Source organism: Tessaracoccus flavescens (assembly GCF_001998865.1).
GTDB lineage: Bacteria > Actinomycetota > Actinomycetes > Propionibacteriales > Propionibacteriaceae > Arachnia > Arachnia flavescens.
Map to the genome: position 1 here is coordinate 624,693 of NZ_CP019607.1, position 57,671 is coordinate 682,363.

At 67.1% G+C, this 57,671-nt stretch carries 51 protein-coding genes and 5 pseudogenes (2 of these 56 cut by a window edge); 21 read left to right on the plus strand and 35 right to left on the minus strand.

Annotation, left to right across the window (positions count from 1 at the left end; all coding sequences use genetic code 11):
- The 4 genes and pseudogenes from pflB to BW733_RS19990 all read right to left on the minus strand — a co-directional run.
- Window positions 1–1,164: the 5' portion of a formate C-acetyltransferase gene (pflB, locus tag BW733_RS03055; RefSeq protein ID WP_077347797.1), read on the minus strand. The gene continues 1,107 nt to the left of window position 1, outside the view; only the first 1,164 of its 2,271 coding nucleotides appear in the window; it begins with the start codon at window positions 1,162–1,164; the stop codon falls past the left edge of the window.
- Window positions 1,165–1,395: 231 nt separating this feature from the next.
- Complete coding sequence (locus tag BW733_RS19980) at window positions 1,396–1,767, minus strand: beta-galactosidase small subunit-related protein (protein WP_418361341.1); 372 nt, start codon at window positions 1,765–1,767, stop codon at window positions 1,396–1,398.
- Window positions 1,748–1,867: pseudogene (locus BW733_RS19985) on the minus strand (beta-galactosidase small subunit-related protein); the annotation flags it as partial. The pseudogene BW733_RS19985 and the gene BW733_RS19980, both read right to left, overlap by 20 nt.
- A gap of 70 nt (window positions 1,868–1,937) precedes the next feature.
- Window positions 1,938–3,395 (minus strand): annotated as a pseudogene (locus BW733_RS19990) (glycoside hydrolase family 2 TIM barrel-domain containing protein); the annotation flags it as partial.
- A gap of 31 nt (window positions 3,396–3,426) precedes the next feature.
- On the opposite strand from BW733_RS19990, the gene BW733_RS03065 reads away from it, so the two are divergent.
- Both BW733_RS03065 and BW733_RS03070 read left to right on the plus strand, forming a co-directional pair.
- On the plus strand, window positions 3,427–5,196 hold the full coding sequence (locus tag BW733_RS03065; RefSeq protein WP_161490115.1) for an RHS repeat-associated core domain-containing protein: 1,770 nt from the start codon (window positions 3,427–3,429) through the stop codon (window positions 5,194–5,196).
- 15 nt (window positions 5,197–5,211) lie between these two features.
- Window positions 5,212–5,727 carry an Imm26 family immunity protein gene (locus BW733_RS03070; protein ID WP_077347803.1) on the plus strand — a complete coding sequence of 172 codons (516 nt, stop codon included), beginning with the start codon at window positions 5,212–5,214 and terminating at the stop codon, window positions 5,725–5,727.
- Window positions 5,728–5,803: 76 nt separating this feature from the next.
- Here the strand turns inward: BW733_RS03070 and BW733_RS03075 are convergent, their stop codons facing one another.
- Window positions 5,804–6,199 carry a transposase gene (locus BW733_RS03075; RefSeq protein ID WP_077347806.1) on the minus strand — a complete coding sequence of 132 codons (396 nt, stop codon included), beginning with the start codon at window positions 6,197–6,199 and terminating at the stop codon, window positions 5,804–5,806.
- Window positions 6,196–7,446, minus strand: a complete 1,251-nt coding sequence (locus BW733_RS03080; protein ID WP_202970268.1) for an ISL3 family transposase — start codon at window positions 7,444–7,446, stop codon at window positions 6,196–6,198. Before BW733_RS03080 ends, BW733_RS03075 begins: the two co-directional genes overlap by 4 nt.
- 237 nt (window positions 7,447–7,683) lie before the next feature.
- Between BW733_RS03080 and BW733_RS18460 the strand changes: the two genes are divergently transcribed.
- Window positions 7,684–8,433, plus strand: coding sequence for a TRAP transporter substrate-binding protein (locus BW733_RS18460; RefSeq protein ID WP_237268365.1), 750 nt, complete (start codon window positions 7,684–7,686; stop codon window positions 8,431–8,433).
- On the opposite strand, the gene BW733_RS18465 is transcribed toward BW733_RS18460, so the two are convergent.
- Together BW733_RS18465 and BW733_RS03095 are read right to left on the minus strand one after the other, a co-directional pair.
- Window positions 8,333–8,902, minus strand: coding sequence for a sugar-binding domain-containing protein (locus BW733_RS18465; RefSeq protein ID WP_169836068.1), 570 nt, complete (start codon window positions 8,900–8,902; stop codon window positions 8,333–8,335). The genes BW733_RS18460 and BW733_RS18465 overlap by 101 nt on opposite strands.
- 67 nt (window positions 8,903–8,969) lie before the next feature.
- Entirely contained in the window at window positions 8,970–9,497 is a 528-nt protein-coding gene (locus BW733_RS03095) for an NUDIX hydrolase (RefSeq protein WP_077347812.1), read from the minus strand.
- A gap of 327 nt (window positions 9,498–9,824) precedes the next feature.
- On the opposite strand from BW733_RS03095, the gene BW733_RS03100 reads away from it, so the two are divergent.
- From BW733_RS03100 to BW733_RS03110, 3 genes are read left to right on the plus strand one after another with little or no spacing between them, the layout of a single operon-like run.
- Window positions 9,825–11,576, plus strand: a complete 1,752-nt coding sequence (locus tag BW733_RS03100) for a DEAD/DEAH box helicase (RefSeq protein ID WP_077347814.1) — start codon at window positions 9,825–9,827, stop codon at window positions 11,574–11,576.
- Between the two features lie 10 nt (window positions 11,577–11,586).
- Window positions 11,587–12,588, plus strand: a complete 1,002-nt coding sequence (locus tag BW733_RS03105; protein WP_077347816.1) for a hypothetical protein — start codon at window positions 11,587–11,589, stop codon at window positions 12,586–12,588.
- Entirely contained in the window at window positions 12,585–13,436 is an 852-nt protein-coding gene (locus tag BW733_RS03110) for a hypothetical protein (RefSeq protein WP_077347818.1), read from the plus strand. The genes BW733_RS03105 and BW733_RS03110 overlap by 4 nt, the downstream gene beginning before the upstream one ends.
- A 2-nt stretch (window positions 13,437–13,438) precedes the next feature.
- On the opposite strand, the gene BW733_RS18805 is transcribed toward BW733_RS03110, so the two are convergent.
- The 4 genes and pseudogenes from BW733_RS18805 to BW733_RS18815 form a co-directional block, all read right to left on the minus strand.
- Window positions 13,439–13,840, minus strand: a complete 402-nt coding sequence (locus tag BW733_RS18805; RefSeq protein ID WP_237268278.1) for a P-loop NTPase family protein — start codon at window positions 13,838–13,840, stop codon at window positions 13,439–13,441.
- Between the two features lie 33 nt (window positions 13,841–13,873).
- Window positions 13,874–13,966 (minus strand): annotated as a pseudogene (locus tag BW733_RS19205) (hypothetical protein); the annotation flags it as partial.
- A gap of 192 nt (window positions 13,967–14,158) precedes the next feature.
- Window positions 14,159–15,184, minus strand: a complete 1,026-nt coding sequence (locus BW733_RS18810; RefSeq protein ID WP_202970269.1) for an ABC transporter ATP-binding protein — start codon at window positions 15,182–15,184, stop codon at window positions 14,159–14,161.
- A complete protein-coding gene (locus tag BW733_RS18815) occupies window positions 15,151–15,438 on the minus strand; it encodes a hypothetical protein (protein ID WP_202970270.1) in 288 nt (95 codons plus the stop codon). Before BW733_RS18815 ends, BW733_RS18810 begins: the two co-directional genes overlap by 34 nt.
- 292 nt (window positions 15,439–15,730) lie before the next feature.
- Here BW733_RS18815 and BW733_RS03120 point away from each other — a divergent pair, with 292 nt between their 5' ends.
- Window positions 15,731–16,687 (plus strand): glutathione S-transferase family protein, encoded by a 957-nt coding sequence (locus BW733_RS03120; RefSeq protein ID WP_077347820.1) that lies wholly within the window; start codon window positions 15,731–15,733, stop codon window positions 16,685–16,687.
- 922 nt (window positions 16,688–17,609) lie between these two features.
- Entirely contained in the window at window positions 17,610–18,794 is a 1,185-nt protein-coding gene (locus BW733_RS03125; RefSeq protein WP_152024535.1) for a hypothetical protein, read from the plus strand.
- Here BW733_RS03125 and BW733_RS03130 read toward each other — a convergent pair.
- Both BW733_RS03130 and BW733_RS03135 read right to left on the minus strand, forming a co-directional pair.
- Entirely contained in the window at window positions 18,761–19,555 is a 795-nt protein-coding gene (locus BW733_RS03130; RefSeq protein ID WP_077347824.1) for a family 1 encapsulin nanocompartment shell protein, read from the minus strand. The two genes, BW733_RS03125 and BW733_RS03130, sit on opposite strands and share 34 nt — an antisense overlap.
- Window positions 19,555–20,583: a Dyp-type peroxidase gene (locus tag BW733_RS03135; protein ID WP_237268279.1), complete on the minus strand. Its 1,029-nt coding sequence runs from the start codon at window positions 20,581–20,583 to the stop codon at window positions 19,555–19,557. The genes BW733_RS03130 and BW733_RS03135 overlap by 1 nt, the downstream gene beginning before the upstream one ends.
- A gap of 106 nt (window positions 20,584–20,689) precedes the next feature.
- Here BW733_RS03135 and BW733_RS03140 point away from each other — a divergent pair, with 106 nt between their 5' ends.
- Window positions 20,690–22,408 (plus strand): NAD-dependent malic enzyme, encoded by a 1,719-nt coding sequence (locus BW733_RS03140; protein ID WP_077347826.1) that lies wholly within the window; start codon window positions 20,690–20,692, stop codon window positions 22,406–22,408.
- Here the strand turns inward: BW733_RS03140 and BW733_RS03145 are convergent.
- Window positions 22,395–22,802 carry a hypothetical protein gene (locus BW733_RS03145; RefSeq protein WP_152024536.1) on the minus strand — a complete coding sequence of 136 codons (408 nt, stop codon included), beginning with the start codon at window positions 22,800–22,802 and terminating at the stop codon, window positions 22,395–22,397. The genes BW733_RS03140 and BW733_RS03145 overlap by 14 nt on opposite strands.
- Window positions 22,803–22,819: 17 nt before the next feature.
- Window positions 22,820–24,208, minus strand: a complete 1,389-nt coding sequence (gene gltX, locus BW733_RS03150; protein WP_237268366.1) for a glutamate--tRNA ligase — start codon at window positions 24,206–24,208, stop codon at window positions 22,820–22,822.
- Window positions 24,209–24,409: 201 nt separating this feature from the next.
- On the opposite strand from gltX, the gene BW733_RS03155 reads away from it, so the two are divergent.
- The 4 genes from BW733_RS03155 (at window position 24,410) to BW733_RS03175 (ending at window position 28,500) form a co-directional block, all read left to right on the plus strand.
- Window positions 24,410–24,985 carry a DUF4112 domain-containing protein gene (locus BW733_RS03155; protein ID WP_077347832.1) on the plus strand — a complete coding sequence of 192 codons (576 nt, stop codon included), beginning with the start codon at window positions 24,410–24,412 and terminating at the stop codon, window positions 24,983–24,985.
- A 30-nt stretch (window positions 24,986–25,015) separates the two neighbouring features.
- Entirely contained in the window at window positions 25,016–26,695 is a 1,680-nt protein-coding gene (locus tag BW733_RS03160; protein ID WP_077347834.1) for a glutamine--tRNA ligase/YqeY domain fusion protein, read from the plus strand.
- Between the two features lie 535 nt (window positions 26,696–27,230).
- Window positions 27,231–27,971 carry an AAA family ATPase gene (locus tag BW733_RS03170; protein ID WP_077347838.1) on the plus strand — a complete coding sequence of 247 codons (741 nt, stop codon included), beginning with the start codon at window positions 27,231–27,233 and terminating at the stop codon, window positions 27,969–27,971.
- The gene (locus tag BW733_RS03175; RefSeq protein ID WP_152024538.1) at window positions 27,961–28,500 is read left to right on the plus strand and encodes a hypothetical protein; all 540 of its coding nucleotides are present in this window, start codon (window positions 27,961–27,963) and stop codon (window positions 28,498–28,500) included. Before BW733_RS03170 ends, BW733_RS03175 begins: the two co-directional genes overlap by 11 nt.
- Here BW733_RS03175 and BW733_RS03180 read toward each other — a convergent pair.
- The 5 genes from BW733_RS03180 to BW733_RS03200 all read right to left on the minus strand — a co-directional run bounded on the left by BW733_RS03180 (window position 28,418) and on the right by BW733_RS03200 (window position 32,893).
- On the minus strand, window positions 28,418–28,987 hold the full coding sequence (locus tag BW733_RS03180) for a recombinase family protein (protein ID WP_237268280.1): 570 nt from the start codon (window positions 28,985–28,987) through the stop codon (window positions 28,418–28,420). The two genes, BW733_RS03175 and BW733_RS03180, sit on opposite strands and share 83 nt — an antisense overlap.
- A gap of 181 nt (window positions 28,988–29,168) precedes the next feature.
- Window positions 29,169–29,627 (minus strand): substrate-binding domain-containing protein, encoded by a 459-nt coding sequence (locus BW733_RS03185; RefSeq protein WP_077347844.1) that lies wholly within the window; start codon window positions 29,625–29,627, stop codon window positions 29,169–29,171.
- A gap of 106 nt (window positions 29,628–29,733) precedes the next feature.
- On the minus strand, window positions 29,734–30,648 hold the full coding sequence (locus tag BW733_RS03190) for a carbohydrate ABC transporter permease (protein WP_077347846.1): 915 nt from the start codon (window positions 30,646–30,648) through the stop codon (window positions 29,734–29,736).
- Complete coding sequence (locus tag BW733_RS03195; RefSeq protein WP_077347848.1) at window positions 30,645–31,595, minus strand: carbohydrate ABC transporter permease; 951 nt, start codon at window positions 31,593–31,595, stop codon at window positions 30,645–30,647. Before BW733_RS03195 ends, BW733_RS03190 begins: the two co-directional genes overlap by 4 nt.
- Window positions 31,595–32,893, minus strand: a complete 1,299-nt coding sequence (locus BW733_RS03200; RefSeq protein ID WP_202970271.1) for an ABC transporter substrate-binding protein — start codon at window positions 32,891–32,893, stop codon at window positions 31,595–31,597. Before BW733_RS03200 ends, BW733_RS03195 begins: the two co-directional genes overlap by 1 nt.
- A gap of 165 nt (window positions 32,894–33,058) precedes the next feature.
- On the opposite strand from BW733_RS03200, the gene BW733_RS03205 reads away from it, so the two are divergent.
- Window positions 33,059–33,685 carry a TetR/AcrR family transcriptional regulator gene (locus tag BW733_RS03205; RefSeq protein WP_077347852.1) on the plus strand — a complete coding sequence of 209 codons (627 nt, stop codon included), beginning with the start codon at window positions 33,059–33,061 and terminating at the stop codon, window positions 33,683–33,685.
- A 307-nt stretch (window positions 33,686–33,992) separates the two neighbouring features.
- Here BW733_RS03205 and BW733_RS18165 read toward each other — a convergent pair whose 3' ends face one another.
- The gene (locus BW733_RS18165) at window positions 33,993–34,139 is read right to left on the minus strand and encodes a hypothetical protein (protein WP_161490116.1); all 147 of its coding nucleotides are present in this window, start codon (window positions 34,137–34,139) and stop codon (window positions 33,993–33,995) included.
- A gap of 221 nt (window positions 34,140–34,360) precedes the next feature.
- On the opposite strand from BW733_RS18165, the gene BW733_RS03210 reads away from it, so the two are divergent.
- Window positions 34,361–34,933: a recombinase family protein gene (locus BW733_RS03210; protein WP_015011457.1), complete on the plus strand. Its 573-nt coding sequence runs from the start codon at window positions 34,361–34,363 to the stop codon at window positions 34,931–34,933.
- Here the strand turns inward: BW733_RS03210 and BW733_RS03215 are convergent.
- From BW733_RS03215 to rpsL, 7 genes are all read right to left on the minus strand, one after another.
- Window positions 34,875–35,597, minus strand: a complete 723-nt coding sequence (locus BW733_RS03215; protein ID WP_077347854.1) for a hypothetical protein — start codon at window positions 35,595–35,597, stop codon at window positions 34,875–34,877. The two genes, BW733_RS03210 and BW733_RS03215, sit on opposite strands and share 59 nt — an antisense overlap.
- On the minus strand, window positions 35,582–35,746 hold the full coding sequence (locus BW733_RS18170; protein ID WP_161490117.1) for a hypothetical protein: 165 nt from the start codon (window positions 35,744–35,746) through the stop codon (window positions 35,582–35,584). Before BW733_RS18170 ends, BW733_RS03215 begins: the two co-directional genes overlap by 16 nt.
- The gene (locus tag BW733_RS03220; protein ID WP_152024539.1) at window positions 35,743–36,198 is read right to left on the minus strand and encodes a hypothetical protein; all 456 of its coding nucleotides are present in this window, start codon (window positions 36,196–36,198) and stop codon (window positions 35,743–35,745) included. Before BW733_RS03220 ends, BW733_RS18170 begins: the two co-directional genes overlap by 4 nt.
- A gap of 189 nt (window positions 36,199–36,387) precedes the next feature.
- Entirely contained in the window at window positions 36,388–37,587 is a 1,200-nt protein-coding gene (tuf, locus tag BW733_RS03225; protein ID WP_077347858.1) for an elongation factor Tu, read from the minus strand.
- A 255-nt stretch (window positions 37,588–37,842) separates the two neighbouring features.
- The gene (gene fusA, locus BW733_RS03230; RefSeq protein WP_077352668.1) at window positions 37,843–39,888 is read right to left on the minus strand and encodes an elongation factor G; all 2,046 of its coding nucleotides are present in this window, start codon (window positions 39,886–39,888) and stop codon (window positions 37,843–37,845) included.
- Window positions 39,889–39,996: 108 nt separating this feature from the next.
- Complete coding sequence (rpsG, locus tag BW733_RS03235) at window positions 39,997–40,467, minus strand: 30S ribosomal protein S7 (protein ID WP_077347860.1); 471 nt, start codon at window positions 40,465–40,467, stop codon at window positions 39,997–39,999.
- On the minus strand, window positions 40,467–40,838 hold the full coding sequence (gene rpsL, locus BW733_RS03240; protein ID WP_014847273.1) for a 30S ribosomal protein S12: 372 nt from the start codon (window positions 40,836–40,838) through the stop codon (window positions 40,467–40,469). Before rpsL ends, rpsG begins: the two co-directional genes overlap by 1 nt.
- A gap of 358 nt (window positions 40,839–41,196) precedes the next feature.
- Here rpsL and BW733_RS03250 point away from each other — a divergent pair, with 358 nt between their 5' ends.
- The gene (locus BW733_RS03250; protein ID WP_152024495.1) at window positions 41,197–42,453 is read left to right on the plus strand and encodes an integrase catalytic domain-containing protein; all 1,257 of its coding nucleotides are present in this window, start codon (window positions 41,197–41,199) and stop codon (window positions 42,451–42,453) included.
- Between the two features lie 160 nt (window positions 42,454–42,613).
- Here BW733_RS03250 and BW733_RS03255 read toward each other — a convergent pair whose 3' ends face one another.
- A complete protein-coding gene (locus tag BW733_RS03255; RefSeq protein ID WP_077347862.1) occupies window positions 42,614–43,081 on the minus strand; it encodes a hypothetical protein in 468 nt (155 codons plus the stop codon).
- 135 nt (window positions 43,082–43,216) lie between these two features.
- Between BW733_RS03255 and BW733_RS03260 the strand changes: the two are divergent.
- The 5 genes and pseudogenes from BW733_RS03260 to BW733_RS03275 form a co-directional block, all read left to right on the plus strand.
- Window positions 43,217–44,175: pseudogene (locus tag BW733_RS03260) on the plus strand (IS3 family transposase); the annotation flags it as partial.
- Between the two features lie 102 nt (window positions 44,176–44,277).
- Window positions 44,278–45,369 carry a tyrosine-type recombinase/integrase gene (locus BW733_RS03265; RefSeq protein ID WP_077347864.1) on the plus strand — a complete coding sequence of 364 codons (1,092 nt, stop codon included), beginning with the start codon at window positions 44,278–44,280 and terminating at the stop codon, window positions 45,367–45,369.
- Window positions 45,370–46,653: 1,284 nt separating this feature from the next.
- Window positions 46,654–46,983 (plus strand): tyrosine-type recombinase/integrase, encoded by a 330-nt coding sequence (locus BW733_RS20230; RefSeq protein WP_202970272.1) that lies wholly within the window; start codon window positions 46,654–46,656, stop codon window positions 46,981–46,983.
- Window positions 46,980–47,261 carry a hypothetical protein gene (locus tag BW733_RS18825; protein ID WP_202970273.1) on the plus strand — a complete coding sequence of 94 codons (282 nt, stop codon included), beginning with the start codon at window positions 46,980–46,982 and terminating at the stop codon, window positions 47,259–47,261. Before BW733_RS20230 ends, BW733_RS18825 begins: the two co-directional genes overlap by 4 nt.
- Window positions 47,262–47,309: 48 nt before the next feature.
- Window positions 47,310–47,525: pseudogene (locus BW733_RS03275) on the plus strand (IS3 family transposase); the annotation flags it as partial.
- Here BW733_RS03275 and BW733_RS03280 read toward each other — a convergent pair.
- The 5 genes from BW733_RS03280 to rplJ form a co-directional block, all read right to left on the minus strand.
- Window positions 47,450–48,997, minus strand: coding sequence for a lamin tail domain-containing protein (locus tag BW733_RS03280; protein ID WP_077347869.1), 1,548 nt, complete (start codon window positions 48,995–48,997; stop codon window positions 47,450–47,452). The pseudogene BW733_RS03275 and the gene BW733_RS03280 sit on opposite strands and share 76 nt — an antisense overlap.
- Before the next feature lie 177 nt (window positions 48,998–49,174).
- Window positions 49,175–53,113 carry a DNA-directed RNA polymerase subunit beta' gene (locus BW733_RS03285; RefSeq protein WP_077347871.1) on the minus strand — a complete coding sequence of 1,313 codons (3,939 nt, stop codon included), beginning with the start codon at window positions 53,111–53,113 and terminating at the stop codon, window positions 49,175–49,177.
- Between the two features lie 83 nt (window positions 53,114–53,196).
- The gene (gene rpoB / locus BW733_RS03290) at window positions 53,197–56,670 is read right to left on the minus strand and encodes a DNA-directed RNA polymerase subunit beta (RefSeq protein WP_077347873.1); all 3,474 of its coding nucleotides are present in this window, start codon (window positions 56,668–56,670) and stop codon (window positions 53,197–53,199) included.
- 393 nt (window positions 56,671–57,063) lie between these two features.
- Window positions 57,064–57,462, minus strand: a complete 399-nt coding sequence (rplL, locus tag BW733_RS03295) for a 50S ribosomal protein L7/L12 (RefSeq protein WP_077347875.1) — start codon at window positions 57,460–57,462, stop codon at window positions 57,064–57,066.
- Window positions 57,463–57,516: 54 nt separating this feature from the next.
- On the minus strand, window positions 57,517–57,671 hold the 3' portion of the coding sequence (rplJ, locus tag BW733_RS03300) for a 50S ribosomal protein L10 (protein WP_077347877.1). 463 nt of this gene lie beyond the right edge of the window; only the last 155 of its 618 coding nucleotides appear in the window; the start codon falls outside the window, past its right edge — the gene reads right to left on this strand; its stop codon occupies window positions 57,517–57,519.

The window sequence follows — 57,671 nt, forward strand, 5'->3', positions numbered from 1 at the left end:
GAACTCCTTGTACCCGGCAGGCAGCGCGGGGTCCCAGTAGATGGTGATGTTCGGCTCGGGCGCCGGGCCGAGGTTGCGCAGGGTCTGCAGCAGGCGGAACGACGTCTTGGTGACGAGGGTGCGCCCGTCGTTGGCGAACCCGCCGTCGGACCAGGTGGCCCAGTAGGGGTCGCCAGAGAAGATCTGGTCGTAGTCGATGGTGCGCAGGAAGCGCACGATACGCAGCTTCGTGACAAGCGCGTCGATGATCTCCTGGGCGCCGGACTCGGTGAGCGTCCCCGCGGCCAGGTCACGCTCGGCGTAGACGTCGAAGAAGCCGGAGAGGCGGCCGATGCTCATGGCTGCACCGTCCTGGCTCTTGACCGAGGCGAGGTAGGCGAGGTAGGTCCACTGGACCGCCTCGTGGAAGTCGGCAGCGGGGCGGCCGAGGTCGAAGCCGTAGCTCTCTCCGAGGTTCTTGAGCTTCTTCAGCGCCTTGATCTGCTCGGAATGTTCCTCGCGGTAGCGGGCCCAGTTCTCGCTGAACGGCTGGTCGGCGACGGAGTCCTTGTCCGCCTGCTTGGCTTCGATCAGCCGGTCGACGCCGTAGAGGGCGACGCGGCGGTAGTCGCCGATGATGCGCCCGCGACCGTAGGCGTCGGGCAGACCGGTGATCAGGTGGGAGCTGCGGGCGGCCCGGATGCGGGGAGTGTAGATGTCGAAGACGGCCTCGTTGTGGGTCTTGCGATAGCGGGTGAAGATCTCCTTGATCTGCGCATCGGGCTCGAGTCCCGCCTCGCGGGTGGCGGTCTCGACCATGCGCCAGCCGCCTGCAGGCATCATCGGACGCTTCAGCGGGGTGTCGGTCTGGAGGCCGACGATCACGTTGTCGTCCTCGCAGATGTAGCCGGCGGGGAAGGCGTCGACGTCGGCGGGGATCTTCGTCTCGACGTCGTAGACGCGCTTGGCGCGCTCGACGCTGAGGTAGTCGCGCTGCAGCGTGTCCCAGACGTTGAGGGTGCGTGCGGTCGGGCCGGCAAGGAAGGCGGCATCGCCTTCGTAGGGGGTGAAGTTGGTGAGGATGAAGTCACGCACGTCGATGGTCACGCGCCATGCGCCGGGGACGAAACCTCCCCACGGGTCTTCGGGCACGATGGATTCGCGGGTGGGGGCCGAGGCCGTCATATCGCTCCTGAGCAGAGGTGTCTGTATGAGGGCGTGCCGAACGACCGCCCGGATACCCACCTCCCGGAGGTGGCCGACCTGGCGTTACGGTACGTCGCTGTGGGCTTAATACTACCCCTTGTAGGAGGCAGGATTTACCACCGGGCCCGCCGTCAAGGTTGCGCTCAATGACGATGAGCGATCCGCGCCCGCGGCGCCGCCGTGACGCCCCTCACGACGGCTGACGCGGCGTCACCGCGCAGCGAAGGTGAGCGACCAGGCGGCCGCTCGGGGACGCCGCTGGTACTCGGGCCGCACGTCGGGCCCGCAGGAACGCGAGCCGAGTCCGTGCTGCTGAGCGTCCAGGTACAGGTGGGTGGCCGTCGAGCGGGGCAGCTCGTACGGGTGCGCCGCCGCCGTGACCTCGGCCACGTCGTGGGCCCGCAGCGCGAACCCCGGCAGCTTCCCCGCCCTCCTCGTCGCTGTGACCGCGAGGCCGGGGAGCAGCAGCTCCCCAAGCTCGGCCCGATGCCCGCTCTCCTGGGGGACTGGCGTAGTCGACGACCAGGTCGTCCACGTCGGACTCGAAGCGTCCGACCCGGGCCGCCGCGCGGGAGTCGGCATAGTTCTCCTCCGGCCCTGTGCCGAACCATTCGACCCGCCCGAGGTCTGCCGGGAGCTCGAAGTGGAGTCCGATCCGCGGCCATGTCCCCTTCCACCCCATGGGTCGGGTCGGCTGTCGCCTCGAGGTGGAGCGCAACTGCGCGGAGCGTCCAGGTCAGCTCGACAAGGACGGCCTCGCGGGAGGCGGCCGGGGCGTAGCGGTGTCGCACGACGAGCCGGCCCGGCTCCGCGTTGACGGCGAGCACTCGCCGATGCAGCCGGTCAAGCCCGTGTGCGCGCCACTGCTCGGCCGACGACGGCGCCGGGGCACCCCTTCCACGGGTCGCGTCCGGCTCGGCGTCGACATAGGCGGGGAACGACCCGAGCGAGTCGTTCTCGGTGGGAGCGCGCCACAGCTCGAGGCGCGGGCCGCTGACCTGACGCCCGTCGAGCTCGGTCAGGTCGCCGGTGCGGGCGTCGAAGCGGGCGGTGCCGAAGACGATCGTCGCCCCGTCGAGTGCCGGAGCCTCGTCCGCGGTCGCCACCGACGGGCAGGTCGCACCGTCGGCGAGGTGGACCTGCGTGCGGCTGACGACGTGGCCCTCTTCCGCCCAGGGGGTGGCGGCGACGGTGACGGCCTCGACGGTGCGCCACAGTTCGCCCTCGCGCGGCTCGAACCCGGGAAGCGAGACGGTGCAGCTCTCCCCTGGCTCCAGGTCGGGCACAGACAGGTCGCCGGTGCCGATCCGGCGGCCGTGGAGCTCGTCGTGCCAGGTGAAGCGCAGGTCGGAGGTGTCGCCGTCGTGCCGCCGGTTCTCGATCGTGACCTTCCCTGCGTCAGCGGTGAGCTTGATCGGGGTGGTGACGGCGGCGAACTCGGCGAGCATCGGCGTGGGGGTGCCGTCCGAGAGGACCATGCCGTCGCAGACGAAGGACCCGTCGTGGATCTCCTCGCCGAAGTCTCCACCGTAGGCGTAGAACTGCCTGCCGTCTTCGGTGGTCCTGCGCAGGCCGTGGTCGCGCCATTCCCACACGAAACCGCCGTGCCACTGGGGCAGGCTGTCGAAGCGGCGCTCGTAGTCGGCGAGCGTGCCCGCGCCGTTGCCCATCGCGTGCGCGTACTCACAGAGGATCATGGGGCGCTTCGCCAGCTCGGCGTTGCGGCCGGGCGAGGCCCACGTGTTGTCGCCGGTGCCCGCGGACATGTCCTCCATCTCCTCCACGGGCGCGTACATGCGCGAGACGATGTCGGTGTAGCGGCCCTCGAAGTCAGGCTCGAAGTGCACCGGTCGTTCGGGGTCGCGGCGGTGCACCCACGCGGCCATGGCGGCCGCGTTCTGGCCGGTCCAGGATTCGTTGCCGAGCGACCAGGCGATGATCGACGGGTGGTTCTTGTCGCGCTCGACCGTGCGCTCGATCCGATCGAGCAGCGCATCGCGCCAGCGCGGGTCGTCGGTGGGGTTCTCGACCCAGCCCGCGAACTCGAACCCATGGGTCTCCAGGTCGCACTCGTCGATCACCCAGAACCCGAGCTCGTCGGTCAGGTCGAAGAACAGCGGATGCGGTGGGTAGTGCGAGGTGCGGATGGCGTTGATGTTGTTGCGCTTCATCAGGTGCAGCTGCGCGCGCACCGACTCGACGTTGAACACGCGACCGTTGTCTGGGTCGTACTCGTGCCGGTTGACGCCGCGCAGCCGCAGCTTCCGCTATACCCATGATCCGGTCGGCCGGGTGCTGTCCGAACATCAGGACGGGGCCGAGCTGCTGCACAGCTATTCCGAACGCGGTATGCGGCTGACCAGCGTGCTGCCCGATGGCCGCTTCATCCGCTATGGCCATGACCGCAACAACGCGCTGGATGCCATTCATTACGGCGACCGGCAGATTCTGGACATCCGCCGCGACCGGCTTGGGCGCGAGCTGCACCGGCAGGCGGGCACCCTCGCGCGGCAGACCGATTATGACCCGCAAGGCCGGATCCGGCGTCAGGCGGCTTATCGCACCACCACGCGCGAGCAGGTCTTCGCGCGCGGCTACAACTATGACAGCGTGTCGAACATCACCTCGATCGAGGATGCCACCCGCGGCGAATTCGCCTTCCGCTATGACGAGCGTGACCGGCTGCGCAGCGCCGCCTCGGCCGATCACGAGGAGCGGTTCGCCTTCGATCCCGCCAGCACGGTGCTGGTCGGCGTGGACAATCCGCGCGATGCCTCGGTCGAACATGGCCTGCTGCGGATGCGCGGCGATTGCCATTACGACTACGACGATGCCGGCAACCGCATCGCCATGCGGCGCGGGCAGGGCGGGGCGCATCAGTTCCGCTATGTCTATAATGACGACAACCGCCTGATCGAGGTCCACGAGACCCGTGGCCGCACCCGCCGCCTGACCCGCTTCGCCTATGACGCGCTTGGCCGGCGCGTCAGCAAAGCCCACCGCGAGACGATCGAGGCCGCCAACACCCCGACCGCCCCCGGCATCGACAGCAGCGCCGAGCTGGTCCGTGATGACACCATCTGGTTCCTGTGGGATGGTCCCGTCCTGCTGGCCGAAGGGCGCGGCAATCATGACGGCGCCATCGACCCGCTGGCCATTGTCTATGTCCACGAGCCGGGCAGCTTCCGCCCCGCCGCCCAGATCCGCCGCCATTCGGCCGAGGAGGAGGCGCGGGTGCTGATCTATTGGCTGGATCATCTGGGCACCCCGCAGGAGCTGTCGAACGACAACGGAGAGCTGGTCTGGCAGGTTGCGCTGAAGGCCTGGGGTCGCGTCGACCGGATGCTGATCGGGCGGGTCGAGCAGAACCTGCGCTTCCAGGGCCAGTATCACGACGCCGAAACCGGCCTGCATTACAACCGCTTCCGCCATTACGACCCAGCGGCGGGGATCTATCTGAACCAGGACCCGCTGGGCCTTCTGGGCGGCACCAATATTTACGCCTACCCGACTGACCCGCTGTCGGGCATCGACCCGTTTGGGTTGGTTGAGTTGGATTACAAGGGCGCGGGAGGCAACGGTTACACCGTCTATGGTTTGGGTGAGTTCGACAAGAGCGGTAACCTGATCCGCACCGTCTATGTCGGACAGACCGAAACGGACCGCTATCATACCCGCATGCAAGAACATAAAGATTCCGGCAGATATTACCGTGGCCTGCGACATTACGAGATCACCCGCGTCGATACCTACGCCGAGGCGCGCGGTGCCGAGCAATATCACATTGAAAACGTCAATGATGGCAAGGGAAGTCTCGACACGTCGCAACGCGGCGGCTGGTACGATGAAGCCAATGGCAAACGCTATGGTCCCGGTCTTGAAGCCAACCGTGTCAACTCGTACAATCAGGACCGGGTTCTGTCTGGCGATGATAAGCGTGCCAAAGCGTTCAACAAGGCCTACATACAGGAACGCGACCGGATGGCCACGACCACCAGTACGTGTAAGTGATCGAGGGGTGATCCCATGCAAGACGGAAGACGAACCGCGCGCAATGGCTATGATTGGTTCGGACGCAAGTTCAAAGGAGTGGAGGCGGGTAGCGTCTTCGCTGTGCCGCTGCCGGATGGGACTTATGCCTTTGGGCGATTGATGAACGCCAAGGATGGTGCAACCATCGCCGAGTTTTTCCGCGCGCGTCGTAAGACGCCCGAGTTCGCACCAGAAATTCTGCAATCAGGGCGCTTGTTCGGGCCGGTCGGGGTTTTGATTGGCGAGATCGAAGGCCCTAACCGCAAACGGCCATGGAAGGTGATCCACAAGGATCCCGAATATTATCCGTCTGACCTTTATGATATTCCGTTCTTCCGCGGCACCGGGGCTGGGACTTGGCGGTATTTCACGCTCAACGATGATCGTGAGATCCTCGGACCGGTTGCCGACAAGGATGTCGGCAGTTGGAAAGTCGCATCGGTGCTGCCGCAATATGCGGACGAGATCACGGACATGATCGTCTGGAACATGGAGCAGCAAGGCCTCTAGCCTCACCGAAACACTGTTGGGGGGCAACTCCGATTGGCAGCACGGCATCTGCCTTCCGACCCCCTTTTGCGGCTCTTCACAGAAGTGAGTGGATGAGGGGTCTGAATCCGCCGGCGTCGAGTAGGCAGCGGGCGATGTAGTTGACGATGTTGCGGAACCCTCTTGCGGTGCCGCGGAGGTGTTCCAGGAGGCCGTTGATGGCCTCGGTGGGACCGTTCGAGGTGCCGGGGTGGTCGAAGAACGCGAGGATGTCATCTCGGCGTCGCTGGAGGGTCTGGCCCAGCGACCTGAGTTCGTCGAGGCCGACGGGGACACCGGTCTTGAGCTGGTCGATGACCCGGGTCATGATCGTCTTCCCCTCGGCCGGCTGGTCGGCTTGGTAGGCGTCGATCACTGTCTGGTAGACGATCCAGGTGATCTGAAACGCGACATGCCGATCATCGGTGAGAACTTTGGCTTGGCGGCTCTTCACACTTCCGGTGGGGGTGGCGGGGTGAGTCCGCCGCCGATGAGGAGCATGCGTAGCCGGTAGTTGTCTCGGTTGCGGAAGCCTCTGGCGATGCGTCGGTGGAGCTCGATGAGCCCGTTGATGCTCTCGGTGCCGCCATTGGATGCGCGGCCGGTGTCGAAGTAGGCCAGGAAGGCGTCTTTCCACTGTCTGAGGGTGCGGCCGAGTCGGGCGATCTCGGGGATCGGGCAGGAGGGGAACCCGTCGACGACTTGCTCGGCAATCTGGCGGCCCTTGGCTGGGTCGGGGTGGGCGTAGGCGGCTCGAACCTTCTGGGCGCACTGCCAGGCGACGTGGACGGCGTCGTGGCGCTCGTCGGCGGCGATCGCCGCGGCGAGGCGGGCGTGTTGCTTGTCTGTGAGCCGTTCGGCCGCGCAACGCAGGATGTTACGGATCCCGTAGAGCGGGTCGCCGGAACGACCCCGGTGGCCGTGGATCTCCTGCTGCACGCGGCGGCGGACCTCATCGACGGCCCGGCTGGCCAGAGCGACCACATGAAACGCATCAAGGACGGCGGTGGCGTCGGCGAGCTTGTCGTCGATGGCGTTCTTGTAGCCGCGGAACGGGTCCAGGGTGGCGACCTCGACCCCAGCCTTGAACGCCGTGCCGCGTTGGTCGAGCCATGTCTTGTACACGGTCCCGGAGCGGCCGGGTACGAGGTCGAGCAGCCGGGCTCGCACGCGTCCGTCCTTGTCACGGGTCAGGTCGACCATGCCGGTGAGTTCCTTCGGGCCGCGCTTGCGGGGACTCACGTGGTGCCACAGGTGTTCGTCCACCCCGAGGGTGGTCACGCCGGCGAACCGGGCCTCGTCGTCGGCCAGCGTCGCCAGGATGGGTTGGATCGAGCCCCATACCGTCTTCCACGCCACCCCCAGCTGCCGCGCGAGTCCGTGGATGGAGGCGTGCTCGCGGCGGACCTGCTCGATCACCCACCGGCACGCCCGGGTGGTCAACAGCCCGCGCGGGCGGGCTATCTGCTCGTCCTGCTCGGTGAACACCCTGGTCGGGCACGCCGGCTCCAGGCACCGCCACGTGCGTTTGCGCCACCGCAGCCGGGTCGGCCGGGCGAAACACGGGATGTCCACCAGCGTGGTCGTGCGTCGGCCGCGACTCTCAGCGACCACCCCACACGTCGGGCAGCCCATCACCGTCGGCGCGGACTCCATCGTGACCACGAGCACTCCATGGCCGGTCTTGTCGACGTCGACCACGTGCAAGCCGTCCAGGCCGACCAGCAGGTCGCAATGGTCACAGTACGAAGGGGTCGTGGAAGCGCAGCAGCACCCCGTAGGCTCGGACACGTCGAGGCCTTCCGGTCAGGTTGAAGAGACGCTTCCGATCCTGAAGGCCTCGACCCCCAACCACCCTCACCCCGTGCTCTGGCGTGTCGCGCTCACCCCCACCTCAAGGTTGAAGAGCCGGATTGCGCCATCTCGGGCACCGCCATTCTGGGGAATTTCGACGCAAGGCTGGGGGTGGTCGATCTGCCCTATCTGTGGGCCGATTACGACCATGTTCATCGCGTGCTGGACGGCGCGGTCGGCGATCAGCTGGCCGACGGCCTGCGCGAAGCCGGGTTCGAGGTGGTGGCCTGGCTGGACAGCTGGGGCTATCGCAACGTCGCCACCAAGGCCCCGGTCGCCAGCGCCGATGACTTGAAGGGCCTGAAGATCCGCACCATCCCGACCGACACCTATGTCCAGACCATCAACGCCATGGGCGCCAATGCCACGCCGATGGCCTTTGGCGAGATCTATACGGCGATGGAAACCGGCGTTCTGGACGGGCTGGAACACAGCGCAGCACTGGTTCAGGCCAACAAGTTCAACGAGGTCGCGGGCAATTACACCCTGACCCGGCACCTGTTCGGGCCGGTGGCCTTTGTCTGCTCGACCGCTTTCATGGGTCGGCTGGATGAGGATCAGAAGGCGCAGGTGCTGGCGGCGGCCGAGCTCCGGAACCCGGACGGTCACCGGATAGGCGAAGCGTCCGGCGCGGATCTCGGGCAGCAGCCACCCGGTCCCGGTTGCCGCGTCGTAGTCGGCGCGCAGCCAGATGTCATCGATGCCGTCGGCCGGCCGGGACACGACGGTGACCTCACGGAAAGATGCCGGGCAGCCACCACTGGTCCTGATCCTCCACGTAGGTGGCCGCGGACCACTGGTGCACCCGCACGTGCAGCACGTTGCGCCCCGTGACCGCCTCGTCGGTCACGTCGAGTTCCTGGGCGAGCCTGCTTCCCCGCACGATGCCGACCTGGACGCCGTTGAGGTGGACGATGGCCAGCGACTCGACACCATCGAAGCGCAGGAACACCCGCTCGCCGAAGTCGGAGGGCAGGTCGAAGTCGATCCGGTAGTCGCCGGTGGGATTGTCGTCGGGCACGAAAGGCGGCTCGACGGGGAACGGGTAGTTGATGTTGGTGTAGATCGGGGAGCCCCAGTCCTCGCGTCCCTGCAGCACCCAGTGGCTCGGCACCGTGATGGTGTCCCAGCCGGAGTCGTCGAAGCCGATCTGTTCGGCGCCCTGCGGCGCGAGCTCCGGTCGCGGTGAGAAGGCGAACCGCCAGGTCCCGCTCAGGTCGTATTCGACGGCGTCGGAGGCGAGCCGGGAGCGGGGCCTCACGCGGCGACCGGATCCGGGTGCGAACGAGGTGATCTCCGACACATTTCCTCCATCGGGCTGGGCGTCCGGCCATCCTAGCGACGGCCCCGGGAACCGGTCACAGGGCGGGTCAGGCGAGGATGTGGAGCTCACCGTCCCAGCCACGCAGCAGCCTTGTCGCGAGCTCGGGAAGCTCGGGCGGAAAGACCTCGACGTCGACGGCGGACAGTTCGTCGAGTCCCAACCAGCGCAGACCGTCCATGGAGGCCCGCTCGAGCTCGGTCCAGCGGGACCGGTCGAGCCGCACATAGCCTTCCAGGCGGGCGAAGTAGTACTCCTCCTCCTGGCGGACGGTTCCGGAGGCGAAGTCGAGCAGCGCGCTGCGGGTGGCCACCGGTCCGAGCAGCGCGTCCGGGTCCAGCTCGATTCCGGTCTCCTCCTCGACCTCCCGCACCGCAGCCGTGCGGGCGTCCTCGCCTGCCTCGATGCCGCCGCCGAGGGTGAACCACCACGACCTTGAGAGGTCGTGCAGGTCGTGCGAGGTGGCCAGCAGCAGCCTGCCGTCGGCACTGAAGAGGAGCACGCGGGCCGCGCGACGCCAGGGCACGCCGTCCTCGCCGACCTCCCAGTCGGCCCCGGGCAAGTCGAACGAGGTCACGAGTCGATGCTACCGACGCCGTCTATCCTGCAACCACCAGTCATGAGGGGGACCCGTGAAGCACCTCCTGTCCATTCTGCTCGCTGTCATCGCGGCGTCGATCGGCTACCTGATCGTCTGGTGGGTGGGCTGGAACTCGCTCGTGAGCCTGCAGCGGGCCTTCGCCGCCTCGTCGCTGTTCCAGACCCTCGGCCTCATCCTTCCGGGTGCCCTGCTGCTTGCTGTGGCAGCGGCCTGCGTCCGGCTGTCACCAGCGGGCCCGATCGTCGCCGGGTGGCGAATCACAGCCTTGGGATTTGGCCCCCGGCTGACTAGAGTGGCGCACCGATGTCTTCGTCCGCTCTGGAAAACCTCTCCCCGGCCTTCCCCCAACGCGCAGCGTGGGGGACGGCTTCCTCGCTGCGCGCATGGCAGCAGGAGGCGATCTCTCAGTACGAGCGTGACCAGCCGCGCGACTTCCTGTGCGTCGCGACGCCCGGGGCAGGCAAGACGACCTTCGCCCTGCGCGTCGCGCTGATGCTGCTGCAGAGGCGGGAGGTGCGCCGGATCGTCGTGGTCACCCCCACCGAGCATCTGAAGGTGCAGTGGGCAGATGCGGCCGCCCGCGTCGGGATCCAGCTCGACCCCGGGACAGGAGGCTCATCGAGGAAGGGCAGGTCGAAGGAGTACGACGGCTCGGCCATCACCTACGCGGGCGTCGCCGCCCGCTCCTACGTCTATGAGGCGCTGTGCGTCTCGAAGGACGTGCTCGTGATCTTCGACGAGATCCACCACGCAGGCGACTCGAAGAGCTGGGGCGAGGCGGTCCAGTACGCCTTCACCAACGCCAAGCGTCGGCTCTCCCTGACCGGAACCCCGTTCCGCTCCGACGACAACCCGATCCCCTTCGTCGCCTACGACGAGCTGGCACCCGGGGTGAAGCAGTCGCGCGCCGACTACACCTACGGCTACTCCGAGGCGCTGGCCGACCACGTGGTGCGTCCTGTGCTGTTCATGAACTACGGCGGCCCGATGCGCTGGCGCACGAAGTCGGGCGACGAGTTGGCCGCCGACCTTGGCGTTCCGATGACGAAGGACCTCACCTCCGCCGCCTGGCGCACCGCGCTGGCCCCGCAGGGCGAATGGGTCGGCGCCGTGCTGCGGGCCGCAGACCGCCGACTGACCGAGGTGCGCCGCCACATCCCCGATGCGGGAGGGCTGGTCATCGCGACCAACCAGACCACCGCCCGCGCCTATGCGAGGCTGCTGACCGAACTCACCGGGACGAAGCCGTGCGTCGTGCTCTCCGACGACTCGAAGGCCAGCGGCAGGATCGACGAATTCTCCGCGTCTGAGGACCGGTGGATGGTGGCCGTGCGCATGGTCTCCGAGGGCGTCGACGTCCCCCGGCTGGCGGTGGGCGTCTATGCGACGGCGACGTCGACCCCGCTGTTCTTCGCCCAGGCCGTCGGGCGGTTCGTGCGGAGCCGCCGCAAGGGCGAGGTGGCAACGGTCTTCCTGCCGACGGTGCCGGTGCTGCTCGCCCACGCCGCCACGATCGAGCGCCAGCGCGACCACGTGCTCGGTCGCCCGAAGAGCGACGAGACGGACATCTGGGCCGAGACCGAGGCGCTGATGGAGCAGGCGAACCGCTCGGAGTCCGCCTCCGACGATCTGCTCGGCGAGTTCGAGGCCCTCGAGTCGCAGGCCACCTTCGACCACGTGCTGTTCGATTCGCAGCAGTTCGGCATGCACGCCGAGCCGACCTCACAGGACGAGGCCGACTACCTGGGCCTGCCAGGCCTGCTCGAACCGGCCCAGGTCAGCGCCCTGCTCGCCGACCGTCAGCGCCGTCAACTGAAGCGGCGCGAGCGCCAGGACCGCAAAGCGGAGCCGGAGGTGGCGCTGCACCGCGCGCTCGCCTCGAAGCGCAAGGAACTCAACTCACTCGTCGCCCAGTACGCGCGGCTGAAGGGGATTCCCCATTCGCACGTGCACGCCGACCTGCGCCGCGAGTGCGGCGGCCCCAAGCTCGCCCAGGCGAGCCAGAAGGAGGTCGACGAGCGCGTCCAGACCATGCGCGGCTGGCTGCGCAGCTAGCATCGGCGCCATGACCTGGCCGCCCGTCCCGCTCAGCGCACGGCTGTCGGAACTGGTCGGGTGCCGGTTCGCCGTGACCGGCAGGGGCCCGGACGGCGCAGAGACCCTCGCCTACGTCCAGGTGAACCGCAGGCTCGCCTCCAAGCGACTCCTCGTGACGATCAGCGACACCGCCACCCGCACCCCTCTGCCGAGCATCGTCTCGGTGACGGTCCCGGCCGACCTGACGCTCGCGGAGGTGCTGCTCTCCCACGCCGACATCTCCGCCGGCGTCGCCGCGCTGGTCCCCGGCCTGCGCTGGCCGATGGGCGCAAACCCGGTGCTGCGGGACCTCTGGTGGATCGGCCTGGTCGTCCCGATGGCGTTGGCTGTCGCCGCGCAGTCACCGATTCCGCTGCTGCTCGTCTTCCTGACGGGGTTGGTCCCCTTGGCTCTCGGGGCCCGCAGGCGGGTGACCCGCAGCGGCGTGCAGATCCCTGCGACCGCCGTCGACGAGGCCGGGCGCGAACTTCTGCCGAGTCGGGTGCGCCCCCTGCTGCCCGACGCGGAGGCACTCGCGTCCGCCGGCCCCACCCCGTCGGACAGGGTGGGGCTCGTCCGGGACCGTCTCGCCGATCTGCGCGACGACATCGTCTACCAGATCGGCAACTCGGCTCTCTTCGATCCGGCTCACCCGGCGACGGAGCGGCTCGAGCTCGCCCTGCTCGCCTGGGCGCCGGGCTCGCCTGCGGCCGACGAGTTGGCCACGGAGGTGGAGGATGCCTTCGAGGCCGCGCGGAGAAGCGCCGAGGAGCTGGGCTTCGACCACCTTCCGCAGACGGCCCGGCCGACGGCGCGCAGAGCGCAGAGCGCGGCCCGCACCGCGCTGTCGGCGAGAACGCGGGAGGAGAGGACCGCCGCGGCAGCAAAGGCGGCCGAGTTGCTCTCCTCCCTTGCCCTGTACTACCTGCCAGGCATCGACGCCGACGCCCCTGGGTTGATCGCGCCGCGCCGGATGATCGAGCCGCGATGAGCGGGTCGGCGCCGTCTCCCCGGGACGATCGGCTTTCGCTCCAGGGACTGCGACCGCTCGGCCTGGATGCGCCAGTCAGCGACTACACCGGCGGCCTCGCCATCGGGATCGCCGGCGCCGACATCCTCGCCGCGACGACGCAGGTCGACGAGGTCAGCGTCTTCGGCCAGGTCCGCCGGGCGCGCTCCGTGATCACCTGGCGCAACTCCGGTCCGATCCCGCGTCGGCGGGTGCGCACCGTTGCCGACTTCTCCACCCTGGCGTCGCTGGCCCTCGAACGCGACCTCCGCCTGGAGCGCGCCTTCCTCGCGGCCGAGTGGCGCTGGGGCGTCACCGGCCCACGGATCCTGCTCGAGAGCGGGGAGCACCTCACCCCCGGCGAACTGGTCGCACGCCTCCCTTCCCCCGACGCGGCCCGTGATGCGGCGCTGGCCCGCGTGGCCGACGTCCGGGCGCTCTACGGCCGGATGCTGAGCGATGTCGCCTACCGGATCGAAAACTCAGCGCTCTTCGACTCGGCGGTCCCCCTCACGAGCCGGTTCGAGACCGCCCTCACACTGTTCTCCGACGCGACCGACCAGACCACCGATGCGGAGCTCACGCGCAGGGCGGGTCTTGTCCGGGTGACCTTCGACGCGGCAAGGGCCAACGCAGAGACCCTCGGGCTCGGGCACCTGCCGGTCACGGCCCGCGACGACGCCAGGCGTGCGGCGGGGGCCGCGCGGCTCGCCGCGGGCGCCGCCACGGAGGCGGAGCGCGCGGCGGCAAACGCCCAGGTGGTGCGGATCCTCGGATCGCTCGCGCTGTACTACCTGCCCGACGTCGGTCGTGGACAGCTGGAGCGCTGAGCTCAGCCGATCCAGGTCCCCTCTGCGGAGGCCATCAGCGAGGCGAAGGCGGCGGGACCCGCGACGGCTGGCGCGAGCGTGTCTGCGACCTCGGGGGTGGGCGCCTTGTCCGCGCGCCGCTCCGGGTAGGCCTGCGGCTCGACCCCCTCGATCTTCGCCGCCTCCATCTGCTGTGCCGCGAGGCTCGCGTACAGGCCGCCGAGGGCGAGCAGCTCGGCATGGGTGCCCGACTCCACGATGTGGCCGGCCTCGATGACGTGGATCACGTCGGCGTTGACGACGGTGGACAGGCGGTGCGCGATGCTGAGCGTGGTTCGGCCCTCGGCGACGTTGTCGAGCGCCTCCTGGACGACGCGCTCGGACACGGTGTCGAGGGCGCTGGTCGCCTCGTCGAGCAGCAGCACCGGCGGGTCTTTGAGGAGGACCCGGGCGATGGCGATGCGCTGCTTCTCTCCGCCGGAGAGGCGGTAGCCGCGCTCACCGACGACCGTGTCGTAGCCCTGCTCGAAGCTCGAGATGATGTGGTGGATGTTGGCGGCGGTGCACGCGCGGCCTCGATGTCCTCCTGGGTGGCGTCCGGCTTGGCGTAGAGCAGGTTCTCCCGGATCGTGGCGTGGAACAGGTACGTCTCCTGCGAGACGATGCCCACGTGGTCGATGATCGACTCCTGGGTGAGCCGCCGCACATCGGTGCCCGCGAACTCGACCACGCCGGCGGTTGCCTCAGAGCCGCGGTGCGAGGTAGAGCACCGTCGACTTGCCCGCCCCGGACGGGCCGACGAAGGCCACGTTCTGCCCCGGCTCGGCGACGAAGGTGAGCGTCGGCCTCGTGTCGGGAGCGGCGTCCGGGTACCGGCAACACACGTCGCGGAAAGCGATCCGTCCGGGCGGGCCGGGTCCCTGTTCGACGCTGATCGCATCCGGTGCGTCGGAGATCGCGGGGGTCATGTCCAGGTACTCGAAGATGCGGGCGAAGGTGGCGCCGGAGGTCTGCAGGTCGAGCGCGACCCGCATCAGGCCCATCAGCGGCTGCAGCAGCCGGGCCTGCACCGTGGTGAAGGCCACGATCGTGCCTGCCGTGATGGTGTCGGCTCCGCCGGTGACGAGGTAGCCGGCCACGAGATAGATCACCGCAGGAATGCTGGCCGTGATCACCTGCACGACGGCGAAGAACCCCTGGCCGCTCATCGCGCGTCGGACCTGGAGGGCGATCTGGTTGGAGTTCTCCTTCTGGTATCTGGCCGACTCGGTGCGCTGCCGGTTGAACGCCTTCGACAGCAGGATGCCGGAGACGCTCAGCGTCTCCTGCGTGATCGAGGTCAACTCGGAGAGCGACTCCTGGGTCTGTGTCGCGATCCGTGCGCGCACCTGCCCGACGCGGCGCTGGATGAACACCAGGATGGGCATCAGGACCAAGGCGATCGGCGTCAACCGCCAGTCGATCAGGATCATCGCGACGAGCGCGGAGATCACGGTCACGACGTTGCCGAGGATGCTGGTGACGGTGTTGGTTAGCACGCCAGAGACGGCCCCGACATCGTTGTGCAGTCGTGACTGGATCACGCCGGTCTTCGTCCTGGTGAAGAAGCCGAGTTCCATCGCCTGAAGATGCTCGAACAGCTTGACCCGCAGATCGCCTGTGACCCGGTTGCCGACAGTCGAGGTAAGCCACGTCTGCAGCACCCCGAGCGCCGAGGACAGGAGGTAGAGGGCGATCATGGCCACCACGAGGCGGACGAGCAGACCCATGTCGGGCCCGCCATCGACCGGGAACAGCGCGTCGTCGAAGCCCGCTGCACGATCAGTGGAGGCACGACGGCGATCGCCGCGCCGAGCACCACGATCAGGCCGGTGACCACGATCTTGCCGAGGTAGGGCCTGAACAGCGCCACGATGCGCTTGCCGAGATCCTTGATCTGCGGCGCCTCCGCGTTCAGCCTCCGCTGCGCCGCCTCGTCAACACCCCTGAAACCGCGGCCTCCGCCGCCTCCTCCAACAGACATGGGCTCAGGTTAGTGACCAGCCGCAGACCGCGGGGGCGGACCCACCCGGCGCAGCCCTTGGCCGATGAGCACTCCGGCCAGCCAGACATCGCGTGGAAGGCGGCCGAGACCGCCCTCGCGGCAGAGCATCCGGGAGAGCGGGAAGCGGCCGGCAGGTCGGCCGCGCAACTGCTGGCCTCGCTCGCCCTGAACTACCTCCCCGTCGTCGACCCGGCCGTCGCGTCGCTGATCGGTGCGCGCAGGGCCATCGACACGGGGCACGCCCGTCCCGGCGAGCGACTAGCGTTGGGGCATGAGCGAGAACGAAAAACACGGCAAGGGCGGCGTCTACTCCGTCAAGGGCGAGGAGTTCGACCGCGACTCCCGCTACATCCCCACCAGGATCGTCAAGGATCCCGCACCGGGCAGCGACGACTACCCCGTGGAACCGGGCAGGTACCGGCTGGTCGCCGCGTACGCCTGCCCCTGGGCCAACCGCGCGATCATCGACCGTGACCTGCTCGGCCTGCAGGACGTCATCTCGATGGGCAACCCAGGTCCCACCCACGACGCCGACTCGTGGACGTTCGACCTCGACCCCGGCGGCGTCGACCCCGTGCTCGGCATCCCGAAGCTGAAGGACGCCTACCTCAAGCGCTTCCCCGACTACTCCCGGGGCATCACGGTCCCGGCCCTCGTCGACGAGACCACCGGCGAGGTCGTCACCAACGACTTCCCACAGATCACCAAGGACCTCTTCTTCGAGTGGAAGGACTTCCACAAGGACGGCGCCCCCGACCTCTGGCCCGAGGACAGGCGCGAAGAGATGGAGGCCGTCATGGAGCGCATCTACACGGAGGTCAACAACGGCGTCTACCGGTGCGGCTTCGCGGGTTCCCAGGAGGCCTACGACGCCGCCTACGAGCGCCTCTTCACCGCACTCGACTGGCTCGAGGAGCGGCTCGCCGACAGCCGCTACCTGATGGGAGACAAGATCACCGAGGCGGACGTGCGGCTGTTCACCACCCTCGTGCGCTTCGATCCGGTCTACCACGGCCACTTCAAGTGCAACCGCAACAAGCTGACCGAGATGCCGAACCTGTGGGGATACGCCCGGGACCTGTTCCAGACGCCCGGCTTCGGCGACAATGTCGACTTCCAGCAGATCAAGGACCACTACTACAAGGTGCACACCGATCTGAACCCGCTCGGCATCGTCCCCCTCGGCCCCGACCTGAGCGGCTGGACCACACCCTCCGGCCGTGGCTGACCCCTCCATACCGGCCCGGACGCTCGTCTCGACCGAGGCACCGGTGCGGCTCTTTGAAGGAAAGGCATTCGTGGCTGGGATGCCTGGTGGGTCGCTCTGCTCGGCGCTCTTCGTGACCCGGTTTCGCGCACATAGGAAGGTCCACAGGCCCCCAACAGCGGTGCTGCACGAAAACCACCGGGGCTGGGCGGGCCCCGCTGAGCCCGTATTCTGGGCACGGTGGCATCGACTCCCCCACCCCTTGACCTCAGCCCCGTGCGCTTCGCGACCACGCTCGCTGAGCTGACCTCGCCGGTCGTGATCGAGTCGGAGGACGGCTCCATCACCGTCCTTGAGGTGCTCGGGGCAGGCAAGGTGCGGCTCAGCCGGGCGGACAAGGCCGATCCCGAGTACCTGAACGGGCGCCCGATGGCGACCGAGGTGGGCGATCTCGCCGTGCTCGAGTGCCCGTCCAGACCGGTCAGGGCCTTCGCGCTGCCTGCGGGAGCCATGCAGGTGCGCCACAGGCTCACGGTGATGCTGGCGACCTCGCTGTTCGCGCTCGCGATGCTCGCCGTGATCGCCCTTGTCCTGCTCAGCGGCCTGAGCGACGCCATGAAGGTGTTCTGCACCGTTGCCCTGATGACGATCGCGGCGGTCGCACCGCTGCTGCGCGCCCGGCTCCGCCCCTCTGCGAAGCACAGCTACCGCACGGCCGGCGGCGACTACCCCCTCGACCGGCTGCTCGACGCCCGACCGGCGGGTGGCCGCCGCGGCCGCACTCGTCGACTCGATCAAGGAGGAGTACGGGGCGCTGTTGTCAGACCTGTGCTACCGGATCGAGAACCCAGCGCTGTTCGACCCCGCAGACGATGCCGCCCGCCGGTTCACGACCGCCCTGATCCGCTGGGACAGCCGCGCCGCGGAACTCGAGGCTTCCGAGGTGTCGACGCTGGCCGCGGAGGTGCGGGTCGCCTTCGACGCGGCCAGGTCCCACGCCGAGACCCTCGGCATGGACCACCTCCCCGCCGCGTCACGACCCGAGGCGGAGCGGGCACTCGAGACCGCACGCCTCGCTGAGCGCGCAGCGACCCCCTCGGAACGCTCGGCTGCCCTGACGAGGGTCTCGGAGATCCTCGCCTCGCTCGCGCTGTACTACCTCCCGAGCCCAACCGAGGCCACACAGATGGTGGAGGGTCGACCCGTCCTCGCATTGCCGGAAGGATCCCGGCCGGTACGCTCCGTCAACGCCTCCGCCCTCGACTCCCCGCCCGTCCAACGCGACCTGTCCGGCGGGACCCTCGCCGACGTCGTCCGACTCGTCTCCCGGGGTACAGGCCACGAGGCCATCGCCCTTCCGCCCGTCGACTGGGCAGGCCGGGCCGAGGGGTTGCGGCTCCAGTGGCCCGGCACCATCCTCGTGGGCGTCATCGTGACGGTCCTCCTCATCCTGCCTGGTCTTCCCGTGTTGGCCGGGTCCGCGATCCCCATCGCGGCTGCGGCCGCCGCGATCACCTGGTCGCTGCTGCGTCGGCGCCGGCCAACCAGAATCCGCACCGCAGGCGATCTCCGGCTCGACTCGTCCAACCTCGTCGACTACGCCATCGCGCGGCGACTCGGCGAGCGGCCGGAGGCACTCACCGACGACCAGCGACGCGGACGCATCACCGCGAGGATGGACGCCGTCCGGGCCGAGTACGCACGGCTCTCCGCCGACATCGTCTACCGGATCGAGGCGTCGGCGCTGTTCGATCCGGCCTCGACCCCGACGAAGTCGTTCGAGGTCGCCCTCGTCCGTGCGGAAACCGAGGCAGGATCGCTCACCCTCGATGACCTGGACGAGATGGCCACCGAGCTCGAGATCGCATTCTCCGTGGCGCGCGACCACGCGGAGACCGTCGGCATCGGACATCTCCCCGCGACCGCACACGAGGACGCGCGCCGCGCCTCGAAGGCCGCCCGGCTGGCCTCGCGTGCAGCCACCGAGGGCGAGCGCGAGGCGGCGCTGGCCCGGGTGGTGCGGATCCTCGACGCGCTCGCGCTGCACTACCTGCCGGCTCCGGACACCGCCCGGCGCCAGCTGACGACGGGTGCTCAGTCGAGCGAGACGGCCGCCTCGGACGTGTAGTCGAGGAACGTGAACGTCTCCTGCAGGTAGAGCGTCACGCTTGCCAGGTCGTGGGTGAGGTAGCCGATCTCCACGTCGGAGCCCAACTGCAGGTCGAAGTCACCGCCGCGCGTGGTCAGCACGAAGGCGCCGTCGATCGCCGGGGCCCAGATGATCTTTCCGTCGACCAACCGCTGGATGTGCTCGAGGATCGGGTAACCGTGATCGGAGGTCTCCGCGACCGCGGTGTAGGCGTCGGCCGAGAGCAGCACGCTGTAGGGGCCCTGCACTCCGGCCAGCCGCAGCTCCGTGATCGCGCGCGCGATCACGTCAGGGATGTCGATGGCATCCGCCGGCAGCTTGAGGGGGGTGTTCGAGGCGGACTTCCTGATCCCCTCGATGCCTGCGGCCGCATAGCCCTCGAAGATGGCGCGGTCCTCGGCGAAGGCCAGCTTCTTCGCCGCCTCCTTCACCGGATCCCAGTCGGAGTCCTGGCCGCCACGCTCACAGTTGTCGATGTCCTCGCGGCCGACGGTGAACGGCACCCGCAGCCGGACCATGGGCTGGGTGACCCGCAGGTTCGCCTCGATCCCGTCGCCGGGCGGGTCCGCGGGCGCGAGGTGGCCGGTGTTGGTGGCGGCGGCCTCAGGGCCGTGCGGGCCGTTGACGTCGACGACGCGTCGCCCTGCGATGTGACGCTTGAAGGTGCGGGCGGCCTCCTCCTCGATCTGGGCCCAGGCCTCGGAGGTGACGGGCGCGAGGTCGCGGTACAGGTTGTTCATCAGTTCTGTCCTTTCAGGCTGCCGATCGAGAGGGAACCGCCCTGAGCGGGCGGCGCGGAATCAGTGGATGGCTCGGGTGCGGAGGCGACGCTGTCCGCACCCGCGAACGGGAGCGGATCGTCGAGGAACGCGTCGGTGGCGACGTAGAACATGCAGCCGGTGACGGCCGTCGAGAAGTCGAGGATGGCGTCGGTGTTGCCAGGAGGGTCGCCGATGAACATGTTGTCCAGCATGCGCTCGGTCACGTCGGGGTTGCGCGAGTAGCCGATGTAGAACGTGCCGAACTCGCCCTTGCCGACGTCCCCGAACGGCATGTTGAGCCGGACGATCTTGAGCTCGCGGCCCTGCTCGTCGTCGATGGTGTTGAGCACGATGTGCGCGTTGGGCTTCTTCTTGTCATCGGGGATCTCGATGTCGTCGAGCTTCTTGCGCCCGATCACGTTCTCCTGCTCCTCGACGGTGAGCGCCTTCCATGCCGTCATGTCGTGCAGGTACTTCTGGATGTGCACGTAGTGGCCGCCCGCGAACCGCGGGTCCTCCCCGCCGATCGTCGTCGACGACTCGGCGAGCTCGCCGGTGGGGTTCTCGGTTCCGTCGACGAATCCGAGCAGGTCGCGCTGGTCAAAGTAGCGGAAGCCGTGCACCTCGTCGACGACGGTGATCGCGCCGTCCATGGTGTCGGAGATGCGGGTGGCGAGTTCGAAACACATGTCCATCGTGTCTGCGCGGATGTGGAACAACAGGTCGCCTGGCGTGGACGGCGCGACGAAGCGGTCCCCCTTCACCTCCTTGAAGGGGTGCAGCTGCGAGGGTCGCGGGCCCGCGAACAGCCGGTCCCACGCATCGGAGCCGATGCCGACCAGCAGCGTCAGCTCCCGCTCCGGGTACCGGAATCCGACGCCGCGCGTCAGCCCGGAGAGATCCTCGAGCGCGTCATGGACGGTCGACTCGCCGCATTGGTTGATGGTGGCGACCAGGAACATGGCCGCGGGGGTGATCCGCCAGGTGTCAGAGTGAGAGGAAACCACGCTTCAACCTTAACGCCCGGAGTCGGAGGCTGTGTGGATACGCTCTACTCGACGCGAGCAGGCAGAACTTCAATCATCTGCCCGCGCGCGACACTAGGCTGACGCCATGCCCAGGCGACAGTATGAGGTCCTGCCCGGCGGGCACGGCTCCCGCGTCAAGATCAACGCTCGTGGACGCGCGATTCTGCGCAACCCCCGGATCAACCGTGGGACGGCCTTCACCCAGGAGGAGCGCAAGCAGCTTCAACTGGTCGGGCTCCTGCCGACCCATGTCACGCCGCTGGAGGCCCAGCTTCGCCGCGCCTACGAGCGTTTCCGCAAGGCGGAGACGGCACTGGAGCAGTTCGCCTACCTCCAGGCGCTCCGCGAACGCAACACGGTGCTCTTCTACCGTCTGCTCAGCGACCACCTCGCCGAGATGATGCCGATCGTCTACACCCCGACGATCGGCGAGGCGATCAAGGAGTTCAGCCTCTGGTACCAGGCAGTCAACGGGGTGTTCCTCTCCATCGACCAGCCCGACCTGCTGGAGCGGGCGCTCCGCTCCAACGTGCACGGACCCGACGACGTCGACCTGCTGATCGTGACCGACTCGGAAGGCATCCTCGGCATCGGCGACCAGGGCGTCGGCGGCATCCAGATCTGCATGGGAAAAAAGTCGATCTACACGGCGGCCGCAGGTCTCGACCCCGACCGGATCCTCGCCGTCGTGCTCGATGTCGGCACAGACAACCTCCGCCTGCTCAACGACGAGCTGTACTTGGGCGAGCGTCACGGCCGCGTCCGCGGGGCACGCTATGACGAGTTCATCGAGCAGTTCGTCGAGGCGGCCTCAAAGGTCTACCCGCACGCGATGCTGCACTGGGAGGACTTCGGAGCGGGCAACGCGCACCGCCTGCTCGAGACCTACCGCGACCGGGTGTGCACATTCAACGACGACATCCAGGGCACCGCGGCCGTCGTCGCGAGCGCCATCCTGGCAGGTGTCAAGGGCAACCGGGAGCGCCTGCGCGACCAGAAGTTCGTCATCCACGGCGGCGGCACCGCGGGGGTCGGTGTGGCCGGCCTGCTGGTCGACCTGCTGATCAAGGACGGCCTCACCGAGGACGAGGCGAGGTCCCGGTTCTGGATCACCAGCAGCCGCGGCCTCGTCACCGACGACGCGACGCAGAAGTTCCGCGACTTCCAACGTCCCTACGCGCGCGGCATCGGCGAACTCGAGGAGTGGGAACTCGACCAGCCCGGGCACTACATGCTCGCCGACATCGTGCGCAACGTGCATCCCACCGTGCTGATCGGCACGTCCGGGCAGCCAGGGTCGTTCACCGAGGACATCGTGCGCGACATGGCCGGCCACGTCGATCGCCCGCTGATCCTCCCGCTGTCCAACCCGACCGCGCTCGCCGAGGCCGTGCCGTCCGACCTGATCGAATGGACCGACGGGCGCGCCATGATCGCCACCGGCTCCCCCTTCGCCCCGGTCAGCTACCAGGGCGTCGCCTACACCATCGCCCAGGCGAACAACGCACTCATCTTCCCCGGGATCGGTCTTGGCGTCGCCGTCTGTCGGGCCAACCGGGTCACCGACGGCATGGTCGCGGCCTCCGCGGAGGCGGTGGCCTCGCTGTCGGTCGTGCAGATCCGCGGCGACTCGCTGCTTCCCAGCGTCAAGGACCTGCGCCGGGTCTCGGCGACGGTCGCGCTAGCCGTGGCGGCGGCCGCCGAGCAGGACGGCGTGGCCGAGCGTCCGCTGACCGATCCGGTCGAGCAGATCTACGACGCGATGTGGCAACCCGTGTACCCCGAATTGATCATCGAGAACTGAAGGTGCCTGGCACGGGACGGGGGCCGCGACGACCGCGTCCTGATCCGCCCTCACAAACCGTCGCCGCTTCACGAAAGACATAGGGACACCCCCCTCGGCCCCGCAGGGTACTCGCCGCCCGGCTGCGTGGCGGAACGGCGATCGTGCTCGCCTCGAGGCGTCTGGTCGCGGTCGATCGCGACCGGTGCTGCATGGCGAGCAGGTCCGCGCGGTTCTCCTCGACGGTGAGGTCGTCCGCCGGCCAGTCGGACTGGCTCCACAGGCGCAACTGCGTCCGCGCGTCCATCACCGCGGCGTGGTCGGCCTCCGCATCGTCGACGGTGACCGGGCGCAGCACGAACTCATCGATCACCAGCCGCTCGGGGAGGACGCGGTCGGGATCGGTCAGTCGCATGAGGCGCACCGCATGCCCTACAGCTGGGCCCGGAGCGAACGGAGACGGGTGAGCGACGAGTCACGGCCGAGGATCTCCATCGACTCGAACAGCGGCGGGGAGACCCGACGACCCGACACGGCGACGCGGATCGGGGCGAACGCGAACTTGGGCTTGATCCCCATCCCCTCCACGATCCGCTCGCGCAGACCCGCCTGGATCGACTCGGCGTCGAAGGCGACGTTCTCGGTGACGGCGATCGCCGCGTCAAGCACCTCGGCCGCGTTCTCGGGCAGAGCCGCGATGGCCTCCGGGTCGATGACGAGGTTCGCGTCGGACCCCAGCAGGTAGTCCAGCTGCGGCACGGCGTCCTTGAGCAGCACGAGACGCTCCTGGATGATCGGCACCGCCTGGCGCAGCACCGCGAGCTGCTCGTCGTTCGGATCGACCCACTGGCCCGTGTCGCTTGCGAAGGCCGCGATCCGGTCGGCCAGCTCGTCCGCGCTCAGGGAACGGATGTAGTGGCCGTTGAGCCAGTCCAGCTTCTTCAGGTCGAAGATCGGGCCGACGGTGTTGACCTTCGACCATGCGAAGTTCTCGACGAACTCCTCGAAGGTCGAGACCTCGCGTTCCTCGTCGCCCGCGTAGCCGAGCAACTGGAGGAAGTTGCGCACGGCCTCCGGCAGGTAGCCCTGCTCCTTGAACCACATGAGGCGCGCGGCGGGGTTCTTGCGCTTGGAGATCTTCGACTTGTCCGTGTTGCGCAGCAGCGGCATGTGCGCGAAGGCAGGAAGCTCCCAGCCGAGCCAGCGGTACAGCAGGATGTGCTTCGGCGTGGACGAGATCCACTCCTCCCCTCGGACCACCGTGTTGATGTCCATGAGGTGGTCGTCGACGACGACGGCGAGGTGGTAGGTCGGAAAGCCGTCCGCCTTCAGGATCACCTGATCGTCCGGGCGGGGAGCCTTTACCGTGCCGCGGATGATGTCGTCGAACTCCAGCGGCGCATCGTCGGGGATCAGCATCCGCACGACGGGCGTCTCGGTGAAGCCCGGCAGCTCGGCGCGCTCCTCGCGGGTCTTGCCGACGCACAGCCGGTCGTAGCCGGTCGTGGACAGCTTCTGACGGTTCTGCTCGTCGCGCAGCTCGGCGAGCCGCTCCTGCGAGCACCAGCAGTAGTAGGCGTGGCCCTGCTCGATCAGCTGCTCGACGAATGGGCGGTAGGTCTCGAGACGCTCCGACTGCTTGTACGGGGCGAACGGCCCGCCGACCGCTGGGCTCTCGTCCGGGGAGAGGCCCAGCCAGTCGAGCGACTCGTAGATCTGGGCCTCCGAGCCGGGAACAAGGCGGTTCTGGTCGGTGTCCTCGATCCGCAGCACGAACCGCCCACCCGTGCGCCTCGCCCATGCGAGGTCGAACAGCGCCATGAAGGCGGTGCCGACGTGGGGGTCCCCGGTCGGGGAGGGGGCGACGCGGGTGCGGGCAGGCTGCGGTGTTGTCATAGTGGTGCCCACTCTAGTGTCGAGCGGCTGATGATGTCCCTGCGACAGACCCTGCCCACCCGGCGCCGACGACCCCCAGGACGGCAGTTCCCGCCGTAGAGGCCGCCGACCCGGCAGAATTGGTCCATGGTCTCCGAGAAGAAGTCCGACGCCCTCGCCAGGCGCGACGAGTCAGCCACACCGGCGCCCGTCGAGAGCCCGACCGATCCCATCGCGGCAGCCCGCGAGGAGGCCGAGCGCGCCCTCGCCAGCGAGCGGCCCGCGAAGGCCACGCGGATGCTGACCTACGTGCTCGAGGATCTCGTGCCCATTCCGGGCACGAAGTACCGGGTCGGGATCGATCCGCTGCTCAGCCTCGTCCCTTGGGCGGGAACCGCGGCCGGTGCCGTCTTCGGAACCGTGCTCGTGTTCGACGCGATCCGGCTCAAGGCCCCGATTCCGGTGTTGGCGCGGATGCTCGGCAACTGGGTGATCGACTGGGCCGTCGGGCTCGTCCCGTGGGCAGGGGCGCTGCTCGATGCGGTGTGGCGGTCGAACAACAAGAACCTGAAGCTGCTCAACCGCACCATCGACAACCGCCAGCAGGTGCACCAGGCCTCGGTCAGCTACTGGATCGCCGTCGCGGCCATCTTGACCTGCATGGTCCTGCTGACCATCGCGGTCCCGGTCGCGCTGATCGTATGGCTCGTCTCCCGGGGCTGAGCACCACGCCCGAACCGGTAGCATGACGCCATGACTGATCCCGCCATGCCCAGCAACTTCATCTACGACGCCGTCGCCGACGACGTCGCACAGGGGAAGCGTGGCGGACGGGTCCAGACCAGGTTCCCACCGGAGCCCAACGGCTTCCTGCACATCGGCCATGCGAAGGCGATCGTGGTCGACTTCGGGGTCGCCGACGACTTCGGTGGCATCTGCGTGCTCCGCCTCGACGACACCAACCCCGAGACCGAGGACGTGTCCTTCGTCGAGTCGATCGCCGACGACATCCGCTGGCTCGGCTACGACCCGGCAGACGAGCGCTTCGCCTCCGACTACTTCGAGCAGCTCTACGCATGGGCGGAACAGCTGATCGAGGCAGGACTCGCCTACGTCGACGACCAGAACGGCGAGGAGATCTCCGCCAGCCGCGGCGGCTTCGGCAGGCCCGGAGTCAACTCCCCCTACCGCGACCGCACGGTCGAGGAGAACCTCGACCTTTTCCGCCGGATGCGCGCAGGCGAGTTCGGCGACGGCACCCACGTGCTGCGCGCCAAGATCGACATGGCACACGAGAACATGCAGATGCGTGATCCCGTGATGTACCGCATCCGCCGCGCCCACCACCACCGCACCGGCGACTCCTGGGCGATCTATCCGACCTATGACTGGGCGCACGGCCAGTCCGACGCCATCGAGGGCGTCACCCACTCGCTCTGCACCCTGGAGTTCGAGTCGCACCGCCCGCTCTACGACTGGTTCCTGGAGAAGCTGGGCATCCCTGACGCGCCGCGCCAGTACGAGTTCGCCCGGCTCGAGCTGACCCACACCGTCACCTCGAAGCGCCGACTCGCGAAGCTCGTCTTCGACGGGGTCGTCGACGGCTGGGACGATCCCCGGATGCCGACGCTGCGAGGCCTCCGCCGCCGGGGCTACCCCGCGAGCGCGATCCGGGCCTTCTGCCGCGAGGTCGGCACCACGCGGACCAACTCCCGGCAGTCCATCGAGTACCTCGAGAGCTACGTCCGCCGCGACCTCAACGCGACGGCCCAGCGCCGGATGGCGGTGCTGCGCCCGCTGAAGCTGCGGCTGACCAACTGGCCGACCGACGAGAACGGCGACCCGGTCGTCGAACACTTCGAGATCGCCAACAATCCCGAGCGGACCGAGGACGGGACCCGTAAGGTGGCCTTCACCGGCGAGTTGTGGATCGAGCAGGAGGACTTCCAGGAGGTGCCCCCTCCGAAGTACTTCCGTCTCTCCCCCGGCCGGGAGGTCCGGCTGCGGGGTGCGTATCTCGTCACCGCGACCGACGTGGTCAAGGACGACGAGGGCAACGTCGTCGAGGTGCACGCCACCTACGACCCGGAGACAAAGGGCGGCAACGCCCCCGACGGTCGACGGGTGAAGTCGACGATGCACTGGGTCTCGGCCCCACACGCCGAGGACGCGACGGTCGCCCTGTACGACCGACTCTTCACCGCGGAGGCTCCCGGCGAGCGCACGGGTGAGGCGCTGGACGACCTCAACCCCGAGTCGCGTGAGGTGCTCTCCGGTTGCAAGGTGGAGGCGGCACTCTCCGACACCGCACCCGGCGACGTGGTGCAGTTCGAGCGGCTCGGCTACTTCGCCGCCGACACCGAGCAGCCGATGCTCTTCCACCGCACGGTCGGCCTGCGCGACGAGTGGGCGGCGATCCAGAAGCGCGGCTGATCCATCCCTCCCGGCCGGTCCACGCCGACCACCATCGACGAAAGGGCCCCCGGTGCGAAGCCGTCGTGGTGCTTGAGGGTCAGGATGCCCATCTTGAAGCCCTGGTCGCGCAGGGTCTTCACCCAGGCGTCGACGTCGACCTCACCGGTCGGATCGAAGCGGTGAAGGCCCGCGTCTGGGCGCCCTGGTTGGCCTCGTTGCCGAAGGCCACCGAGCCGCGCGCGCCCTGGCGGCTGAGCAGGTTGCCGGTGACCTCCGCCTCCTTGTACCCGTCGAGCCACAGGGTGTGACTGGCAGCGATACATGGCGGGCTTCTGGTGACGCTGAGTGGCACCCAGCTCGGGGCCGGCATCGCTGGGGCTAGCGGACCTCTGCTCCTCAGAAGATCGATCTCGAGCTCCCTAGCCGTGGGGTACTCCTGCCGTCCGGCGCCTCGCAGTTACACGCGGTCTTCGAGGGAGGCCAAACGCCCAGCCTCAGGGGCGGAACTTCGCCCCCATGTCCCGCGGGCAAGAGCCCGACCCAGCGCAGACCGGTGAGCCGGCACTACCAGTCGCTTCATGATGCGGCGGTTCTCGCGACCGAGGATCTGCTCGATGTCCGCGACCTGATCGGCGAAATCTGCGGTGCGGTCGCGATGGGCGCCATCTATGGACCGTCGGGGACCGGCAAGTCGTTCGCCGTCGACGAGGCCGTCGCCGACCGCGCCGAACATGACCACGTGCGCACCGACTTCCGCGCCCGGCCGACGATGCGTTACGTCCGGCAGGAGCTGGGGCGGCTGCTCGGTGTGGCTGCGACGTCCAGCGCGTTCGATGCCGACTGGGCGTTGAAGCGGGCCCTGTCGGAACGATTCCGGTTGGTGATCATCGACGAGGCCCAATGGCTGAACCGGGAGTGTTTCGAGTATCTGCGGCACCTGCACGACGACCCCGACACCACCTTCGCCCTGCTGTTCGTCGGCGGCGACGGCTGCTACGAGGTGCTGCGCCGCGAGCCCATGCTGGACTCCCGCTTGTATGCCCATCACAGGTTCGCGCCGTTGACACCAGCCACGGTGGTGAAAGCGATCCCGACGTACCACCCGATCTACGCCGACGCCGACCCTGCCGTGCTGCGGTTGGTCGACGACACGTGCGGGCACGGCAACTTCCGCTCCTGGGCCAGGTTCACCTGCCACGCGACACGACTCTGCCAGCGGACCGGCCGGACCGTCTGCGACGAGGAGATCGCCCGCAACGCCTTCCGAACCCTCGGCGGCGGTCGTGGCCGCTAACCAGGCCACGCGGCTGGCCCCTCGGGTGACGGTGTGTGTCGATCTGGACGACGACGTCGCCGTCATCCGCGGCATCCACCGCGCCTGCGTTCTCGACCGCGGGCATCTCGTTCTCACCGCGGCCCCAGCCAGCAGCGCTGATGACCTGGTCCGCGCGATGCTCATCACCTTGAACGTGTTGTGGCGGCTGCCCGCCAGGCTGCGACCCGGCGGAGTCTCCCTCAACGATGTCGGCCGAGACATCGCCGAGTGGGAGATCTCTTGGGCGCTGAGCCGAGTCGGCATCACCAGCTTGTGGGTCATCGACGCCGACCGGGCGAAACTGTTCGCCTGGCTCTGGCTCCGCCACACCGCTGAGCGCGAAGACCTGCGCCTGGTCCTGCACACCACGACCGTCCCCGATCACTGGCAAGCCGCCGCGCTGACCGGATGCCGCGTGCGGACCATCAGCCCCGAGCAGCTGCTAAACCCGCGGAACCTGTCCCTGACTCGCCGGCACGCAGGTACTGATAGACGGTCTCGCGGCTGATCCCGAACTCACGCGCCAGCTCAGCTTTCGCCCGACCCGCGGCGGCACCGGACCGCAGCCGGTCGACCTGCTCGGGAGTCAAGGACCTGCGCCGCCCCCGGTAGGCGCCGCGCTTCTTCGCCAGGGCGATGCCTTCCCGCTGACGCTCACGAATCAAAGCCCGCTCGAACTCGGCGAACGCGCCCATCACCGACAACAACAAGGTGGCCATCGCGGTGTCCTCGCCGGTGAAGAGGAGCCGCTCCTTCACGAATTGCACCCGGACCCCGCGGGCGGTCAGTCCGCGGACGGTGCCGCGGAGGTCGTCGAGATTGCGCGCCAGCCGATCCATCGAATGCACCACGACGGTGTCGCCGTCACGGACGAACCGCAGCATGTCCTCGAACTCCGGCCGGTGCAGGTCCTTGCCCGAGACATGGTCGGCGAACACCCGGTCCACCTCGACACCGTCGAGCTGCCGGCTGGTGTTCTGCTCCAGCGTGCTCACCCGGGTGTAGCCGACCCGCTGACCCGTCACACGCCGCCTCGCTCTAACCAAAGTGTCAGGTTGAAATCTAAGACCAGCTGCGGCGAGTGTCAATCAAACACGCAAGAGACCCTAACCTGACGCTGGCCCGCCGAGTCGTCCTGACGTCAGCTTGGGGTGTACCTCAACCGGACATGGCGCCCTAATCAACCGATCCCGATGCTCTTCCGCTCGCGGCATCCAGTGAGACCGGAGACGTTCCTGCTGGAGCGTCTCGCAGGACCCGACGGCTCACGGGAGTTTGGAACGTTCGGACAGAGGGACGATCATGCAGACGCACGACAGCGACGTCGGCGGGGACGATCCGGCCGGCTGCGGCCAGGGTGGCGAGTGCCCCGAGTGCGATTCGATCCGAGCCGCACAGGATCGCCTCGATGTCGGGATGGCGCTCCAAGAGGTCACGGGTAGCCGCCGCGCCACTGACGGAATCCCAGCCTGAGAAGACGACCCGGCTGTCGGGGATTTGGGCACCAAGGATTTGACGGTAGCCGCGAAGTCGGTCGGTGGTGGCGGGGGTCGACTTAGCAGGTGAGCGAATCCGGTTGTTTGGTGATTGCAGGGGTCGCGCGTACGCGGCTGCCACTCTGCCCGTCCGAACCATGGCAGAGGTCTGTCCAGTGAGTTCGGACGTTGCGTGGTGGACCGCAAGGGTTTTGCGGGAGGCACCTTGGCCCGACGCGCTGGTCGGCAGCTACAGAACTGCTTGCCTATTTGACGGCGCCTTCGGTGAGTCCGCCTCGCCAGAACCGTTGCAGCACGATCATGGCGATCGCCAGCGGGATCACCGACAGCAGCACGCCGGCGATGGTCAGCTGGTAAAATTCGGGCAGGCGGTTGGTCTGGCTGAGCCAGTTGTTCAGGCCGAGGGTGATCGGGTACAGCTTCGTGTCCGAGAGCATCACCAGCGGCAGGAAGTAGTTGTTCCAGATGCCGACGAGCTGGAACAAGAAGACCGTGACCAGCGCGGGGGTGAGCACGCTGAGCCCGACCGAGTGGAAGATCCGCAACTCGCCCGCACCGTCGATCCGGGCCGCTTCGAGCAGGGCGTCGTCGACAGTCGCCTCCGCATAGATCCGGCACAAGAAGAGCCCGAACGGTGACACCAGCGAGGGCAGCAGGACAGACAGATAAGTGTTGGTGATGCCCAGTTGGCTGAACTGCAGGAACAGCGGCAGGGCGATCGCTGTGCCGGGCACGAGCACGCCGCCGAGGACGGCGCCGAAGACGGCCTCGCGACCCCGGAACTTGTACTTGGCGAGCGCGTACCCGCCGGCCGCGGCGAAGTAGGTGGCCAGGGCCGCCCCCACACCGGCGTAGAACACGGAGTTGAGGAACCACCGCACGTAGATGCCGCCGTCGTAGGTGAGCACCTGCTGGATGTTGCTGAACAGGGCGAAGTCGGAGGCGAACCAGAAGCCGTTCGTGGAGAACAGGTCCTGGGTCGTCTTGGTCGAGGCGACGATGACCCAGTACACCGGCATCAAGAAGTACACCGCGACGACGATCAAGATGCCGGTCACCAATATGGTGGACCCGCGGGTGGCGGTGGCCCCGTGGACCGTGCGGTGCGAGGGCCGCGTCTTGCCCGGGGCGGCGGTGGACGCCTTTGCGGTGGTGGTCACTTCGACCTCCTGTTGGTCAGGCGAAGGAAGGCGAACGAGAGGATGAATGCGACGAGCGCGATGAGCACCGCCTGGGCGGCGGCGACGTTGTAGTCGTTGTAGGCGAACGCGGTGGTGTAGGCGCTCAGGTTGGGCGTGTACTCGGAGTTGATCGCCGGCGAGACGCTCTGCAGCACCTGGGGCTCGGCGAACAGCTGCAGCGTCCCGATGATCGAGAACACGGTGGTCAGGATCACCGCCGGTCGGATCAGTGGCAGCTGGATGCTGCGCGCCACCCGCCAGGAGCTGGCGCCGTCGACCTTGGCCGCCTCGTAGACCTCGTTGGGGATCGTCTTCAGCTGGGCGACGATGATCAACATGTTGTAGCCGGTATAGCTCCAGGTCACGATGTTGGCGATCGACCAGAGCACGGTGTTCGGGCCCAGGAAGTCCAGCTCGATCCCGAACTGCGCGGCGATGTCGATCAACGGGCTCAGCCCCGGGACGTACAGGAACGACCACAGGATCGTGGCGATCACACCGGGAATCCCGTACGGCATGAAGTAGGACGCCCGGAAGAAGGCGGGCCAGCGGGCGGAAGCGCCTTCCAGCAGCAGGGCCAGGATGATGCAGAGCACCATCATGACCGGGACCTGGACGATACCGAAGAGCAGCATCCGGCCGATCGAGGCGATGAAGTTCTGATTGGACAGCGCCTGGGCGTAGTTGGCGAATCCGGCGAACTCGGTGGTCACGCCCTGCTCGCCGAACACGCCTTGGCGCGTTACCTTGGTGAAGCTCTGGGCGACGGCGGTCAGGATGGGGATCGCGAACGTCAGGATGAACAGCAGCAGGAACGGCGCCAGGAGCGCCCAGGGCGCCCAGGCCTTGCTGTTCCTGCGGTGTCGGCCCGGGCTCGGGACGAGGAGGGCGGCGGGCTTCTCGGCGCGCCGGGTCGTGGTGGTCACTAAGACGTCTCCTTCCGGATGGTCAGCCCCTTGTTGCGGAACGCGTCGATGATGTTGGCCTCGGACGCGCTGATGGCGTCGACGAGCGTGCCGCCCGACGCCTTCTTGCGGAACTGGTCCGCAATGATGTTGAACGACTGCTGGGTGATCGGCCACCACGTCCAGTCGGGGTTCTGCTCCTTGGTGGCGGGAAGGAAGATCTCCTCGTTGTAGCTCTGGCCGCCGAAGAACTCCGAGGGCTGCTGCCGCTGCGCCCCGATGTAGTCCGGCAGCGGCGACCAGCCGATGCCGCAGTACTTGATCAGGGCGTCGATGCCTTCCTTGCTGGTCTGCATCCAGATCGCGAAGTCGAGCGCCTCCTTCGGATGCTGGCTGTTGGCCAGGATGGCGGCGGTGGAACCACCGATGTAGCTGGAGCCGAAGCCGCTCGAACCCCACCGCGGCATGCTCGCGACCCGCCACTTGCCCTCGGCTCCGCTGACCCCCTCGAGCAGTGCGTCGCCCCAGCTTGCGCTGGTCAGCGAAGCGATCTGGTCGGCCGCCGCGGCCGCGAACCATGGCGTGGAGTACTGACCGAACGCCGTCGTCACCAGGTCGTCGTCGATGGCCTTGTCGAAGAAGCGGGCCGTTTTCATGGTGGCGTCGTCGGTCATGTTGATCACCCAGCCGTCGCCGTCCACCTTCAGCCAGCTCGCGCCGGCCTGGGTCGCGATCGCGGTGAACCAGGATGGGTCGGCGAGCGGGAAGCAGTCGATGTAGACCTGGTTCTTGCGCAGCTCGCCCGCGACGTCGGCCCACTCGTCCCAGGTCTTGGGCGCCTCGGCGCCGACCCGCTGCAGCAGGTCGGGCCGGAAGTAGGTGGCCATCGGGCCCGAGTCCTGCGGAATCCCGTACACGCCGTCGACGAAGCTGACCTGGCTCCACAACGTCTTGTCGAAGCGGTCCGCGTAGTCGTGGGCGCCGTAGCGGGCCAGGTCGACCAATCCGTTGACCAGGATGAACTCGGGGATGGTCCGGAACTCGATCTGTGCCAGGTCCGGTCCGGTGCCGGCCGCGAGCGCCGAGTACATCTTCGGATATCCGCCGCTGTTGCCGCTGGGGATCCAGATCGCCTCGACCTGGACCTGCGGGTTGTTGGCGTTCCAGATGTCACAGACCTTCTGCAGGTCCTTCAACCAGGCCCAGTAGGTGAGCTTCACAGGTCCGGTGGCCGGCGGGATGGCGGGTTCGGCGTTGACCGACGCGGTGCCCGGCGTGGAACATCCGGCCAGCAACGCAGCGCCCGCGGTCAATCCCAACCCGAGTAAACCTCGGCGCGACAAGGGAGACATAGCACCTCCAACGACGGTGTGGATGCGGCTGCGCCGACGCTCCCAACCGGGCGAAGTCGGCGATGGTGCGGTAACCTTAGCAGGAAACCAAGCAGGTGACCTAGTTTCATTTCGGACGAGTTTGGAGGATCGATGGCGAAGGCGTATTCGCGACGTCGAGGGCCCTGCGCCAAAACGGCCGAGCGGCGCCAACGGATCCTCGACGCCGCTCTCCAGGTCTTCGCGGCCCACGGCTACCGCGCCGGGTCGATGCGTGAGGTGGCCCGAGTCGCCGACATGAGCCTGTCCAACCTGATGCACCACTTCAAGACCAAGGACGACCTGCTGCTGGCTCTCCTCGAACGGCGTGACGCTGACAGTCCCGGGCAGCGGACCGGCACCAACGACCTCGTCGCCGACATACTGGCCCAAGCACGCTGGAACCAGACCATGCCCGAGCTGATCGCCCTGTACTCGGTGCTGTCAGCGGAGTCCCTGACCGACGGCCATCCCGGACGCGATTACTTCATCGAACGGTTCACCACCGTCCGGCGCGGCTTCGAAGAAGAGTTCGCAAAGCTACACGACGCCGGACGGCTGCGACCCGGAGTGGACCCGCACATGGTCGCCGGTTCCATCACCGCATTGTGGGACGGGATCCAGTTGCAGTGGCTACTGCAGCCCGACCAGATCGACGTCGTCGCATACCTGCAGGCCTTCCTTGACCTCGTTACCCAGCCCGCCGACTCCGCTCTCGTTCGGGTCATCCCAGAGAACTAACGGCCTGAACCGATGGTCGATCGCATGGTCGCCGCTGTCGAGCTCGACAAAGAAGCCATGGTCGACGGCGCGGCCATCCCTCGGGTGGTGGGACGGGCGTCTGAAGGTGCCGATGCCGTCCTGTGGGCTGTGCAGCATCAGCTCCTCCTACGTCACCGGCGTGGCACTTCCCGTCGATGGCGGGCTCGCCGCCGGCCTCTAAGCCTAAGTCCCACTTTGATCGCGAAGCCGCGTCCGACCCCAGACTGGGACTTGCGGGTCAACCGATCCTCAGACTCGGCCACCTCCAGCCACCGCCACAGCGTCCTCACCGATACCCCAGCTCGGCCGCCGCCGCCTCGACGCGCCATGTCGGCAACGTCTGCGCGCGGCGCACCGCCAGCAGCGCGGACACCACGCTCGCGCGAGCCTCGCCCGGCACGCAGCTCGTCTTCACCTTCTCTGAATTTGGCACCCGCCCGCTCCCGTCCCGAGCGCGCAGCGGCCGAGGGACGGCGCGATCACCACACGCCCACAACGACCGGCCTATACCCGCACTGTCAACTTCGCCAGCCGTGCCAGTGACAACTTCGCAGGGGTTCACACCTCGACGACTCTTTACGAGGGATTGCCATGTACGGAAGACCCGTACGGTGATATGGGCGGTGAGGGGAGGGCAACTGGAACAATGGGCACATGCATGTCGGCTACGCGCGCGTCTCGACTCTCGAGCAAGACCTCTCCGCCCAACGGGAAGCGCTCGAGCGCCTCGGAGTCGAGAGCAAGAACATCTACTTCGACCACGGCCTGACCGGAACTACCCGCGCCCGGCCCGGGCTGCGCGAAGCGCTGGCCGCGACCCGGGAGGGCGACACCCTGGTGGTGACCAAGCTCGACCGGCTAGCCCGCTCCCTCCCGGACGCGAGGGACATCGCCGACGAGCTCACCATCAAGGGAGTCGCGCTCAGCCTCGGCGGCAGCGTCTACGACCCCAACGACCCCGTGGGCCGCCTGCTCTTCAACGCGCTCGGCATGGTGGCCGAGTTCGAGGCGGACCTCATCCGCCTGCGCACCCGCGAGGGCATGGCCATCGCCAGATCCAAGGGCAAGCTCAAGGGCAAGAAGCCCAAGCTCTCGCCCTCTCAGCGCAAGCACCTCATGACCTTGCATACGGCTGGCGAGCACACCCAGGCAGAGCTCGCCGAGCTGTTCAACGTCTCCCGCACCACCATCTACCGCGAGCTGCGCCGCACCACGACCACCTCCTGACCGCCCATGCCCCCGCCACTGAGCGATCACAGAAGCCCGCCACTGAGCCATCAAATCCACACCACAGGGTCACCTGTGCGCCACCGTCGCCGTTAGGCACGTAGGCCACGGACACGACGTGCTTCTCCCCCGCCTTCACCGTGCCGGTGCCGGCACGGAAGTCGCGCCAGGTGCCGCCGGAGTCAGCGGAGTAGCCGTCCTGCAGCGAGCCGTTGTTGAACCGGACGAAGAAGTTGCCGCCCACGCCGATCAGGGTGGCGAGCTCGCGCTGGCTGCCGGTGGGGTTGAACTCCGCCTCCGCGACGAAGCCTGCCTCGATGTCCTCGTTCGGCATCGGGTTGGTGGCCGGGGTGAAGACCAGCGACTGGGTGGCGCCGCCGAAGGTAAGCGCCGAGTTGGCGAGCGAGACGCCGTTGTTCAGCGTGACGGTTCCGGCGGCGACCTCGGCGGCCGCGGGGGCGTAGACGCCTCCGGTGGCCGTGCCGTCGAAGCCGAGCAGGAGCTGATCGACCGCGGCGGGGCTCGGCTGGAGCTCGTAGCCGTCGCCTGCGCCGTCGGTCCCGTTGACCCGGACCTGGTGCAGCATGCCGACCATGCCGCGGTCGTCGCCCTGGGCGTTGACGTCGTTGCCGAGGCCGAACGCCTTGTTCAGACCGGCGGCCACCGTCGCGGGTGGGTTCCCGTGACGGCGGGCTGAGCCTCACCATCGACGCTCACGTCCATCACGACCCCGGCGAAGGTGGCGCGGTAGTGCATGGAGAGGGCGTACTTCTCGTTCAGCGCCGGAAGCGTCGCCTCCTTGTAGTTCTTCACCCAGGCGCCGGTCGCGTTGGTCGAGTAGCCGTAGCGAAGCTTGCCGTCCTGGGCGCGGACGAAGACGTTTCCTCCGGCGAGAGGTAGGTGGTGAGGGTCGGGTTCGCGGTGGGCGTGAACACCGTCTCCATGACGAAGCTCTGCGACCCGGTCCCGAGGTGGAGAGCGGCCGCGTCGAAGCGGAGCCCCTGGGTTCCGCCCCCGAGCTTCACCCCCTCGGGAACCTGCTCCTCGGCGCCGCTGATCCGGTGCAACGAGCCCCGCTGGGCCTCGTCCCCCTGAGTCGTGTACTGGGTGGTGCCCTCGAGCGAGCCCCCGAACGACACGTCCAGCGCATCGGTGGGGCTCGCCTGGGCGGTGAGGCCGGCTGTTACGCCGGCGGACAGCGCCACGGCCAGCAGGCCGATCATGGCGGCGCGTAACGTGGAGGGACGGTTGGTCAGTTGTCGCATGGAACTGCCATCGGGATCAGCATTGATCGAGACGACAGTCATCCTATGTCAGCGTTAACATTCTATCCGCGCGACAGAACAGGCGCGCACAGAGCGTGAGCGCTTACGCGGCCGGCCGAAGAATCAGGGCATGCGGAAGGGCCGCGTGGAGATCCACGCGGCCCTTCGACGACTCAGTGAGTCAGGAGATCACTTGATGATCTTGGTGACGTTACCTGCACCGACGGTGCGGCCGCCCTCACGGATGGCGAACTTGAGGTTCTCCTCCATGGCGATCGGCTTGTTCAGGTGAACGGTCATCTCGGTGTTGTCGCCAGGCATGACCATCTCGGTGCCAGCGGGGAGCTGGACGACGCCGGTCACGTCAGTCGTACGGAAGTAGAACTGAGGCGAGTAGTTGGAGAAGAACGGCTTGTGACGGCCGCCCTCTTCCTTGGTCAGGACGTAGACGTTGGCGTCAAAGTCGGTGTGCGGGGTGGTGGATCCGGGCTGGATCACGACCATGCCGCGCTCGACATCTTCCTTCTTGGTGCCACGGAGCAGCAGGCCGACGTTCTCGCCAGCGCGACCCTCGTCGAGGATCTTGCGGAACATCTCGACACCGGTGACGGTGGAGGTCTGCTTCTCGTCGCGGATGCCCACGATGTCAACGGTGTCGCCGGTCTTGACGATGCCGCGCTCGATACGACCGGTGATGACGGTGCCTCGACCGGTGATCGTGAAGACGTCCTCAACGGGCATCAGGAACGGCTTGTCGGTGTCGCGCTCCGGCGTCGGGATGTACTCGTCGACAGCGTTCATGAGCTCCATGATCGAGTCGGCCCACTTCTCGTCGCCCTGGAGGGCGGGGAAAGCGGCGACGCGGACGATCGGCAGGTTGTCGCCGTCGAACTCCTGAGCGGAGAGGATCTCGCGGAGCTCCATCTCGACGAGGTCGATCAGGTCGGCGTCAGCGTCGTCGATCATGTCGCACTTGTTGAGGGCGACGACGATCGCGGGCACGCCGACCTGGCGGGCCAGCAGGATGTGCTCGTGGGTCTGAGCCATCGGGCCGTCGGTCGCGGCGACAACGAGGATCGCGCCGTCCATCTGGGCGGCACCGGTGATCATGTTCTTGACGTAGTCGGCGTGGCCGGGGCAGTCGACGTGCGCGTAGTGGCGCTTCTCGGTCTGGTACTCGACGTGCGCGATCGAGATCGTGATGCCGCGCTGGCGCTCCTCAGGAGCCTTGTCGATCTGGTCGAACGCGGAGACGGCGTTCCACTCCGGGTAACGGTCGTGAAGCACCTTCGTGATCGCCGCGGTGAGAGTGGTCTTGCCGTGGTCGACGTGTCCGATGGTGCCGATGTTTACGTGCGGCTTGGTCCGCTCAAACTTGGCCTTTGCCACGAGGGCTCCTTCTTGAATTTCGCCACACGGGTGCGTGGCGTACGAACATTCCTCTATGAGGGTCGGCAACCGAGCATACCGCCCGGTGCCATACCTTTCCAATCGTAGCGATGCGGCCCCTCGACACCAAACCGAGGGGGCTCCTCTCCCCTGCAGGCATACACGAGGCGCGGCATCGCCGTCCGGGACATGCGAGACGGCCGGCCGGGAGTCTCCTCCCGACCGGCCGTACTCAGGCTGCGTGTGTCCTCAGACTCACTCGCCCTTCGCCTTGGCGATGATCTCCTCGGCGATGTTGCGCGGGGTCTCGGCGTAGGAGTCGAACTCCATGGAGTACGACGCCTGGCCCGAGGTCTTCGACCGCAGGTCGCCCACGTAGCCGAACATCTCCGACAGCGGCACGAGCGCGTTCACGACGCGGTTGCCGTGCTGCTCGTCCATCGAACGGACCTGTCCACGACGCGAGTTGAGGTCGCCGATGACGGTGCCGAGGTAGTCCTCGGGCGTGGTCACCTCGACGGCCATCATCGGCTCGAGGATGGCCGGGTCGGCCTTGCGAGCGGCCTCCTTGAAGGCCTGCGCACCTGCGAGCTTGAACGCCAGCTCCGAGGAGTCGACGTCGTGGTAGGCGCCGTCGGTCAGGGTGGCGCGGATGTTGTCGACCGGGTAGCCGGCGAGCACACCGAACTGCATGGCCTCCTTGATGCCCTGGTCCACCGCGGGAATGTACTCGCGGGGAACGCGGCCACCGGTGACGGCGTTGACGAACTCGTAGCCCGAGCCCGGCTCGGTCGGCTCCAGGTCGATGATGACGCGGGCGAACTGACCCGAACCACCGGTCTGCTTCTTGTGCGTGTACTCGATCTTCTCCACCTTGCGGCGGAGCGTCTCGCGGTACGCGACCTGCGGCTTACCGATGTTGGCCTCGACCTTGAACTCGCGGCGCATGCGGTCGATCAGCACGTCGAGGTGCAGCTCGCCCATGCCGGCGATGATGGTCTGGCCGGTCTCCTCGTCCGTGTGGACGCGGAAGGTCGGGTCCTCCTCCGCCAGGCGCTGGATCGCGTTGGACAGCTTCTCCTGGTCGGACTTGGTCTTCGGCTCGATGGCCTGCTCGATGACCGGGTTCGGGAAGGTCATCGACTCGAGCACGATCGGGTTGTTCGGATCGCAGAGGGTCTCACCGGTGGTGGTGTCCTTCAGGCCCATCACTGCGCAGATCATGCCTGCACCGATCTGGTCGATCTCCTCACGCTTGTTGGCGTGCATCTGGTAGATCTTGCCAATGCGCTCCTTGCGACCCTTTGTCGAGTTGAGCACCTGCGAACCGGCGGTCAGGATGCCGGAGTAGACGCGCACGAAGGTCAGCTTGCCCAGGTGCGGATCAGCGGCGACCTTGAACGCCAGGATCGACAGCGGCTCGTCATCGGAAGGCTTGCGCTCGAGGACGACGGACTCGTCGCCCGGCTTGAAGCCCTTGATGGCAGGCACGTCGAGCGGCGAGGGCAGGTAGTCGACGACCGCGTCGAGCAGGGGCTGGACGCCCTTGTTCTTGAACGAGGTGCCGCACACGACCGCGGTGAAGGTGTTCGTGATGACACCCTTGCGGATCGCTGCCTTGATCTGCTCCACCGAGGGCTCTTCGCCCTCGAGGTACATCTCCATGATCTCGTCGTCGACGTCGGCGCAACGCTCGATCAGCGTGGCGTGGGCCTCTTCGGCGCGGGCCTTGAGATCGGCCGGGATCTCCTCGATCTCGTAGTCCTCACCCATGACGGTCTCGCCGCGCCAGGTGAGGGCACGCATCTGCACGAGGTCGACGACACCGAGGAAGTCACCCTCAGCGCCGATCGGCAGCTGCAGGAGGACCGGATCGGTGTTGAGGCGCTCGCGGATGGTCTTGACGACGTGGTCGAACGACGCACCGGTGCGGTCAAGCTTGTTGACGTAGCAGATGCGCGGGACGCCGTACTTGGTGGCCTGGCGCCACACGGTCATCGACTGCGGCTCAACGCCTGCGACACCGTCGAAGACGGCGACGGCGCCGTCGAGGACGCGGAGCGAACGCTCCACCTCGACGGTGAAGTCGACGTGCCCGGGGGTGTCGATAATGTTGATCAGGTAGTTGTGCCAGAAACAGGTGGTGGCAGCAGAGGTGATCGTGATGCCACGCTCCTGCTCCTGCTCCATCCAGTCCATGGTCGCCGCACCGTCGTGGGTCTCACCGATCTTGTGGTTCTTACCGGTGTAGAACAGGATGCGCTCGGTGGTGGTGGTCTTGCCGGCATCGATGTGAGCCATGATGCCGATGTTGCGAACCTTATTCAGGTCGGTCACAGTGCATTCCTTCTTATGAAGTCTTCAAAAAACGCGAGAGCGCCCCCGGCCTCACGGCGCGGGGGCAGGAACTCACCAGCGGTAGTGCGCGAAGGCGCGGTTGGCCTCAGCCATCTTGTGCGTGTCTTCACGACGCTTCACGGAAGCACCAAGACCGTTCGACGCGTCGAGAATCTCGTTCATGAGACGCTCGGTCATCGTCTTCTCGCGACGGGCGCGGGAGAAGGAGACGAGCCAACGCATGGCCAGGGTGTTCTGGCGGGCCGGCTTGACCTCGATCGGCACCTGGTAGGTGGCGCCACCGACGCGGCGGGACTTGACCTCGATGGAGGGCTTGACGTTGTCGAGCGCCTTCTTCAGCGTCTGCACCGGATCGACACCGGTCTTGGCGCGGGTGCCCTCGAGGGCGTTGTAGACGATCGACTGCGCGACGGTCTTCTTGCCGTCGAGCAGGATCTTGCTGACGAGCTGCGTGACGACCGGCGAACCGTAGACCGGATCGGCGACGACGGGACGCTTCGGGGCGGGACCCTTGCGAGGCATTACTTCTCCTTCTTCGCGCCGTAGCGGCTGCGAGCCTGCTTGCGGCCCTTGACACCCTGGGTGTCAAGCGCGCCGCGGATGATCTTGTAGCGCACGCCGGGGAGGTCCTTCACACGACCGCCGCGGACGAGCACCATCGAGTGCTCCTGCAGGTTGTGGCCGACACCCGGGATGTAGGCGGTGACTTCGATGCCGGAGCTCAGACGCACACGCGCAACCTTGCGGAGCGCGGAGTTCGGCTTCTTCGGCGTGGTGGTGTACACACGCGTGCACACGCCGCGGCGCTGAGGGGAACCCTTCAGAGCCGGGGTCTTGTTCTTCGAGACCTTGTCTGTGCGGCCCTTGCGGACCAGCTGCTGAATAGTTGGCACCTGTTTGGTATCACTTTCGTCTTGGTGGACTGTACGTTTGTCTTCCCTGGCCGCAGCTTCGCAGGCCGTGTTCAGGACACCTTTCTGACCACGACGCAGTTCCACTGCCGTGCGGACTCAGCACGTCCACGCTCTCGACTGCAACGGTTGAGAGCGATCCACCATGCCAGGGCACGCACAAATGGGCCCGAGCAACCGGGCACCGCCCGACAAGGTTACTCCACGGGGTGTGGAGAATCAAAAGCGCGACGACACTCATACATAGTCCCCGCGAACGAAGGGGCCGTACCTCACATACTTTTCCCCGGGAAACAGTGACCGGCCACGATGGGGTGTGGAGGTTGGAGAGAAGCTGTCGATGGCAGCCCGAGTCGAGATCACGAAGAAGTACGCCAAGGCCTATGCCGCGGCCCCGAAGAAGGGCAAGTCCCAGATCCTCGACCACGTGGTCGAGATCACCGGCTGGAACCGTGACCATGCCCGCCAGCAGTTGGTGGCCCGGTTGAAACAGGCCCCGGGACGGGCCACCGCGACGGTCGCGGTGATCGATCGGCGCAAGACCAAGGCGTGTAAGTACTCCTACGACGCCAGGCTGATCCTGCAGCGGGTATGGGCGGCCTCGGGGGGCAGCTGCGGGCAGTACCTCGCCGCATCCATGAGCGATCTGATCGATGCGATGGAAGCCGAAGGCGAACTGGTGCCTAGCCAGGACCGTTACAGCGCCGAGGTCAGGGCCGAGCTGGAATCGATGTCGGCGGCCACGATCGACCGGTACCTCGCACCGGCGCGGGCGAAGGACCCGATCCGAGGAAAGACCGCCACCAAGCCCGGCAGCCTGCTACGAAACTCGATCACCGTGCGTAAAGCCGGTGACGAGGTCGAAGCCGAACCCGGGTTCTTCGAAGTCGACACCGTGGCCCACTGCGGCCCCACGCTGAAGGGCGAGTTCGCCCGCAGCGTGAACTTCACCGACATGCACACCGGCTGGAGCTTCACCTACTCCATCCGCAACAACGCCCACCTCCACATCCGGACCGCGTTCGACCACTTCATCGCCCAGGTCCCGTTCGCGGTCACCGGGATCGATTGTGACAACGGCTCGGAGTTCATCAACCACGACCTGATCGGCTGGGCCGGCCAACGAGAGGTGTTCTTCACCCGGTCGCGGCCTTACAAGAAAAACGATCAAGCCACCATCGAATCGAAGAACAACCACCTCGTGCGCCGCTACGGCTTCTACCACCGCTACGACACCGCCACCGAACTCGCGTTACTCAACCAGCTATGGCCGCTGGTCAACGACCGGCTCAACTTCTTCACCCCCACGAAGAAACCCGAAGGCTGGGCCACCGACACCGTAGGGCGCCGCAAACGCCTCTACGACAAGCCACGCTCCCCCTACCAGAGGCTCCTGGCCGCCGGGGTCCTCAACCCCGCCCAGGAAACAGAACTAGCCGCCTACAAGGCCACCCTCAAACCCGTCGCAATGCAACGACGCATCACCGAGATCCAACAGGAGCTCACCCGACTCGCAGGCCGAAAGACAGCCCGTCTCGAACAACACATCGCATGGAAGGCACCCGACCCCGCCGGCCTCAAAACCCGGGCCAGCTAACCCTTGTTTTCGCGGGGAAAAATATCTGAGGTAAGGCCTACCATTTCGCGGGGACTTGACAGTGAGGTACCACGAAGCGGCCAGCGTCGTCTTCGCCTGACAGGGGCGGACACAAAACGGGTCGCGCGAGGGGTTCCCGTGCGACCCGTGTGTCGAAGGCTCAGCGACCGGTGGACGGGAGTCCGGGCCGCCTGCCCGGCGCCGACGAAGTGGCCGACGGCATCGGGGAGGGCGAGGCGGTCGCCGTCGGCCGGGGTGCGGCTGACGGGGACGCGCTGGGTGCGGGGCTCGGGGACGCGCTCGGTGTCGGCGTCGGGATCGGGCTGGCGACGGGGCTGCAGTCGAGTGCGCCGCGACGCAGGGCGCCTGGACGCGCACCGTCGGTGAACCACCACGCGGACCGCTCCCCCGCCACGCACAGCGTGGAGGCGGCGAAGCCCTCGTTGTTGGTGTCGGGGAGGCCAGCTGGCCGGTCGATCAGCCGCACCGTCGGCTCGTTGGTGCCGTCGAAGGTGATCTGGGCTCCGGTGCCGGAACAGCCGTCGTCGCACATCGCCCACAGCACGCCGAGGGTCTCGTCGTAGTCGAGCGCCATGACGCCGCCGAGGCCGGGCAGGACCGAGCCCACCTGGTCGAGGCGGCCGTCACTGTTCAGGGCGTAGGCGTAGACGCCTCCGTTGTCCTCGACGGGACTGCCGAAGGTTTGGTTGACTCCAAGACCGCATGATTCCTGAGAGGGCGTCGTGCTGAAAGGATGGCAACCATGCCGAAGATCACCTACACCGACGAGTTCAAGCGCGACGCGGTCGCGTTGGTCGAGTCGGGTATCCCGCAAAAGCAGGTCGTCAAGGACCTCGGAGTGGCGAAAACCACGCTGCAGGCGTGGCTCCGTGACGCGAGGTTCAAGTCCCATGGGATGACCCCGACCACCGGTCCAGAGGCGCGCAAGGACATGTCGCAGGCACTGCGTCGGATCCGGGAGTTGGAGATGGAAAACGAGGTCCTACGGCGCGCGGCGGCGTATCTGTCGCAGGCTCACATCACGCCCCCAAAATGATCTATCCGCTCGTGAAGGAGATGGCCGCGGTCGGTGCCCGGGTGAGGGTGCCGGTGGCGGTCGCGTGCCGGATACTGGGATTCTCCAAACAGGGCTACTACAAGTGGCTCAAGCAACCGGTGTCAGCCCGTGAGGCCGAGGAGCAAGAGCTCATCTCGGTGCTGCATCAGCTTCACAACGACGACCCGGAGGGCGGCTACCGGGTGCTGGCAGACGACCTCGCTGAGTTGGGCTACGAGTTGTCCGAGCGCAGAGTGTGGCGGTTGTGCCGGGTCGCCGGGATCCAGTCGGTGTTCGCCAGGCGTAAGACTCGCTACAAGAAGGCCGGCGCGCCGGTTCACGATGACCTGGTCAACAGGCAGTTCAGCGCTGACGGGCCTAACCAGGTGTGGCTGACCGATATCACCGAGCACCGCACCCGCGAGGGCAAGGTGTATCTGTGTGCGATCAAGGACGTGTTCTCCAACCGGATCGTGGGCTACTCGATCGATTCACGGATGAAGGCCCGGATCGCCGTCAACGCGCTCGAGATGGCAGTGGCCCACCGAGGCCGGCCCACCGGGGTGATCGTCCATTCCGATAGAGGGTCCCAATTCCGGTCGCGCCGCTTCCGCAAGGCGCTGAAGCGCCACAGGCTACGTGGCTCGATGGGCAGGGTCGGGGCATGCCTGTTAACCGGCTAATCGGGGCGTTGGGGGTAGTCAAGGGCGCGGTGATGCGGTCAGGCATGCTGGATTTGGTGAGCGGTTTGGCGTAGGCATGGGGGTATGGACAACGATGATGTTCTCCTCCTTGAACGCGACGCTCAGTCGTGGCGACTCAGGTGTGACAGCAACCCCGAGTTGGTGTCGCAGGCCAACGCCTATCTGGGGTACCTCGCGGACCGGAACTACTCGCCACGAACGGTTCGCACCTACGGCTACGGCCTGCCCGCCTTCCACCGATGGCTCCATCACGTTGGGTTGAGTGTTGGCGACGTCGTCACCGACGACGTGCTGGGCTTCCTGAGCGCGTGTCGACAAGAAACGATCCCGGGCCGACCAGGGCCCAACGTGGTCGACCTGGCGGGCCGACCCACAGACCGGCTCGCACCAGCGTCGGTGAACCTGCGGCTGGCCGCCGTCGCCGGGATGTTCGAGTTCTTGTCGATGCGGGACCCGGGAATGCGTTCCCCGATCCCCAAGGGCAAGCCCTCGTCCTGGTTCGCGACCGGGGAGCGCACCGGCATGCTGGTCCATACCCGCCGACGACCGGCACCACGATCCCGGCTACGGCTGCGCACCCCCAGACGGCTGCCGCGGGCGTTGAGCGTCGAGGAGACCGCCACGCTGTTGGGGTCGCTGCGTTGCAGCCGGGACCTGTCCATTGCGGGGTTGATGCTCTACTGCGGGCTTCGTTCCTGCGAGGTCCTGGCCCTGGCGGTCACCGACGTCGATATCGGCGGCCGGTGGTTGAGTGTCCACGGCAAGGGCGGCAAAGACCGTCGCGTCCCCCTTGACGAGGACCTGGCCGCGATGATCGCCTCCTACCTCCTGACAGACCGGCCCGAATCCTCATCACCTGTGTTGTTCCTCAGCGCGAAGGGCCCCACCCGCGGGCAACCACTGACGGCAGCTGGGTTGCGCAGCATCTTCCGTTACCACCGCAGCATCACCGGGATCGTTGCCGGCGCCCCACATGCTTTGCGTCACACCTTCGGCACCGCCTTGGCGGAGGCCGGGGTTGACCTGGCAGTCATGCAGGCCCTGCTGGGGCACGCCCACGTCGACACCACCGCCCGCTACATCCACCTCGCACCGACTCACGTGAAGGCCCAATACGATGCCGCTCGCACCCGTCAACGCCTCAACCGTCCCTGACCCCTCCGAAACCCCCAAGCAGGTGGTGGCCGCCTACCTCACCCACCAACACCGAACCGGTCGGGGCAATGTCTCCTTCACCCAAGCAGCCAGAGTGTTCATGCGTCGCTGGCCCCAGCCCCAGAACTGGGCCGACGAGGCACTTCAGGTCCAACTCTCCGCAGGTTGCGCTACCCGTCCATTCATCACGTTCCTGCTGGTCACCGGACGGTTGCACCCGGGCTGGGACTACATGGTGAACCGGAAGTTCTCCTCGCTCTGGCGCGACGTCGAAGACACCGCCATCGGGGCAGACCTTGAGGCGTTCATCGAAGCCGCCCGCGGTTGCGGCTACAGCGAGCGCGTTGCCTCCGCGATGGCCTCCCAAGTCATGGCTCGGGTGTTGTTTGCCACCGGCAGGCCGCTGTCACAGACCACCTATGCCGACTTCGACGCCCTCACCGCCGCTGGCGTCCGGCGTCAACACGCCACGGGCAGGACTTGGAAGCACTACCGCGCCGCGGCGACAGCAACGAAAACGGTGCTGTTCCACATGGGAATTCTGCCCGCCCTGCCCGAGCCCTGCCAGCAACCTTGGCCCTTTACCCGTCGCCTCGAGGGCATTCCGGAGCCGATGCATTCGATCCTGGTGCGATACCTGCAACGCAAAACTGTGACCTGCAAACCCAAGACAGTCTCCTGCCTGGCCACCCGACTGAAGCACTTCGCCACCTTCATCACCGCCATCGATCCTGAACTGATCCCGTCGGAATTGACGCGCTGCGATCACATCGAACCTTGGCTGGTGTCCCTGCCTCACACCCTCAACTCCACTACCGGGGCGTTGGTCACCGTCGCTGACCAGGCCCGCCGGATCTTGGCCGCGGCCAACTTTCTGGCTGACATCACCGAGTGGGACTGGCCCGAAGCCCCAACACGGAGGCTGTTCTACTCCTCCGACAATCCGCGGCTTCCCCAGCCACTGCCCAGGTTCCTGCCACCCGACGCGGACCGTCGCCTCACCGAAGAACTCACCGCCTCCGAAAACCGGTTGGCCGCTGATGCTCTCCTGCTGCAGCGCGCTTGCGGGCTCCGCATCGGGGAACTCCTTGACCTTGAACTCGACGCCGTCATCGACACCCCCCACCTCGGATCCTGGCTCAAGGTCCCGCTGGGGAAACTCGACACTGAGCGCATGGTCCCAATCGACGAGGAAGCACTGACGAGATCATCGACAGAATCATCGCGCTGCGTAGCCCTGGCCGGGCGATCCCGCACCCACGCACCGGGCAACCCGCACAATTCTTGTTCACCGCCCACGGCCGCCGTCTATCCGCCAACGTCCTGCGCCATGAGCTGCGGCGCGCGGCGACCTCGGCAGGGATCGGGCATGTCACCCCCCATCAGCTCCGTCACACCTACGCCACTGCATTGGTCAACGCCGGAGTTTCCCTACAAGCACTGATGTCGATCCTGGGACACGTCTCCGCCGAGATGAGCCTGCGCTACGGCCACCTCTTCGACACCACCATCCGCGCCGAATACGAACGCGCCCTCGACCTGGCCAAGAACCGCATCGGCGCACTACCCCAACCCGCCAACACCGCACCGCCGAGCCCGCCGCAACATGGATGACCGGCCCGACGATCAAAACCGCCCTCGCGAGCGGGTACTGCCTCCGCGCCCCCGCACAACAGGCCTGCACCTACGCCAACATCTGCGAGCACTGCCCGAGCTTCCACACCACGATCCAAGACATCCCCGCCCTGACCCGGCAACGCGACACCGCCGCCGCCCTGGCCGACGACGCGCAACACCGCGGATGGGACAGCGAAACCGAACGCCACCTCAAACTCATCACCCGGCTCAACAACCTCATCGACACCGCCACGACACGCCCGAACGCCGGATAAAACCAGACACCTCCATCACCGCAAAATCAGCACAGATTAGCCGGTTAATGTGGCGATAACGCCGCGATGGAGTCGTTCTTCGCGCTCCTGCAGAAGAACGTCCTCGACCGTCGATCCTGGGGCACACGAGAGGAACTGCGCCTGGCCATCGTGTCCTGGATCGAGGGCAAGTACCACCGCAAACGCCGTCAACGCCGACTCGGGAAACTCACCCCCATCGAGTTCGAACTCATCATGAACCCAGCCGCTACACTGGCGGCATAAACCCGGAGGTCAACCAAACCTTCAGCGGACCCGACCGCCACGAAGAAGAGTCCGTCACCGTGCAGAGGGTAGTCCGCGGGCGAATAGGGGCGCTTGGCCGCAGCGTCCCACAGCAGGCCTTCCAGCTCGGAGTCGGGGACCCATCCCACCGCCTCAATGCCGGTGTTGGCGCTCACGGCGGGCAGGGAGGAAGTGAGGTCCAACTCCGCCGTGGCGACGACGTCCGGCCCGGGGGCCGCCGGGTCGACCTTGAGCACTACGTTGCGGTTGACGCCCTTGTCTGCGTTGTCGCGTTCGCTCGCGATGTAGACGAACCCGTCCCCGGCCACGGTGATCCCCTCGGCGTCGGGCCCTGCGGCTGCGGGCTTGTCGCGATCCTTCGCGTACCGCGCACGCTTGCCCTCGCTCCACCCGTCGGCGAAGCTCGCCCTACCAGCCTCGTCGAGGTCGAGCTTCCAGAAGGTGCCCGTCCCGTTGTCGACCGCGTAGAGCACCGCCCTGCCGTCCTCGACCGTGAAGTCCAGGCCGGACGAGTCCTCGAGGAACATCGCCGTCGGATCGAGCACCGCGGTCGCGGAAGCACCGGGCCAGGCTTCGTTGCCGGGTTCCGGGGCGGGCGGCTCCTCACCGCAGTTGCAGTAGCCCGGGGTCAGGGTCGTCGGCTGCCCCCACTCCCCCGTGCCGTTCGGGCAGCGCCCCCAGCTCGGGACGCCGTGCGCGGACCAGGCGTAGGAGTCGACAAGCGTGCCGTCGGGCAGGAACAGGCGTGCCGTGTCCGCCTTGCCAAGCCCGAAGCTGAAGTCGATGTCGGTGCGCAGCATCAGGTACGCGCCCGGTGCGAGCACAGTCCCAGCGGCGATGGCGTCGGTGCGGGTGTCGTCGTCGTCCTTGATCAGGAAGCCCCCGAGGTCGACCGGGGTCGCACCGGTGTTGAGCAGTTCGATGTAGTCGCCGGGCGCCGAGTTCGAGTTGACCTCGTTGATCACGACGGCGGGTAGCGCAGGCTCGGCGCAGCTGTTCGCCGTACCTTTCGTCGGGGCGAGCGAGTCGCGAAGGGCTCCGGAGCCGTCGGGGCAGCGGGCGATGCTCGTGAGCGAGTGCTGGGTCCACGCGTGGGAGTCGACGAGCGTCACACCGTCGGGAGCGAAGAGCCGCACCGAGTCGGCGCCCCCGAGGCCGAAGCCGCCCTCGACGGTGGCGATGTCGACGACATGGAAGGCGCTCGGGGCGAGCACCGTTCCTGAGGGGAGGACCCATCGGTGATCGTCGGAGTTGTCGCTGAGCACGTAGCCGCCGAGGTCGACCTGCTCCCCGCCAGGGTTGTAGAGCTCGACCCAGTCGTCCGGCGAACCCGCCTGGGACTCGATCTCGTTGATGACGACGCCAGCGGGGGCCGCGTCGGCGTCCAGGGGCGCGAGCCTGAGGATCGAGACGGTTACTGCTGCGGCGAGCGCGGCGCGGGCCTTGCGCATGGGTGCCTCCTGGTCGGTGGTGTGCTGGCACAGCCAACCAGTGGAGGGTGAACATCCGGTGAGCGGGAATGGTCCGGTTCCTGACCGGCTGCCGAAGCAACGGTGACCCGGCTTGTCGCTGCGGGCAAATGCAGGAAGGGCCCGCGACCGGAGTCGCGGGCCCTTCGGGGATCAGGTTCAGCGGATCTCGCCGAAGTCCATCTCGTCGAGCGGGACGGCGGGGCCGACCGCATCGGAACCGAACGAGTAGTCGTACGGGTCGTAGCTCATGGTGTAGGCGGTGGCGCGGGCCTCTTCGGTGGGCTCCACCCGGATGTTGCGGTAGCGGTCGAGACCGGTGCCCGCCGGGATCAGCTTTCCGAGGATGACGTTCTCCTTCAGGCCGACGAGCGAATCGCTCTTGCCCTGGATCGCGGCATCAGTCAGGACCTTGGTCGTCTCCTGGAAGGAGGCGGCCGACAGCCACGACTCGGTCGCGAGCGACGCCTTGGTGATGCCCATGAGCACCGGGCGGCCCTCCGCGGGCTTTCCGCCCTCGGACAGCGCCTTGCGGTTGGCGGCCTCGTAGGACGCCCGGTCCACGAGCTCGCCGGGCATCATCGTGGTGTCGCCGGAGTCGATCACGGTGATTCGACGCAGCATCTGCCGGATGATGATCTCGATGTGCTTGTCGTGGATCGGGGCACCCTGCGTGGCGTACACCCGCTGGACCTCCTCCACGAGGTGCTCCTGCACCTTGCGGAGGCCGCGGATGCGCAGGACGTCCTGCGGATCCACCTGGCCGGCGGTGAGCTGCTGCCCGATCGAGACGTGCACACCGTCGCGGATGGCGATGCGCCGGCCCTCGTGGTCCTCGAACTCCAGGCGGGTACGGCGACCCACCGGGTACTCGAGGTCCTCGCCACCGTCGTCGCGGACGATGACGATCTTGCGGGAGCGGTCGCCGTCCTCGATGCGGACGACACCATCGGCCTCGGCGATCGGCGCCTTGCCCTTCGGCTGGCGCGCCTCGAAGAGCTCGGTGACACGGGGAAGACCCTGCGTGATGTCGTCGCCTGCCACACCACCGGTGTGGAAGGTACGCATCGTGAGCTGGGTTCCGGGCTCACCGATCGACTGGGCGGCGACGATACCGACGGCCTCGCCGACGTCCACCGTCTTGCCCGAGGCGAGCGAACGGCCGTAGCACATGGCGCAGGTGCCGACCGCCGACTCACAGGTGAGCACGGAGCGGACCTTGACGTCGGTCACACCGGCGTCGACAAGCGTGCGGATCTCGGCGTCACCGAGGTCGGTGCCTGCCTCGACCAGGACGTTGCCGTCCTTGTCGACCGCGTCGACCGCGAGGGTGCGGGCGTAGACAGAGGTCTCGACGTTTCCTGCGGTCTCCACCGTGGCGCCCTTTGCGAACGGCTCGGCGGGAACCTGGATGGGGCGACCGGTCTCGTCGGTGCCCGGGGTGCTCCAGGTCGCGATCACCTTGGTGAGGCCGCGGCTGGTGCCACAGTCCTCCTCGCGGATGATGACGTCCTGCGACACGTCGACCAGACGACGGGTCAGGTAACCCGAGTCGGCCGTGCGCAGAGCGGTGTCGGCCTGGCCCTTACGGCCACCGTGGGTCGAGATGAAGTACTCGAGAACCGAGAGACCCTCACGGAAGTTCGACTTGATGGGCCGGGCGATGATGTCGCCCTTCGGGTTGGCCACGAGGCCTCGCATGGCGGCGATCTGACGCATCTGCGTCATGTTTCCTCGTGCACCCGAGTCGACCATCATGTAGATCGGGTTGTCCTTGGTGAAGTTGTCCTTCATCGCCTCGGTCAGCTCGGCGGTCGCGTCGGTCCAGATCGCGATGAGCTCCTGACGGCGCTCGTCCTCGGTCACGGAGCCACGCTCGTAGAGCTTGTCGATCTTCGCGGCGCGCTTCTCGTAGCCCTCGAGAATCTCTGCCTTCTGCGGCGGCGTCTGCACGTCGGAGATCGACACGGTCACGCCGGAGCGCGAGGCCCAACGGAAACCCATGTCCTTCAGCGCGTCCAGCGCCGTCGCGACGGTGACCTTCGGGTAACGCTCAGCCAGCTCGTTGATGATCGGGCCGAGGACCTTCTTGCCCACGACGGTGTTGACGTACTCGAAGTCCTCGGGCAGCGCCTCGTTGAAGAGGGCGCGACCAAGGGTCGTCTCGACCAGGAACGAGCCGTCTGCACGGGCCTCGACTCCGGGAACATTGACGTTGGTGAGCACGATCTTGATCTTCGAGCCGAGATCGAGGTCGCCACGGTCGAACGCCATGATCGCCTCGGCCAGCGACGAGTAGGCATGCCCCTCGCCCTTGCCCGGACGCTCGAGCGTCAGGAAGTAGTGACCGATGATCATGTCCTGGGTCGGCATGGTGACGGGGCGACCGTCTGCCGGCTTCAGGATGTTGTTGGTCGACAGCATCAGCACGCGCGCCTCGGCCTGAGCCTCGGCGGAGAGCGGAAGGTGCACGGCCATCTGGTCACCGTCGAAGTCGGCGTTGAACGCCGTGCAGACGAGCGGGTGGATCTGGATGGCCTTGCCCTCGATCAGCTGCGGCTCGAAAGCCTGGATGCCGAGGCGGTGCAGCGTTGGTGCACGGTTCAGCAGCACCGGGTGCTCCGAGATGACCTCTTCGAGGACGTCCCACACGACGGGGCGCTGACGCTCCACCATGCGCTTGGCAGCCTTGATGTTCTGAGCGTGGTTCAGATCGTCGAGGCGCTTCATCACGAACGGCTTGAACAGCTCGAGCGCCATCGCCTTCGGCAGGCCGCACTGGTGCAGCTTGAGCTGCGGGCCGACCACGATGACCGAACGGCCCGAGTAGTCGACGCGCTTGCCGAGGAGGTTCTGACGGAATCGACCCTGCTTGCCCTTGAGCATGTCGGAGATCGACTTGAGCGGGCGGTTGCCCGGCCCCGTGACAGGGCGTCCGCGACGGCCGTTGTCGAACAGCGAGTCGACGGCCTCCTGGAGCATGCGCTTCTCGTTGTTCACGATGATCTCGGGCGCACCGAGGTCGAGCAGGCGCTTCAGGCGGTTGTTGCGGTTGATCACGCGGCGGTACAGGTCGTTGAGGTCGGAGGTCGCGAAGCGGCCACCGTCGAGCTGCACCATCGGACGCAGGTCCGGCGGGATGACCGGGACGGCGTCGAGCACCATGGCCGACGGCGCGTTGCCTCCGGTGAGGAACGCGTTGACGACCTTGAGGCGCTTGAGCGCGCGGGTCTTGCGCTGGCCCTTTCCGGTGGCGATGATCTCGCGCAGGTTGAGCGACTCGGCCTTCAGGTCGAAGTCCTGGAGGCGCTTCTGGATAGCCTCGGCGCCCATGGAGCCCTCGAAGTACTTACCGAAACGCTTCTTCATTTCGCGGTAGAGGATCTCGTCGCCCTCGAGGTCCTGGACCTTGAGCGACTTGAACCTCTGCCACACCTCGTCGATGCGGTCGAGCTGGCGCTGGGCGCGGGTGCGGATGAGCCCCGCCTCCTTCTCAGCTGCCTCGCGGACCTTGCGCTTGACGTCGGCCTTCGCGCCCTCCTCCTCGAGCTGGGCCAGGTCCTCTTCGAGCTTGCGCATGCGCGCCTCGATGTCGGCGTCGCGGCGGGCGGCGACCTGCTTGGTCTCCACCTCGACCTTCGACTGCAGCGAGGCAAGGTCGCGGTGACGACCCTCCTCGTCGACGGAGGTGATCATGTGCGCTGCGAAGTAGATGACCTTCTCGAGGTCCTTCGGAGCGATGTCGAGCAGGTAGCCGAGACGGCTGGGGACGCCCTTGAAGTACCAGATGTGGGTGACGGGGGCGGCCAGCTCGATGTGGCCCATGCGCTCGCGACGCACGTTGCTGCGGGTCACCTCGACGCCGCAGCGCTCGCAGATGATGCCCTTGAAGCGGACACGCTTGTACTTGCCGCAGTAGCACTCCCAGTCCCGGGTGGGACCGAAGATCTTCTCGCAGAAGAGACCGTCGCGCTCGGGCTTGAGCGTGCGGTAGTTGATGGTCTCCGGCTTCTTCACCTCGCCGTGCGACCATTCGCGGATCTCGTCGGCGCTAGCCAGACCGATACGCAGTTCGTCGTAGAAGTTCACGTCCAGCACGTTTTGCTTCTCTTTCCCCTACTTCAGGGCAGTAGGTGCCTTTGGAAAAGTCTGAGTTCTTGTGGGTGTGACTGAGCTAAGACTCAGACTTCGCCGACGTCCAGGAAGTTGTCAGAACCGGGGCGGCGACCGAGGTCGATGCCGAAGTCCTCGGCGGAGCGGATGTCATCCTCGGACTCGCGCAGGTCGATGACCCGGCCGTCGTCGGAGAGCACCTCGACGTTCAGACACAGCGACTTCATTTCCTTGACGAGAACCTTGAACGACTCCGGGATGCCCGGCTCGGGGATGTTCTCGCCCTTGACGATCGCCTCGTAGACCTTCACGCGGCCGGGGACGTCGTCGGACTTGATGGTCAGGAGCTCCTGCAGGGCCCATGCGGCGCCGTAGGCCTCGAGGGCCCACACCTCCATCTCACCGAAGCGCTGGCCACCGAACTGCGCCTTACCACCCAGCGGCTGCTGCGTGATCATCGAGTACGGGCCGGTCGAACGGGCGTGGATCTTGTCGTCGACCAGGTGGTGCAGCTTCAGCATGTACATGTAGCCGACGCCGATCTTGTCCGGGTACTTCTCGCCGGTACGACCGTCGAAGAGGTATGCCTTGCCGGAGGAGTCGATCAGGCGGTCGCCGTCACGCGTGGGAAGCGAGTTGTCGAGCAGACCCGCGATCTCCTCCTCGTTGGCGCCGTCGAAGACGGGGGTGGCCACCTTGGAGTCGCCCTCGACGCGGCCGAGGCCGACCTCGCGGAGACGCTCGGCCCATGCCTCTTCGATGCCGGTGATGTCCCAGCCGGTCTTCGCGATCCACCCGAGGTGGTTCTCGAGGACCTGGCCGATGTTCATTCGGGAAGGAACGCCGAGCGGGTTCAGCACGATGTCGACGGGGGTGCCGTCCTCGAGGAACGGCATGTCCTCGACGGGGAGGATCTTCGAGATGACGCCCTTGTTGCCGTGGCGTCCGGCGAGCTTGTCGCCGTCGGAGATCTTGCGCTTCTGGGCGACGTGGACGCGGACCAGCTGGTTCACGCCGGGGAGCAGCTCGTCGTCGTCCTCGCGGTTGAACACGCGGACGCCGATGACCGTTCCGGTCTCGCCGTGGGGCACCTTGAGCGAGGTGTCGCGGACTTCGCGGGCCTTCTCACCGAAGATGGCGCGCAGCAGGCGCTCCTCGGGGGTCAACTCGGTCTCGCCCTTCGGCGTGACCTTTCCGACGAGGATGTCGCCGGCGCCGACCTCGGCACCGATACGGACGATGCCGCGCTCGTCGAGATCGGCGAGCATCTCGTCGGAGACGTTCGGGATCTCGCGGGTGATCTCCTCGGCGCCGAGCTTCGTGTCGCGGGCGTCGACCTCGTGCTCCTCGATGTGGATCGAGGTGAGGACGTCGTCCTGCACGATGCGCTGCGAAAGGATGATCGCGTCCTCGTAGTTGAGGCCCTCCCACGGCATGAACGCCACGAGCAGGTTGCGGCCGAGCGCGAGCTCACCCTGGTCGGTGCAGGGCCCGTCGGCGAGCGGCGTGCCGATCTCGACACGGTCACCGGGGGCGACCAGCGGGCGCTGGTTGATGCAGGTGCCCGCGTTCGAGCGCACGAACTTGTCCAGCTTGAAGCTGGAGTAGGTGCCGTCGTCGTTGGCGATCTCGATCAGATCGGCGGCGACGGAGGCGACCGCACCCGGCTTCTTCGCGAGCGTGACGTCGCCGACGTCGACAGCGGCGCGGTACTCCATGCCGGTGCCGACAAAGGGGGACTCGTTGCGGATCAGCGGGACGGCCTGGCGCTGCATGTTGGCGCCCATGAGGGCTCGCGAGGCGTCGTCGTGCTCGAGGAACGGGATCAGCGCGGTCGCGATGGAGACCATCTGACGCGGGGACACGTCCATGTACTCGACCTCGGCAACGGGGACCTCGTCCGCGTCGCCGTGCTTCAGGCGGACGAGCACGCGCTCCTCCGTCAGGTGGCCCGACTCGTCGACTGCGGCGTTCGCCTGCGCGATCGAGTAGCGGTCCTCCTCGTCGGCGGTCAGGTAGTCGATCTGGTCGGTGACCAGGCCGTCGACGACCTTGCGGTACGGCGTCTCGATGAAGCCGAACGCGTTGACGCGGGCGAACGAGGCCAGCGAGCCGATCAGACCGATGTTCGGGCCTTCAGGGGTCTCGATGGGGCACATGCGGCCGTAGTGCGACGGGTGGACGTCTCGGACTTCCATGCCTGCACGGTCGCGCGAGAGGCCGCCGGGGCCCAGCGCGGAGAGGCGACGCTTGTGGGTCAGGCCCGCGAGCGGGTTGTTCTGATCCATGAACTGCGACAGCTGCGAGGTGCCGAAGAACTCCTTGAGCGCGGCCGTGACCGGGCGGATGTTGATCAGCGTCTGCGGCGTGATGGCCTCGATGTCCTGCGTGGTCATGCGGTCGCGGACGACGCGCTCCATGCGGCCGAGGCCGGTGCGCAGCTGGTTCTGGATCAGCTCGCCGACGGTGCGGAGACGACGGTTGCCGAAGTGGTCGATGTCATCGGCCTCGACGGGGACGTCGCCCAGCATCTCCTGGTGCTCGTGCAGCGCGACCACGTAGCGGATCGCCGCGACGATGTCGTCGATGGTGAGGACCTGCTGATCGAACGGCAGCTCGAGACCGAGCTTCTTGTTGATCTTGTAGCGGCCGACCTTCGCAAGGTCGTAGCGCTTCGGGTTGAAGTAGTAGTTCTCCAGCAGCTGCTGGGCGGCGTCGCGCGCAGGCGGTTCGCCCGGACGCAGCTTGCGGTAGATGTCGAGCAGGGCCTCGTCCTGGGTCTTGACCGAGTCCTTCTCGAGGGTGAGGCGCATCGACTCGTAGTCGCCGAACTCCTCGAGGATCTTGTCTTCGCTCCATCCGAGCGCCTTGAGCAGCACGGTGACGTTCTGCTTGCGCTTGCGGTCGAGGCGCATGAAGACCATGTCGCGCTTGTCGATCTCGAACTCGAGCCAGGCGCCACGCGAGGGGATCACCTTGCAGGAGAAGATGTCCTTGTCGGACGTCTTGTCGGGGGTCTGCTCGAAGTAGACTCCCGGTGAACGCACGAGCTGGGAGACGACGACACGCTCGGTGCCGTTGATGATGAAGGTGCCGCGGTCGGTCATCAGCGGGAAATCGCCGATGAAGACGGTCTGCGACTTGATCTCGCCGGTGTCGTTGTTCACGAACTCGGCGGTGACGAAGAGCGGTGCGGCGTAGGTAACGTCGCGGTCCTTGCACTCCTCGATGGTGTACTTGGGCTCCTCGAAACGGTGGTCGCGGAACGAAAGCGACATCGTCTCGTTGAAGTCCTCGATCGGAGAGATCTCAGCGAAGATCTCCTCCAGACCGGAACGGGTGTTGACGTCCGTGCGGCCAGCGGCGAGCTGGTCCTCCACCTTGGACCGCCAGGTCTCATTACCGATCAGCCAGTTGTATGCGTCGATCTGTAGATCCAGGAGGTTCGGGACCTCCAGTGGCTCGTGAATCTTCGCGAAGGAGATTCGGCCGGTGGACGAGACGACATTGGTGTTCTTCATCGCAGAGCGCGAGGCGGCCAAGATTCGGTCCTTCCAAGAACGCTTGAAGCAGGTTTTCCTTGCACGTCGAACGACCCGCGTCAAGTCACGGGCACGATCGCATAGCTGGGCAAATGACCACTATATAGCAAATTGGCAGAGCACACAACTACCCCATCCCCCAGGGGCATGCGGCTCTCAAGCAGGTCGACGCTGACCTCGCGAAAGATGATAGCGCTCAGGAGTGGCTGCGCAACCCCCTCCGAGCGGGTGTCGCACGCTCAGTTGGGTCCCCCGGATGGAAGTGCTGCTCAGGCGCTGTTGACCACCGGGAGGCGCTCCCCCGCCGGGTCGAGGGATCTCCCGGGAAAGGACCGTGGCCCGCCACCACGAGGGGGACGGGCCACGGAAAGAGTTGCGCCTATGCGCGTCGGGTCACTTGACCTCGACGGAGCCACCGGCGGCCTCGAGGGCCTCCTTGGCCTTGGCAGCGGTCTCCTTGTCGACGCCCTCGAGCACCGGCTTCGGGGCGCCCTCAACGAGGTCCTTGGCCTCCTTCAGGCCGAGGGAGGTCAGAGCGCGCACCTCCTTGATGACTGCGATCTTCTTGTCGCCACCGGAGGTGAGGATGACGTCGACCTTGTCGGAGCCCTCCTCAGCAGCGTCGCCGGCGTCGCCGCCGCCAGCGGCGGGGGCAGCGGCAGCAGCAACCGCGACGGGAGCGGCAGCGGTGACCTCGAAGGTGTCTTCGAAGAGCTTGACGAACTCGGAGAGCTCGATCAGGGTCATCTCCTTGAAAGCGTCAAGGAGCTCGTCGTTGGTGAGCTTCGCCATGTTGGGCGTTCCTTTCAGAAAAAAGTGTGTGATCGCAGCGGGCGCTGCAACGGATCACTCCGAAGCAGGTGCTGCTTCAGTTGCCGCATCCGCGGCGGGGGTCTCGTCCGAGGCAGCGGCGGCAGGCGCGGAGCCTGCGCCACCGATCAGGGAGGGGTTGGCCTCGGCAGCGGTCTGCAGCGCACCGAGGACGCGGGCGCCCTTGGCAA

Bases quoted from the DNA above. Each gene is read 5' to 3' on its own strand.
- BW733_RS19980 (WP_418361341.1), bottom strand. From the start codon at position 1,767: ATGCCGACTCCCGCGCGGCGGCCCGGGTCGGACGCTTCGAGTCCGACG.
- BW733_RS03070 (WP_077347803.1), top strand. From the start codon at position 5,212: ATGCAAGACGGAAGACGAACCGCGCGCAATGGCTATGATTGGTTCGGA.
- BW733_RS03100 (WP_077347814.1), top strand. From the start codon at position 9,825: ATGTCTTCGTCCGCTCTGGAAAACCTCTCCCCGGCCTTCCCCCAACGC.
- BW733_RS03105 (WP_077347816.1), top strand. From the start codon at position 11,587: ATGACCTGGCCGCCCGTCCCGCTCAGCGCACGGCTGTCGGAACTGGTC.
- BW733_RS03110 (WP_077347818.1), top strand. From the start codon at position 12,585: ATGAGCGGGTCGGCGCCGTCTCCCCGGGACGATCGGCTTTCGCTCCAG.
- BW733_RS18810 (WP_202970269.1), bottom strand. From the start codon at position 15,184: ATGGGTCTGCTCGTCCGCCTCGTGGTGGCCATGATCGCCCTCTACCTC.
- BW733_RS18815 (WP_202970270.1), bottom strand. From the start codon at position 15,438: ATGTCTGTTGGAGGAGGCGGCGGAGGCCGCGGTTTCAGGGGTGTTGAC.
- BW733_RS03120 (WP_077347820.1), top strand. From the start codon at position 15,731: ATGAGCGAGAACGAAAAACACGGCAAGGGCGGCGTCTACTCCGTCAAG.
- BW733_RS03130 (WP_077347824.1), bottom strand. From the start codon at position 19,555: ATGAACAACCTGTACCGCGACCTCGCGCCCGTCACCTCCGAGGCCTGG.
- BW733_RS03140 (WP_077347826.1), top strand. From the start codon at position 20,690: ATGCCCAGGCGACAGTATGAGGTCCTGCCCGGCGGGCACGGCTCCCGC.
- BW733_RS03145 (WP_152024536.1), bottom strand. From the start codon at position 22,802: ATGCGACTGACCGATCCCGACCGCGTCCTCCCCGAGCGGCTGGTGATC.
- gltX (WP_237268366.1), bottom strand. From the start codon at position 24,208: ATGGCGCTGTTCGACCTCGCATGGGCGAGGCGCACGGGTGGGCGGTTC.
- BW733_RS03155 (WP_077347832.1), top strand. From the start codon at position 24,410: ATGGTCTCCGAGAAGAAGTCCGACGCCCTCGCCAGGCGCGACGAGTCA.
- BW733_RS03160 (WP_077347834.1), top strand. From the start codon at position 25,016: ATGACTGATCCCGCCATGCCCAGCAACTTCATCTACGACGCCGTCGCC.
- BW733_RS03185 (WP_077347844.1), bottom strand. From the start codon at position 29,627: ATGGTTCGGACGGGCAGAGTGGCAGCCGCGTACGCGCGACCCCTGCAA.
- BW733_RS03205 (WP_077347852.1), top strand. From the start codon at position 33,059: ATGGCGAAGGCGTATTCGCGACGTCGAGGGCCCTGCGCCAAAACGGCC.
- BW733_RS03210 (WP_015011457.1), top strand. From the start codon at position 34,361: ATGCATGTCGGCTACGCGCGCGTCTCGACTCTCGAGCAAGACCTCTCC.
- BW733_RS03220 (WP_152024539.1), bottom strand. From the start codon at position 36,198: ATGCGACAACTGACCAACCGTCCCTCCACGTTACGCGCCGCCATGATC.
- fusA (WP_077352668.1), bottom strand. From the start codon at position 39,888: ATGGCTCACATCGATGCCGGCAAGACCACCACCACCGAGCGCATCCTG.
- rpsG (WP_077347860.1), bottom strand. From the start codon at position 40,467: ATGCCTCGCAAGGGTCCCGCCCCGAAGCGTCCCGTCGTCGCCGATCCG.
- BW733_RS03250 (WP_152024495.1), top strand. From the start codon at position 41,197: ATGGCAGCCCGAGTCGAGATCACGAAGAAGTACGCCAAGGCCTATGCC.
- BW733_RS03265 (WP_077347864.1), top strand. From the start codon at position 44,278: ATGGACAACGATGATGTTCTCCTCCTTGAACGCGACGCTCAGTCGTGG.
- BW733_RS18825 (WP_202970273.1), top strand. From the start codon at position 46,980: ATGACCGGCCCGACGATCAAAACCGCCCTCGCGAGCGGGTACTGCCTC.
- BW733_RS03280 (WP_077347869.1), bottom strand. From the start codon at position 48,997: ATGCGCAAGGCCCGCGCCGCGCTCGCCGCAGCAGTAACCGTCTCGATC.
- rplL (WP_077347875.1), bottom strand. From the start codon at position 57,462: ATGGCGAAGCTCACCAACGACGAGCTCCTTGACGCTTTCAAGGAGATG.